The sequence below is a fragment of the Desemzia sp. FAM 23988 genome, assembly GCF_045528365.1.
GTDB lineage: Bacteria > Bacillota > Bacilli > Lactobacillales > Carnobacteriaceae > Desemzia.
Window position 1 is genome coordinate 1 of the sequence record NZ_JBGQQS010000017.1, and the last position, 50,505, is coordinate 50,505.

The following is a 50,505-nucleotide window of genomic DNA, read 5'->3' on the forward strand; positions in this document are numbered from 1 at the left end:
TAATCTTATCCATAAGAAGGCCTCTTTCATTTATGTATTTGCCCTGCAAAGCATACATTTATGATAAAGTGCCTTCTTTCTTTTTTCCAGTAAAATTATTGGCTCTCGAGAACTATTTTACACATACATTTTATTCTTTTTAATATTGCTGCATTTTTAAGCGAGATTTATTGTACATGCGCGCTTTTAAATAGAAAAAGAGTACTGAATAGTTGATTCAGCACTCTGCTTCACGGACCTTTTAAAACCCTCTTCTATTCTACTCTTCCGCCCCACTCGTTCATTCCGCCAGTCATATTTTTAACCGTGTACCCTTCAGCTGCTAATTGATTGCAAGCTGCGGCACTACGTTTTCCAGACCGGCAAACAAGAATGTGTTCTTTTGTTTTATCGAGTTCTTCTTTGCGTTCGTCTAATTCTCCTAAAGGAATGTGTTTGATTCCTGGGATAGCTCCTGAAGCTACTTCATCAGCTTCACGTACATCTATGATAGATACTTCTTTTTCGTCTTCCATTAACGAGGCTACTTCTTTTGGTGTGATAACGTTCATTCTATGTCCTCCTTTCACCCATACATCTTAGCTTTTCTCATTATGAGTGATTGTGTATGTTTTCAGCAGTTTAATACAGCTCATACATTTTATCAAATAAGTCATTTTCAGTTTCAATTTGCGCTTTATTACCGATTACGACCATCGTGCTATCGTCCAGTACACTCGCTACATCTTTGTGAAGACCTGCGAGTGCTTTTGAGTCAACCTCTAAGATCGCTTCTTTCAAATGCATCAATTCTTCGCGAGTAACCCCCGATTTTAAGTGATTAAAGGCAGTTAATCCTTTAGTGAAAGCAGATTTCGGTTGTTCCATTGGGCTGATCGTTCCGATAATGTATTTCAACAACTCGCTGTCAGACAAGTCTATTCGCGCTACATAATCTGGCAGGCCTTTATAAGCCTCTATCGTTTTACGAATATTCGGATCACGGTAAGAACTCAAGGCAAATTGACCATTTCTTTGGTGGTTGTACAGCGATCCATATGCCCCGCCTTTCACCCGAATCTCATTCCACAAATAACTGTAACGAATCGTCGTAGCCAAAACTTTTGCAGCACCGCTGTAATCCAATACATCACCAGCATTTGATGCTATAGCCACATAGTTCACATCTTGAGCTGTGACATAGGCTTCATTTTGTTTGGCTCCTGGTGTAATGACTGCCGGTTCACCTAATTCAGCGCTTGTCAGCCCAGAGAAAGCTGTTTGCAGTTTTTCTTTAACTAGGTTTTCGCGGTCTTGTTCCCCGACATATAGAATATTCAACCGATTTTTATTCAGCAGGCGACTAAAGGTTTGAGTGATGCGTTCTTTTACATCTTTCGCTTTATCCGATTGCAAATCAGCACGAATCTCTTTTAAGAACTGAAATTTGTCTATTCCACTGATCAATTCATTTAATTTAGCTGATGGTTTTAGTTGACTCAACGCACGGTTTGCTGCCAATACGTGAGAACTGGAATTGATCCGGCGTTCAAATTGAGAAATCAATTGCTGTGTAGTTTTTAATATTTCGCCGTTATCTTCAGTCTGCGTATGGCACATGATCTCTTGCATCAATAAGACCAGCTCTTCCAGAGATGACTCTAACGCTTTTCCACGCAAAATAAAGTAAGGCTTTAATTCTCCTGTTTGATCTTCAAATACCGCGATAGTTCCGTAAATACCACCTGTATGCAAGTCTATTTGACGTTGCAATGTTGCTGCATTGTATGTTTTAGTCGCTAGTTTACCTACCAAATGGCTCACTAAACTCAACCATCGATATTCATCAGCAGAAACATCCTTCAAATCGATATACAAACTCACATAATCGATCCCTGAGGTAAATTGTTCCGCATGATAAAAACGGGTTTCTTTGTCAAAGGACGTTTCCGTCAGTGGATATTTTTCTACATGTGTACTGAGATCTTCCTTCATCAACGTTGGAATTTTAGCCAACTCTTCCGGTTTATCTGGTGTTTCTTGACGTTCAATCAACGCTTGAGTCTGTTCAATGAGAGCAGCAACTTCTTCATCCGACAACTCTTCTTTATACGCTTGCAACTGTGCATGAGCTTCTGCTTCTAATCGATCACTCTTCCCAGGCTCAGCTTCTAACATTACCGCTGTCTTTAACGGATTGTTCAACAATTTATCTTTGATCAATTGTTCAAAATACCCTTTGCCGGCTAATTCTCCCAATTCTTTCAAATAGTCTGAAAATTGTAAGTTCACATAAGGGCTCTTATCATATAACCACGAACGATAGGCGTTGATAGCGTAAATAACACCGCGCGGGCTGTCTTCTGAAATAGCCGCTTCTTTAGTCTGAAAGACAATTTTGTTTAATGCCGCATCAATCAGCTCTACATCAATTCCTTCAGTTGTCAGTGACTCTAATGTTTCTTGTACTACTTGTTTGAACTGATTCATTTTAGCAGTATCTGAATACTTAGCCGTGATCATAAATGCTGTCGGATAACCAAAATCGGCTAATCCGCCTACAATGTCTCCACCAATATCCGCATCTAATAACGCTTTTTTTAATGGCGATTGATTACTGCCCAATAAAATCTCTTCTACTACCTCTAATCCATACATATCCAATACATCACTCGGTTCAGCCACATGCCACCCTAAAGCCAGATAATCTTTTCCTTCAGGATCATCTCCTGCCGTTATAGAATAAGTAGCTTTAAATACAGCTTCATCAGGAACAGTCACTTCAAAAGACAAATCAACGGCTTTTGTTTGTTTCTCTAACCCACTGAAATACTCTTCCAGTGCACCAAAGACCTCTATTTCATCAATGTCTCCGTATAACACGGTAAGAGAATTGCTGGGATGATAATACTGTTGATGGAAAGCGGTAAATTCCTCTTGTGTCAAACTAGGTATCGCTTTGGGGTCTCCACCAGATTCATGACGGTATACACTGTTTGGATACAATTGTCGCGTTAAATGATGCTGTACTTGTCTTTCCGGAGAAGCAGTCGCTCCTTTCATTTCATTGTACACCACACCTTTATAGATCAACTCATCATCAGCAGCTTCTAAATGGTAATACCAACCTTCTTGCGCTAATATTTGTGCATTTTCGTAAAAGTTTGGTTTAAAGACCGCATCTAAGTAAACGCTTATTAAATGCATGTAATCTTTTTGGTTGGTCGATGCCACTGGATAGATTGTCTTATCTGAAAAAGTCATGGCATTGACAAATGTATTTAGTGACCCCTTTATCAACTCAACAAACGGTTCTTTTGAAGGGTATTTTTTAGATCCATTCAATACGGAATGTTCGATAATGTGCGCAATTCCGTTATCGTTGTATGGAGGTGTTTTGAATCCGATTGTAAAAGCCTTGTTGGGATCGTCATTGGCTAAATAAAGAACTTTTGCTCCTGTTTCTGCATGTTCATAAATTGTTCCTACAGACTGAATATCCGGTAACTCTTGTGTATCGATTTTTTTGAATGCCATAAAATTCTCCTTTTCCCACAATAGGTGTTTTTGTTCTGTATGAATAGTATACCATTTAAATTTTTCTTGCTCAGTATTTTATCCTATCTAACTAAAAAAGATTCGCTAAAAAGCGAATCTTAGATAATGAGTCATTAATATGCACATCTTTAGAAAATGAAAAAATAGCTGATGATGATCAATAAGGTACTCAATAACGTTCCCAATAAATAATACTCGGCAAATTGAGGATTCTCTGAAATTTTATTGTATCGTGCAATCGACTTCGCGGTCAAAACAAATCCTATAGCAGTAAACTGGTTGGCATACAACATCAATAGGATAAAGACCCGTTCAAAAACCCCTATCAGTGCACCAGCATTAGGGATACCTTCATCCACATGCTCTTCACTCGTCGGCCGGTAGTAATTCAATACTTTCTTAATGGTGGTAATGCATGGCTGCATCAAGACTAATAGAATCAACACCCAAGACAACAGACTTTCCAAGGTCCACCCTAGCTCTGCTATTACAGACTCTACTACTGAAAAAGGAAGGATCGTTATGGAAGAAAGGCTAAGATAGACACCGACCGTCAACAAGACCAGAATATGTAAGCCTTGGTCTATCAGATAAACGAATGTATCTTTACCTTTTTCAATTGGATATTTGCGATGAGCCAAAAATTTCGATCCATCAATCAAAAAATGCAGCGTGGAGACCCATAAGGCGATTTTAACTAAAGACCATCCAAAAAACGGAAGCGTTACGCCTACCATAGTGATCAAATATCCTAAACAATGTAGCCATAATTTTTTACCTGAATATTCTTTGTCTCTGGCCAACGTAGATGATTGAAAGTAAAAGTCGCCCAGAACATGTCCAATAAATAAAGTTAACAAAACTTCCTGATTCAACTAATCATCCTCCCGAGTATTTTGGCTTAGAAACAGACTGGTATCCGTCAATGCTGTTTTATAAGTATAATATTTTGCTGTATTCAGCGCTTTGTTGACGCTGGATTGACCAATACCTAATGCTTCAGCTGTTTTATATTGATTCTCACTATGTGTGAAATAAGTATACATCACTTCTTTTTGACGATCTGACCACTTTGATTTTAAAGCTGTGGCCAGAGATAGAATAGTATTCAACAATTGATCTGTTTGTAAAGAATCAGTACCAGAACAAATCATCATGTTGGTTTCACTTCGGGTATATTTATTTTCATTGGCTTCGATCGTTTCAATCATTTGCCGTGCCCGATGATAAGCTGGACCGTCCATCTCCATTGAATTTTCTCGTTGGATCGTGGTGCTGATGTCTCCAAGACCGATGCCGAAGCGCAATTCAATAGGAGACATGGCCAATTCAATTTCAAAAACAATACTCATAATCGTCTGTTTGTTTTTTAGCAGGCCTTGAAAGCTGTCTCCTAAAGTAATCATAAACTGAGAAGCAATGTCATCCGCATATTTCTGATTGATATGTTGCAAAGTAGACCGAAACTTTTCTTGAACTTCTTTTCGGTCGGCAATATTGCGGGAGTCTTTGATGTCGCCTATGATGGCTGCATACGGATTTTTTTCCAATTGTTTTGTCATCTGTTCACCTCTTTAATTGATTATATCATAAGATTCAACTTAAAAGGCATCATTTGCTAAGATGCCCTTTAAGTTGAATCTTATGACAGAGAGCAAAAAAACTCAAGAACAGTTTTTGTTCTTGAGCAAAGTTTTTTAGTTTTAAGGGAGTTGGGAGAAAACTTCTGTGACTGTTTTTTCGGGATCGATTAAGACATACAAGTGACCGTCTGCACCCATTTGCGTTGACTGATGTTTGTTGTCTAAGCCATCTGGATCTTGTGCTTCGTAAGGGAAATAAATGCGTTCTGACTGAATGACCTCTGAAGACGTATCGGTTGGATCTATATACAAAATATCCATTGTTTCAATGTCTGAGTATTTTTTAATGCGTTCAAACATTCCTGATTCCAAGCCGCCATAGTTGATATTTTCAGCATCTACACGGTCAGCTTCCGGCAACAATTCAATTTTAAACGACTGACAAGGATGAATTTCTTGAAAATCACTGCCGTTGATTCTGCCATAAGAAGTCGTTACCTGTTTGATCCATAAATCCCCAATCACTTCACGATTGACAACTAAAATATCTCCGTTACGGAAAAACAATTGTAAAGCAGTCATTTCTTTTTGCATGTTCAACACTCCTCTAAATTTTCATTTTTATATAGTTCATCGTTTCACAATTTTATTTTACCATTTTTAGAATATTTTAGCAACATTTTATCACATACACCCGAAAGTTAGTGAATAAATTAATTAATCGATTTATCAATTGATGATACTACAATGATGGTAACAGTAAAGGCAGAAAAAAAGAAGTTAAAGGTCTTAGTCCTCTAACTTCTTTTACAGTCCTTCTCTTTTTACTCGTTAAACACTTTCTGAAGAAAACGTTCCAATGGGCAATTGATCATTGATCAGTTCTCCATCTGGATCAACAGTAACTTTTTGTTTTTTACCTGAGGTCCAGAATAACACTAAAATTCCTATAGAGACCACTAAAGCAACAATGAAAGTCATAGTAGTCAGCCCCATTCGGAATCCAATCGGTTCGCTTAAGATATAAACGACTACTGCATATAACATAAAAGTTCCTGGCACCAAGGTGACAAAATAATTTTTTCCTTTTAAATATAAATAACGTGTAGAAACCAATAAGGAAATAACAGCTGTCACTTGGTTTGCCCAGTTAAAGTATCTCCACAACATATTAAAATCGACATTTGTCAAGATAAAAGAAATGAGATACAACGGGATAGTGACCATCAATATTTTTTTAATGGTATCTTGTTTAATATTGAGGTAATCAGCTAATATCGTACGCAAACTTCTAAATGCTGACAGACCGGATGATATCGGTAATACGATAACACCAATGATCGCAATGGTCCCAAAGAGATTTCCAAGCAGCATAATAGACACTTCATTAACGACTAGTGAAGCTGTACCGGCATCAATCATTTGGCTCAAAGTCTGACCGTCAAATAAACTCATAGAGGCTGCTGCCCAGATCATAGCAATGACTCCTTCAGCAATCATCATTCCGTAAAACGTAAAGCGCCCTTCTCTTTCATTTGTGCTGGTTCTAGAAACCATAGGAGCTTGTGTAGCATGGAAACCAGATAATGCTCCGCATGAGATCGTAAAGAAAATAGCTGGAAAAATAGCTAAACCGCCTGGATGGAAGTTTTGTAAGGTACTTGGAGTCAGATTTGGAATGGAATAACCGCTAAACAATAAGCTGATTCCAATCGCGATTGTACTGATGATCAAAATAGCTCCAAACCAAGGATAAACTTTCCCTAAGGCTTTATCGATCGGTAAGACAGTTGAAATAATGTAATAGACGAAGATCAGTATAACAATCACACTTAGACCTAGCCAGCTTGGTGTGATGCTATCAATCAAGTTGGCTGGCGAAGTGACAAAAACGGTCCCTACCAGCATCAATAACAACATAGTAAAAATATTGACCACATGTTTAACGGGTTTACCTAAGTATTTGCTGGCCAATTCCGGCAAATGAGCCCCGTTATTTCTTAGAGAGATCATCCCTAACATATAATCATGTACAGCTCCTGCAAAAATACACCCCACAATGATCCAGATATAAGCTACGGGTCCGTATAATGCTCCCATGATCGGTCCAAATATCGGTCCGGTTCCTGCGATGTTCAATAATTCAATAATAGCGTTTTTCCCTTTTGACATCGGTACAAAGTCATACCCGTCTTTTAGCACCTCTGCGGGTGTTTTACGATCCGGATCGATCGAGAAATTTTTCTCAATGTATTTCCCATACGTAAAATACCCTAAAACTAATAAGATGATCCCGCCAATTAACGTAACCATTTGTTCTCCTCCTTTTATGAATACCCTTTCAATTTACAAGATTATTTTACTTGTATTTTACGGAAATTGGTCTGTTTTTTACTGAAATGACAGAACTGCAGGCTGAGATGCACGCCTGCAGTTCTGAATTTCATATTTATAATCCGATTTTTTCCTTAAAGGGTTTCATATACGAACGACTTACGGGAACTTTTAACTGATTCTCCATTGTCAATTGATACGTATGGTTAAACCAAGGTTGGATCTCTTTTATTTTCGATTGATTTACAATAAACGAACGATGTACTCGGATAAAAGATGAATCAGAAGATAACTTTTCTTCCCAGGCATTCAATGTTCCATGTAGAGTATAGGTTCCTTCTTCTGTATGAAGATTTAATTCCCTGTTGTTGATACTGATCGCGATGATCAATTGAACTTTCACTAAGATGATCCGTTCTTCTATCTGGACAGGTATCGTATCTTCTCTTGCTGCTTCTGGAGTATTAGATGAAATTTGAGCAGTAGTTGCTAAAAAACTTTGATGCGCTTTTTGGACGGCTTTTTGGATCCGGTCCAATGAAAAAGGTTTAAGAACATAATCCCTCGCATTCAACTCAAAGGCTTGCAAGGCATATTCATCATAAGCCGTCGCAAAAATAATGATCGGCGGATGTTGAAGCAGGTTTAATTTATTAGCTAACGTCAATCCGCTCTCTTCTGTTAAATGGATGTCCAAAAATATCAAGTCAATCCGCTGATCGATCAAAACACTGATCGCTTCTTCTATAGAATCCGCTTCTTTGATAGACGAGATTTCAGGAAGCGGTTTTAATAAATAAGCCAGCTCATTTCTGGCTAAAGGCTCATCATCAACGATTAAGGTATGCATTCTTTTCCTCCTCTAAGTCATTTCGACGTATAATACAAGATACAGTCGTCCCAGTCTCAGTAGAATCAAAACGTAAGTGAGCATTTTCTCCAAATAAACTGATCAATCGCTTATTCAGATTCTCGATGGCTGAACCCGAACCTTTATTTGAAGATACGATTTCGTTGCCTAATTTGTCCAAAACCTCTGGATCGATGCCCACTCCATTGTCTTGCACACTGATTTGAATAGCCTCTTCTTGGTTGCGAATGTCCACTGTCACTTGATTTCCTTTTTTTCGCCCTTTAAAAGCATGTCGATAGGCGTTTTCTACTAATACTTGAATCAAAAAAGGCGGCAGCAAGACTTGTTCCAATCCATTATCGTAATGGACCTCTAGTTGATAGCGCTCAGGAAAGCGGGCTTCTTCTAAGCGTTGGAAGGCTTCTACTTGTTGCAGTTCTTTCGTCAAAGGAATCAAATTGGTTCGAGCTCCCGTTAAATTAGAACGGAAAAATTGACTCAACTGAAGCAGCAGCGAGCGGGCTTTTTCGCTGTCTATACGGATCAACGCGGATATAGTATTGATCGTGTTAAAGAAAAAATGCGGATTGACTTGTGATTGAAGCGATTTGATCTCAGCATCTTGCAATAATTTGCTTTGCCATTCAACTTCTCCCAATTCGATTTGTTGGGAGAAAATATTGCCTAATCCCTCTGCCAATTGACGCTCGACAAAGGTAAGTTGTGTTTTATCTGTAAAGTACATTTTTAAGGTCCCGATGGTTTTCTGTTTGGATTTTAACGGGATCACGATTGCTGCTTCTAATGGACAGCCCATATGATTGCACCCGATCTCTTCTTGAGAATGGGCTTCACTGACCTTTCCGGTATGCAAAACTTTTTTCGACAAGTCGGTCAATATCTCAAGAGAAGGAATGTGATGGTCGCTAGCTGCTCCTACATGGGCCAAAATCCTTTCTTGATTGGTAATGCTCACAGCGTCCACTTTCATAAATTGTTGGATCGTTCGAGCAGCTTTTTCACACGATTCTTCATTCAATCCGGAACGAAAGTAAGGCATCGTTTGATTTGCCAGCTGCAGCACATCATGAGTCTGGACGGCTTTTGTCTGTTCTTCTTGGTGAAGAGTCGTTTCAATAATGGAGAGAAAAATACCTGTACCGATACTGTTCGTCAGCATCATGGGCAAAGCAATGAACCGAATCAAGCTCCACGATTCGGCGTAATCGCTTCCCAATAAGAAAATACACCCCATTTGGATCAGTTCCATCATAAATCCTAACACCAAGCCTTCATAAGCAGTTGGGTAAGTGTTCTTTTGGATGGATCGGCTACCGAAATAACCGGAAAACAATCCAATCAGTACTGAAGACAAGATATAAATGTGAACATCGCCTCCACCTTGGAAGAAGCGGACGACAGCTGAAACAAGACCGACAATAATACCGACGGATGAGCCGCCGATCAATCCAGATACACCAATCGTTAATACACGTGTATTAGCTAGAGCAGAATTTGCAGATAATTGTGTGACAAATTGATTGACGATCATTTCGTCTTGATTGATCTCCACACCCGTGTAATTAGAAATAAAAGCAAATACACTAAACATCACAATTAATTTGAGCTTCGAACTCATCCGAGAGCGATTTGTCAAAATATTTTTAAAATAAGGAATATTGATCAGCAAATAAGCCAGAATAATAATTAGACCGCCTCTTTCAAGCATGAGAATAAATAATGAAAACACCTTTCACGCCTCCTATTCATTTATTCTTAGTCTACACTAATCTTTTCAAAATAGTGAGATTTTATTCAAATAATTTTTTGCATTGAATTAAAAAATGCCCTTTTTCTTAGAATTTCCCCCTAAAATATTGCAATTATAAAGTGAATCCTGTATAGTTTGTAGCGGTTAAGAAACTGAATATTATTCAATGTGATGTAGAGGCTGCGGTAATTAAGAGTAGGGTTTTCTGAAAGGAATTATCGCCGAAGTGCAGATGTACTGGGGTTACGCTAAATAAGCGTAACACTGCCTGAACAAATTGCCCAAATTTGTTTTTAGGAGAGCTCTTCATATTGCGGGCAGAAGGTATAGTATAACGGAAAAGACTATGGGCCCTTTTGCTCATAGTCTTTTTGCGTTTTTTAAGAGCTTACTCTGCTTCTGTACTCAAGGGAATACATTTTATTTAGTAGTATTTCGTTTCAAGAAATGATTAGGAGGATTTACCATGGAGAAACAAAAAAGGTCTAGAATCCCTCACACATTTGTAACGCTGATAGCTTTTACAATTGTGATGGCGATTCTAACGTATGTGTTGCCTGCAGGGCAATTTGAACGAACTGAGGTGAATGGACGGACAGTTGTTATTCCGAATTCCTATACAGTAGTGGATTCTAACCCACAAGGTTTATTTGATGTATTAAAGTCTATTCCAACGGGAATGACAGAGACAGCTGACATTATCTTTTTCTTATTTATTGTAGGTGGTGCTTTTCAACTGATTACCGATTCAGGAATGATCAGTTCGGGGATCAGCTTGCTGGTTAAAAAATTACAAGGAAAAGAAAAATGGGTCATCCCTATTTTGATCTTAGTGTTTGGTATTTTAGGATCTACAATGGGGCTTTCTGAAGAAACGATTGTATTTATTCCCATTGGAGTCGCACTTGCTTTAGCATTAGGGTACGATGCCTTAGTTGGTTTGGGGATGATTTCACTGGGAGCAGCCATTGGTTTCTTCGCTGGTTTTATGAACCCGTTTTCTGTCGGAGTCGCTCAGGAAATTGCCGAATTGCCTTTATTCTCGGGAGTCGGTTTCCGGTTAATTATTTTAGCGATCTTGTGGATCGTTACTTCTGCTTACTTGATGCGTTATGCAGAAAAAGTGAAAAAAAATCCAGAAAATAGTTTGTTGTACAACCGTAAAAAAGGCACTCATGTGACGGAAGGGACCATCAATTTCGACGACCTTCCTCCATTCACTAAGCGCCATTTAGCAACGTTGCTTGTATTTGTCGGCGGATTTGCCATCATCGGTTACGGTGTATTCCAATATGGCTGGTTTATTGTAGAGATTGGTTCAGTCTTCTTAGGAATGGGGATTTTAACGGGTTTCATCTCCAGAATGAGACCCAGTGAAATTGCGGAGTCCTTTGTTGTGGGAGCAAAAGAAATGGTCTTTGCCGGCCTAGTTGTTGGTGTTGCTCGCTCTATTTTAGTGGTCATGGAAAATGGGTTGATCATTGATACGTTAATCAATGGTTTGTCTAATGTAATCAGTTCGTTACCAGACTCATTAGCTGTTGTGGGGATGTACCTTACACAAATCGTCGTTAACTTCTTCATTCCTTCAGGCAGCGGACAAGCAGCTGCTACAATGCCAGTTATGATTCCGTTAGCTGATACTCTTGGTATCACTAGACAAACGGCTGTACTGGCCTTCCAATTCGGAGATGGCTTTATGGATTCAATCATTCCGACATCTGGTGTATTAATGGCACAATTATCGATTGCTAAAGTTTCTTATGATACTTGGTTGAAATTTATCGGTAAATTGATGGGAATCTGGCTGACTATCGGACTGATTTTCTTATTGATCGCAAACGCTATTCAATATGGTCCTTTTTAATCAACTGAAGACACAAAAAAAGTGAGGCTGCATCGTGCGCCTCACTTTTTTGTGTCTTTAGTTGTCTAGTAAATGGTGTTCTTTCACTAAACTGATCAATCGTTGTGTCAATGAAGCGGTGAACCCCCATAAGTAATGATCATCCAAATTGTAAAAAGCAATCTGATTTCGCGCATGACGGAATTTGTAGTTTTTCCCATTTGGAATACGATCATAAGGGAAATCTTTAGGGTAATTCATCATCATGTCCACCGAATAGTAATCAGGCTCATTTTTCATGAAGTACCGTAGTGGAACTGTATACACTTCAGCCACTTCTTCGTTCCAAACGATGTCTTTGATATCGATCCCTTTAATTTCTCCTATAAAAGAATGGATAATAGAATTGTTTTGGACGATAAAATCCATTTCTCCGATAACTTGGATGGATTCACCTGGGATCTGCAATTCTTCTATCGTTTCTCGTACGGCAGCCTCTTGATAGCTTTCTCCTAGTTCTACTTTACCTCCTGGAAAAGACGTATCTCCTGGTTGAGAAATATGCTGACTGCGGACCTCATATAAGATATGCGGAAATCCTTTCACCATGATGATCGGGATCAGGACAGCATATTCTCTTTTGACGTGTAATGCTTTTGGTTGATATTCTGAAAAAAAATGTTGGATGTTTTCTAACAAATGATTCTCCCCTCTTTTCTGTCTTTTCGCACCCGCACCTAGAGACCTATTTGATATCTTGCAATTGGACGATAGACCAACTGGTCATGGATACGAGTACTTTCAAATAAAGTGATGTTGTCGATCGTTACAGGAACAGCTTTCCAATTCAATTCTTGTCTCATTTGCTCAAAAGAATCAAGGAGTACGATATTCCTGCCAAATGTAACGTGAGGAGCATATGACCTCTTTTCCATCTCTAAATGGTGGTGCAAAAAATGTTGATGGAGTTTTTCGTACAATTCATTTAACTGTTGATCAGAATCAGGACCAGCCCATAAGATGGATTTATTCTTTTTGAGAAATTGACCTAGATGATCTAAGGAAAGGTCAAAAGGTTTTGAATCTCCTGCTACAGACGAAACAATTGACCTTAAGATATCGCTATGGGGTGTTTCTCCAATGAACTGCAGCGTCAAATGGAAGTTCATTAGAGAAGTGAAATGACCTTTGACAACATATGGACGAATCTGCTGCTGCAATTCGAACAACTTTTCTTTGACAGGACAACTTAATTCAATACCGATAAATATCCGCATAATGTGGGTCACCCTTCTATTATTTCTTTCGTTGCCACCATTTTTTCTTTGATTTTGGTTGAGGATCTTCGGTTTGAATGTCGGAAAGAGAATCAATGGATTTTTCTTTACCGCCTTTTTTCAGTCGTTCTTCAAATTTTTCTCGCATCAACGTTTCAATGTTCTTCAAGTCTGGATATTTGTCATCTTTTTCCCCTTTAGCGATGACCGCCAATACTTCAATATAGCTCATAGCTAGAGCAGTAGTCATCATTGAAGCTGTGGTCCCGCTGATGATTCCACCAGCAATCGTTCCTGCACCAGGAATGAATTTGACGATATTGGATACGATGTATCGACCAGCAAATGTAGCGCCGCCTGTTCCGCCAATTGCAGCAACTAAACTAGTGATCGTGGCTTTATCCATGGAAATACCAAATATAGCTGTGATATGAGCCAGCAATCCTATTTGCATCGGAACGAGTAAAGAGGCATCTGAAAAAGGAATAGGTACAAAGCCGATACCGAATGACGAAACAATATACTTCACTGCCCAATTGCGAGCTGACTTGGCTTTCAACGCAATGTCAACTTGCTGGGCATTATTAAAAGCTTCCTTAGTTTCTTCCGGTATGATTTCAAAAGTCGTTTGAATCAATTCATTTAGCCCGAAAGCAGGAATGGACAATTCATCTGTGATGCGAAAGTCTTCAGCCATCACATTGATCACACTGACTACGTTCAAATTCAGGTTTTCAATATATGATTTGAACTCTTTTGCAGGTTCTCCCATAGATTGTGTCAGAACAATAATAACAGGCACATGAGCACTTAGTTCTCGAATCATGTCGATCTCCATTTGTTCAATCCTTGAAGAATTGGCATTGATGCAGTAATAAGCTACATGGATCGCTTCTTTAACGCCCAACTCTTTCCTTTTTTTGATCGTATCAAAGATCTCTTTTTTGACTGTCTGCTGAGTCTCTTCTTTGAGTTCGAGTCCTTTGGTATCATACAATACGATAGGAATATGTTCTTTGGAAATTCTTCTCAAATGTTGAGTTACCGGTTTTCCAACTCCTGTAGCAGCTAGGCGTTCTCTAAAGACGTTGTTGATCAACGTACTTTTTCCAACTCCGGTCTTTCCTGCTAAAAGGATGTTGATCGGATGCATATTGGCGACTTCTTCTTTTGTTTTGTGGAGTATTTCTTCCACTACACTAAAATCAGTTTGCTTTTTCATTTTTCCAGCCTCCAAGCAACTCTATTTTTTACGTTTGTAATTGGATTGTTTAGAACAAGTTTATCACACTGTGGTTTTAATCGGAAGAAATCAAGCATTTATCAGCACAGGAAGAACCTCTCAGATTTTGCTGTCAGTCTTGTGGGAAGGATAAAAATAAACCCTCAGATGAAGTTTATACTCCAAACTGAGGGGTTATTTGCTATGACTGATTTAGTTGTATGGATTATCCGCTAAGGGTTCTACTTGAACCGGTTGCCATCCTTGATTGTCTACCCAACGTAAAAGAACTTGGTACGTTTCCGTTTGAGCATTATTGGAAATAACTGTTTCGACCTGTTGATCTCCAGCATTTCCTACCCACCATTCAATCATGTCGCCCTCACTGATACCTGTGGCAACAGAGGAAGCACGTTTGATTTCAATACGGTCTTGCGAACCTTCAGAGTAATTGGTTGTGTGTTCTCCAGATTGTTCTGTCCCAACCGGATCCCAATCTCCAGAAGCTGCTTCGTCATCCGGTTCTTCAGATTCTGAATCTGATGATTCTTCTTCACTGCTTTCTGATGCTGAAGAACTTGATTCAGAAGATTGTGAGCTCTCACTTTCTGAACTGTTCTCACTATTTGTTTCTTCTTCGCTGCTTTCAGAAAGCATTGAGCTGGATTCACTAGAAGTATCTAAGAATGAATTTTCATCCTCTTCTCCACCACCGCCAAATATAGTATATGCAAGGAACAGCAAACTCAAAATAAGAATGATCACTAAACCAATGGTAATCTTTCGAGTTAAGCTCTGCTCTTTATTGTTTGTAGAACGATTATTCGTTCGTGTTGGTTTCTTAGGATCTTTCATGTAAATACCTCTCCATTTCTATCACACTGTTTAGGAAAAAAATGCCCTCTCCCACAAAAACTAGTATAACATTGAAGTCGATGACAAATCATTTCGAAATGATTACTATTAGATGACTAAAAGGATTTATTTTTCTTAGTTGGCGAGATTTTCAACAACGGTTTGGCAATAATCGGCCCTAAAATACCTGCAGCTAATGCTTCTGCGATTCCGTTTGTCAAAACAACTCCACCTAAGACATACATCAGATTTGAACTGTCCACATTAATAGCTGTCGCGTAATCATCCTTGTAAAAAAGATAAATAAAACCTAGTACCAAGATTGTATTCGTAAGAGAAGCTAAAACAGCTGCTAAGGCCATTCCAAAAGTTTGATTCTTTGTTTTTTTTCTAAACGTATAGAAAACCAGACCAGCAACAAGCCCGACTAGAATACGTGGCAACACTGAGATCAACGGGTTGGTAAAAATCAGCGGGTCTAATGGTGTCTGAGGTGCCGCAAATGCACGGACTAGGCGAATAATGCCCCAAACCCCTCCAACGATCATTCCTTCTTTAGTACCTAAAACCAATGAAGCGACAATAACCGTAATATGGATAATGGTAGGATTCAGTGGAGGAATCGGAATATATCCAAGAAAAGGAACAAAGCTTTGCAATAATATAATGGCTGTAAAAATACCTAAAATAGCCGTACGATACGCTTTGTTGTTTGAGTTTTTCATTTCTTTATTACCCTTCTTTCCAAATGGTGTTTTTCTTCCTTATTTTACCTGATGTGAGAAACAATTACATTAAAATAGTCCAAACTGATCTGAGACAAATTAAATGTGGTCATCCATGTATTGATCCAATAATTCTATGACCGACTCTCTCCCATAATCTTGAATAAAGTCATTGAACAAACCTAAAAATATACTGCCTTTTTTTGCGGTTCCTTCACTTTCATCTTCAAAAAAACGAATAAAATAGGATTGATAATTCTGGAACCCATCTACAAAACCCAGACTTTTAATAAATCGATTTTCTTCTACTTCCGCATCTAGTTGATTTTCCAGTCTTTTAGTTTCTTCAGACTGATCTATTACCAGCTGCACTAATTCTTCTTTTGATAAACTATTCAATGTTTTAAAATCCATTCTTTATCCCCTCAGTGCTTCTTTTTTATTTTGTGCTTCAAAATGAGCTATGCTTCGATTTGCTCTACCCAATAACACAAGTAAAAGCTGCTTTTCGTCAATAGGCCATCCTCTTAAAATGAACCCTAATTGTTGTTCAATTTCAAAGAGTAAAGTATTCGTTAACGTCAAAGCTTCTTCCGTAAGGTATAAATAAGCGTACCGTTTGTCTGTACCGGCTTCTTTTACTATCCAACCTTTTTTACTCAATGTATTGACTTGGCGGCTTAATGTTGATTTATCCAAGGCTGTAATAATGGTTAACTCTTTTAATGTTTTGTGCTCATCTTTAATCGTCTTCATGATCGTAAATGCTGATTGAGTAACATTATGATCAGCTAATATCGTGCTCAACAATTTACGGTAATGATTTTGGAACTCTTCCATTTTGACCAATAAGTCGTGACTTGAAACTTCGTAATCCACTGTTCTCGCTCCCCCTATAATATATGTCAACTCCTAATGTTTGTATGTAGCAACTATATAGTAAAAAGCTTGCAAATGCAATGGATATCAAAAGAGAAATCCATTTAAAAAAATTTTTTTAAAGTCTCTATTTTTTACAAGATAAAAAGAACTTAGTCGATTGACCAAGTTCCTTTTACAATAAATGAATTAGTTGTATAACCAAATGAAATAAGTTTACAGTTGATTTATCTTAGCTAAATAGCGTTTCATTGGATAGTTGAGATCCCGCCGTAGCTTTTTGGAAAAGTGCCATTACATCTGGAACCGTTAGTCGTGATTTTTCTTCTCCACTCACATCCACGACAACTTTTCCTCTGTTCATCATAATCATTCGATTCCCATAAGTTAAGGCATCTTGCATATTGTGTGTGATCATCAGTGTAGATAACTGCTTTTTTTCAACCAATTGCTGAGTCAAATCCAGTACAGTTTCAGCTGTTTTTGGATCTAAAGCTGCTGTATGCTCATCCAGCAACAGTAATTCAGGACGTTTCATCGTTGCCATCAATAAGGTGATCGATTGTCTTTGACCACCGGACAATAACCCCATTTCAGCATTTAACCGGTTTTCAAGTCCTAAGTTTAAGGGTTCCAATAATGATTTGAAGTAAGCCTGTTCTTTTGCGTTGGTACCGAATTTGAAGGTTCTTTTTTGACCTCTGCGTAAAGCGATGGCCAAATTTTCTCCAACTGTCATTCGAGGAGCTGTTCCCATCAGTGGATCTTGGAAGACTCGTCCGACTCTTCCAGCTCTACGTTCCTCTTTTAACTTAGTGACATCCTCTTCATTGATTTTAATGTGTCCACTATCGACTAGTACATTGCCAGCTATACTATTGAGTAAAGTTGATTTTCCAGATCCATTTCCGCCAATGATCGTAATAAAGTCTCCATTTTCAACTTCTAATGAAAGATCTTTTAAGACTGGATTTTCATTGGCTGTTCCTCGTTGAAACGTTTTTGAGATATGTTGTAAGGACAATACAGATGCAGGTTTCATTAGTCCATCCGCTCCTTTCTAGTGAAGAAATTCAAGTGCAAAGCATTTCTCAGACTTGGTAAAGCTAGGCAAATTGCCAATAAAATGGCTGATATCAATTTCAGATCATTTGGATTCAAGCCAAGCAGAATGACTAAAAGAATAATCAATCGGTAAATGATCGCTCCTAGAATCACACAAATCAATCGGTTGACGAAAGATAAGTTCCCGAAGACCACTTCCCCTATAATAACGGCAGCCAGACCGATAACAATTACTCCGATACCCATGCTGATATCTGCATAACCATTATCTTGGGCTACTAGTCCCCCTGACATCGCTATAATACCATTTGACAACATCAATCCTAAAATCTTCGTCCGGTTTGTAATGATTCCCATGGCGCGTGCCATTTTCTCATTGTCCCCTGTGGCGATAACAGCTTGCCCCAGTTCAGTTTTAAAGAAAAGAGCCAACACTAAAATGACTACAGCGACGATAATCAAACCTAGAAAGATCGAATCGAATTGATTCGGCAATTCGACTGACTGGAAGATATCAGTTACACGAGATTCCCCCAACAAACTGAGGTTGGCACGATTCATGATGCGTAAATTAATTGAATACAATCCTGTCATCGTCAAAATACCGGCCAATAAACCTGGAACTTTTCCTTTGGTGATTAAAATTCCGGTAATGGCTCCTGCTAACATTCCTGATACAAAACTAATAGCTGTTGCTAAAAAAGGATTCATACCATTAATGATCAATTGTGTAGTAACTGCTGCTCCTAACGGAAAAGAGCCCTCTGCTGTCATATCCGGTAAATTTAATATCCGATACGTGATAAAGATTCCTAAAGCCATGGTTCCCCATAAAAGACCTTGTGATGTCGCAGTAACGATTAAATCCATCTCTATTCTCCCTCATTTCTCCTGTTAATCAATGATTGTTGCTTGTTCCATCATTTGTTGCGGTAAGATAATGCCCAACTCTTCTGCTTTTTCAGGATTGACAAAAATATCTCCTTGTTCCAAATATTGAATCGGTGTCGTTGCTGGATCTATTTTTCCATCTAAAATAGCAGCAGTCATTTCTCCAGTCAGTTTTCCTAATTCATATTGATTCAAGCCAACTGTCGCTAATCCGCCTTGTTCCACCATTGTATCCACTGCTGGAATAATAGGGATTCCTTCAGCATCTGCTGCTTCGACTAAGGTATTCATCGCGCTGGCAACAGTATTGTCTGTTGGCACCCAGATAGCATCTACTTGAGAAGCCAGTGCTGAACCAATCTGGGACACATCATTCGTGGATGAAACCGTCATAGTAATTGTTTCAAATCCCATTTCTTTCGCAATTTCAGCGGCTTTTTCCCCCTGAACGATCGAATTGTCTTCACTGGAAGAATAAAGGATTCCAATACTCTTTGCCTCAGGTAAAATTTCTTGAATCAGATCGAATTGTTCTTGAATCGGTGTTTCATCACTCACTCCGGTGATGTTGCCGCCAGGTTCTTCATTACTGGCCACTAAATTAGAGGCTTCAGGGTCTGTAACAGCTCCTAAAACGATCGGAATCTGAGAAGAAGCATTTGCTAAAGATTGTGCAGATGGAGTAGCGATGCCTACCATCACGTCCGCATCTCTACTGACAAAACGTGTACTCATTGAATTGAGGTTACTTTGGTCACCTTGAGCATTTTGGAAATCCAGTATCATTGTTTCTCCATCTACATAACCTGCTTCGTTCAAGGCGTCAACAATACCTTCATAAATTAAGTCTAATGCAGGGTGACTCGTTAATTGTAAAACACCTACAACCGGTAATTCATTTTCGGATGGTTGAGCTGTTGTATCGGTATCCGAGAAAAAAGCAACCGTGAGTATAATGGTTAAAATAGCGATAAAACCAATCATTTTTTTCATATTCCTATTCCTCCTTGAAATATTGCTGAGTTATTTTTTCTACTAGGTATGCCATCGTTTAGTTTCTTTTTTCTTCATAACTAGTTCCTCTCCCATTTCATAAAAAAAAGAACAGTTACCTCGCGTAAACGCGGTAACTGTTCTTTACAAACAAAAACCGCATAGAATAAGTAGTATTCTATGCGGTCTGATTTTGATTGTAGACTCAAATAAACCAACATAGATACAAGTTCAGTTTCCTGAAGGTTGCATCTATGAAATTCTTCATAAACCAACCTATCTATTGCGGCTTTGCCAATCCATATGTAATTGTAGCTGTTGAATAGAATGCAGTTGGTCCATAAGGAGTCTCCTTTTCGTATAAAAGATATTAGAATCATAGTACGCTTTCCATTAAAGTCTGTCAAGCCTAATCTGCTCCATAAAACATAAGCTAGTTAAAAAGCTGGTTCAAATTTAACTATCCTAGGAGCTTTTAAGCATTTTGTGGATGTCCTTAGGATTCATACAGTGTAATTTCGCGATCATGAACAGCTTGTAATGGTCGATTGGTTTTTCCGATGGTTGTTTTGAAAGCCTGTATGAGCTCCAGGGGTAAAGAAACAGCATTTTTCATCACGATCCACTGCACTGGTCCTACAGTCGGAGGTGTGGTCAACGAGCCCGAGTAATAAAAAAAGGATCTGTTTTTTGGCTTTAATTGCTCCAAATCCAATTCTAAAATATGGTGCTGTTTTAATTCTTCCTCGGTCAACAATTCCTCAAAACCATTTAATAAATACTCTTGAATGTCTTCATTACGAGATTTACCCATCACTCCGACCACTAACACTTCATCGTCAGCCGAACGATGGACAAAATGTACTTCTAAATCAAACGACTTTTCGTCAATCACATGTTCACTGGGTAAATGAGCATGGATATCTTCCAGCACATAACGTGTTTGTCTAAACTCGACACTGGCTGTCTCTTGATCCGCTGCTGGAGATAAATGGATCGTATGATTAAAAAAGTCTGTTTTAAATTTCTTTGGATCTCCAATAAAGATCAATTCTTCATCGCTCGCAACCATTTTTTTTGCAGCAGTTTGCGATAGTGGTATTGGAGATTGCCAGGTTGTTTCTGCTTCCGCTGTTTGAAAATCAGGGCATAAACCGCTCCAAAATTCTGGCCCTGCTTCTCCACTGTAACTCCATTCCATGTTTAACACCTCTTCTATATTTGCAACAGTATCTATTTTACACAATAAATAAAACAGATTTCAAGTATTCTCTCTTGTTTTTTGAAAGACTAAAACTACTCTGCTACTTTTGGCAAGTAAAAAATGCTATAATGACCAATAGGCAACTAATGTACTGTGTTGAGTACAAGTATATGAATAGCAATGAAAGAAGGGATACACATATGTCATTTGATGGTGTCTTTACCCATGCAATGGTCGATGAATTAGCAGATCTTCTTGCCAATGGCAGAGTTTCAAAAATACATCAGCCTTATCAAAACGAAATCATTCTTGTGATGAGAGCAAATGGAAAGAATCAAAAAGTATTGCTTTCTGCTCATTCGAGTTACGCTCGTATCCAAGTAACAGATATACCTTACGAGAACCCTGATTCTCCTCCACAATTTTGTATGATGATGCGCAAACATTTAGAAGGAGCAATTCTCGAAAATATAGAACAAGTTGAAAATGACCGAATCATTAAATTCTTGTTTAAAAGTCGCGACGAAATCGGAGATATCCAAAATGTCATGCTGGTAGTAGAATTAATGGGTCGCCACAGCAATATTTTCTTGATCGAACAAGACACGATGCGTATTTTAGACAGCATTAAACACATACCCAGCAGTCAAAACTCTTATCGTCTAATTATGCCGGGGGCAACCTATAAAACGCCTCCTCATCAAGATAAAATAAATCCTTTTACCGTATCCAAAGACCAAGTATTGGAAATTATTCAAACTGAGAGCGATCTTCCTTCAGGGACAAAACTGCAATCCAGTTTCCAAGGGTTAGGATCAGATACTGTAAACGAATTACTGCAACGTAGTAAAGAAGATGAAATTCAGTTGCCGCATGTTTTTCAAACTTTTTTCAGTCGTATTCAAGAAAAAAATATCGAACCTACAAAAACTCAAGTCAACAATAAAGAAACATTTACACCTGTTCCATATGTCTCACTAGATGGCGTACAAACCACTTATGCTTCATTAAGCCAATTGTTGGATGACATTTACCGGGATAAAGCTGAAAAAGATCGGGTCAAGCAGCAAGCAGCTAACTTATTCCACGTACTGCAAACGGAACTATCACGGAACAAGAAAAAATTGACCAAACTACAGCAGACATTAGATGAAACAGAACACGCCGATGACTATCGTGTGAAAGGGGAAATTTTAACAGCCTATTTGCATGAACTGACAAAAGGCCAAGAATCTGTTGAATTACAAAATTTTTATGAGGACAATAATCCTATAACCATTCTATTAGACCCAAGAAAAACACCGTCTCAAAATGCACAAAAATACTTTTCGAAATACCAAAAATTAAAAAATGCCATTATCTATGTCAATGAGCAAATGAAACAGACTCGTGAAGAAATCGATTATTTAGATTCCATCATGACTCAATTGGAATTGGCTACCCCTAAAGATGTTACTGAAATCAAAGAAGAATTGATCCAAGAAGGCTATTTGAAGAAAAAAACGAAAAAGAAACAGAAAAAACTCAAAACCAGTAAACCAGATCAATACCAATCTTCTGACGGCACAACGATTTTAGTAGGGAAAAATAATTTGCAAAATGATCAGCTAACGCTAAAAACCGCTCGTAAATCAGAAATATGGCTGCACACTAAAGATATCCCTGGCTCGCACGTGATTATCCAAGACAGCGCTCCTTCTGAAACAACTTTATTGGAAGCGGCCAATATTGCGGCCTATTTTTCCAAATCCAGATTATCGGCTTCCGTGCCTGTCGATTATGTAGAAGTGAAAAAAATACGCAAACCAAATGGTGCCAAACCTGGTTTTGTGATTTATGAAGGTCAACAAACGATATTCGTCACACCCGATGAAGAGTTGGTCAATCAGCTAAAAGTATGATACAAATGTTCCATTAGCGGTCTTAGATGCATTCTTTGACTACTTTTCCATAAACAAACGACCCCCAAACCTTAGATGTTCCTCTAAGATTTGGGGGTCGTTGCTTTTTAAGAAAGTGCAGCAATTTTGCACGGTGAACTATTCTTATGCGTTGAGTTTTTGGATCAACACCTGATCTTTACCGTCTACTTCTTCTACAGCAACTTTAATTTGCTCATCTAGAGAGGTAGGAATGTTTTTTCCAACAAAATCTGCACGAATCGGTAATTCTCTGTGGCCTCTATCGATCAGTACAGCTAATAAGATCTTTTTTGGACGTCCTAGATCCATTAAAGCATCCAAAGCAGCTCTGACTGTTCGGCCTGTATACAGAACATCATCTACTAAAATCACTTGTTTGCCTTCAATCGAAACCGGCATAGAAGAACCTTTCACTTCCGGATCGGTGTCTCTGCTTGTATGAACGTCATCACGGTACAATGAAATATCCAACTCTCCAGCAGGTACATCGACGCCTTCCAGTTGCTTCAACTTATCAGCGACCCGTTGAGCCACAAAGATTCCTCTTGTTTTGATGCCGACTAAAACCAGATTATCGATACCTTTGTTGCGTTCAATAATTTCATAAGAAATACGGGTCAAAGCACGTCTCATAGCTGCTTCGTCTACCACTTCAACTTCTGAATGAATGCTCATTCTTTTCCTCCATTCTGTCATCAAATAACTCTTCAACGATTCGTTTCGGAGATTATTCTGATACGTTGCGTAATTTGTCTAGTGTCTCTTTGAACAATTCTGGCAATTCAGATTCGAATACCATCATTTCATCTGTTTTAGGGTGTTTGAAACCTAATTTTTTAGCGTGTAGAAACTGACCTTTTCCTTCTAACGTTTTTCTGGGTCCATAGATTGGATCTCCAGCAAGCGGATAACCAATGTATTTCATGTGTACACGAATTTGGTGCGTACGACCTGTTTCGAGTTGCAATGAAACTAATGTAAAGTCTTTAAACCGTTCCAATACTCTAAAATGAGTCACAGCTGGTCTTCCGCCATCTACGATATCTTGTTTTTTCCGATCGATTTTTGAACGTCCCAGAGGAGCATCAATCGTTCCTTTTTCATGCGGGATAACACCATGAACTAAGGCTACGTATTCACGAATACTGGTTTTATCTTTCAATTGAGCGGCTAATTTTTCGTGCGCTACGTCATTTTTAGCGACCATCAGCAATCCTGAAGTGTCTTTATCAATGCGATGGACGATTCCTGGACGAATCTTGCCATTGATACCAGATAAATCTTTGATATGATACAGCAAGGCATTTACTAGTGTTCCATCAGGATGTCCAGCTGATGGGTGAACGACCATTCCTTGCTCTTTATTGATGACAACCACATCTTCATCTTGGTACACGATCTCTAAAGGGAGATTTTGTGCGACTACGTCCAACTCTTGCAGTTCAGGTTCTGTGATTTTAACTTCATCCCCTGATTGGACTTTATAGTTGGTCTTGACCGGTTCGTCATTCACTAATACATAGCCCTCTTTGATCCATAATTGGATAGCAGAACGTGTTTTGTTGGGAATCATCTCTGCCAATACTTTATCGATTCTTCCCTTTTGTTCTTTAATGGTTACTTCGTATTCATTTGTCATGCATTCAAACTCCTTCTTATTTCACCTGTTTGTTTTTCTTTTTCTCTTTTCTTTCGTCTGCAAATACGTAAATGACTAGTAAGACGACACCGACCGACAGCAAGCTGTCTGCTAGGTTGAAGATGGGGAAATCAATGAATTCTAATTTGACCATATCCACAACGTATTGCAGTCTTAAACGGTCAATAAAATTTCCAATCGTACCGGCTAGAATAAAGGTTAACGACCAAGAAAACAAACGGTCTCCTTTTCCATATTTCTGCATATTGTACACTAATACTACAAGTACAACTGCAGTAATGATATAAAAGAACCACATTTGGCCTTCTAAGATACTCCAAGCCGCTCCATCATTTTGAATATAGGTCCAAGATAATAAACCAGGTATAAATTCGATTGTTTCGTATAAATCAATATTTGCTACAGTTAAATATTTGGTCCATTGGTCTACTCCGACCATTACGGCTGCAATGATATAATAAATAAACATTTCTAAACCTCACTTTATCCTCTAATCATAACACATTCCTATTTTACATGATTCTTCAGTTAAGCAACAGGTTTATTTTTAAAAGACTGTGGAGGTGAATCCATTTATTTAGTAGTAAATAGTACAAATAGTTAAAAAACAGGCTTTTTCATTGGGTAATGGGAACGGTTTTGTTATAATTACATTATGTTCATTTTTTGTGAACATACAGGACAAGTAAAAAGGGAGTTAAAACATGAAAAAGATAATAGGTGCCGTAAGTTTCCTTGGATTAAGTACCGTTCTTACTGGTTGTGATACAGGGGTTGCACAAGCTGTAGATGTGACCACAGAAATTGAAACGGTAGAAAATACCCTTATTGAAAAATTGAATGCCATTGCTTCACAAGAAGCGGACTTGCAAGCTGAATTTGAAACAACTTTAGCGGAGGATGCAGAGTTAAGTACTTTAAAAGACGGATCCGCGGCAGTCTTTGAAAACATTGAAACACGCCAAACAGATCTAGACAGCTTAAAAGAGGCTGCTGAAAATCTTAAGGGACAATCTGATGAGTTGGCGGATTTAGATAGCGAAGATTTGCCTTCAGAAGAAATTACCAACGTTACAGACGCATTAACTACTTTAAACGGTTCACTAGACCAGTTTACAGAACTATATGGCGCCACATTGACGGAACAAGAAAGTTATTTCCAATCTCTCGTTGAAGAAGATGCTACATATGAAACGCTTCAGACAGGGATCGAGCAGCTTAATGAACAACATACCGCAACAAATGATCTTTTCATTCAATTAGACAGCAACTTAGCTCAATTACAAACTTCACGTACTGAAGCTGCTGCTGCATTAGAGTCCCTTGAAAATAATAAATAGGAGGATGATTTTATGAAAAAAAGAATCACGGCACTTGCTTTATTTAGTACGGTACTTCTAGCAGGATGTGCCACCGAAACTACGGAAGAAACGACTGAAGAGTCTTCCTCTTCTATTGTTGAATCCGAATCCACAACTGAGGAAAGTCAAACTGAGTCTAGTACTGAATCAGAGGAATCTAACGATGAAGCCGCTGAAGAAACAGCTGTAGCGTATCAATATCAAGTGAACCCCTCAAATTATGCTATTGAACCAATCGAGGATGAAACCTCTGAAGAAAAGATCGCTTTATTGACTATTGATGATGCCCCTGATAAATACAGTGTAGAAATGGCCCACAAATTAAAAGAAATTGATGCTCCTGCTATATTCTTTGTAAACGGGATGTACATAGAATCAGATGAAGGAAAAGAAGCATTAAAAGAAATTCATGATTTAGGTTTTGAGATTGGGAACCATACTCAGACTCACCCTAATTTACAAACTATCTCAACTGAAGAACAAAAAGCTGAAATTTTAGAAACCAATGCATTGATCGAAGAAGTCATTGGTGAAAAACCACGCTTTTTCCGAGCACCTCATGGGGCTAATACCGATGTTTCTAGACAATTAGTGGCTGACGAAGGTATGACCTTAATGAACTGGACGTTCGGCTATGACTTTCAACCGGACTATCAAGATGCCGATGCCTTATTGGATATCACGATGAATACAGAACTGCTTTATAACGGCGCAAACATTTTGATGCATGACCGTGAATGGACCAATCAAGCCATTGTGCCCATTGCTGAGGGATTGAGAGAACAAGAGTTTACACTGATCGATCCAAAATTAATTGTTTCACCTGAAAGCGAGGAAGAATAGTATGAAAAAAAATACATTTAAATGGTCCATTCCTCTATCTGCAACTCTCTTACTTGCTGCCTATTCACAAAATGTACATGCAGAAGAGAATGCTGAGACTCAAGTATTGACCATTCACAGTGCCGACCTTTTATCCATTCCAGAAAATTATCCTGCTCAATTTACTTTTGATAGCGGCGTGGAAATTGCTTATCCTGAAGATGGTGTAAAAGGAGTTTACGTTACAGGACACTCAGCTGGTGGTTCTCGTTTAGCAGATTTGACTACCCTCTTAAACGATACAGAATTAAATGCTATGGTCGTAGATATCAAAGATGACTTCGGAGATATGACAATGGATATGCAGTCAGATAATCCTATTGTTCAAGAAAACACTCAAAATTACGTCAACGATCCAGCTGCATTAATGACTCACTTTGAAGAAAATGAGATTTATCCTATCGCTCGTATCGTTGTCTTTAAAGACACACGTTTAGCGGAAGCTCGTCCAGAATTGAGCTTTACACATTCAGATGGATCCGTATGGAAAAACAACCGTGGAGAAAGTTTTGTCAATCCATTTTCTCAAGAAGTTTGGGAGTATAATGTGGAGATCGCCAAGCAAGCTGCTAAAATGGGCTTTAAAGAAATTCAGTTTGATTATGTTAGATTCCCTGAAGGATTCGAAACTCGTTCAGACGAACTTCAATACACCCGTGGCGGATACGATGAAATGGATCTGGATGACGTTCAACAACGTGTTGAATCGGTAACAGATTTCGTGAAATACGCTAAGAAAGAATTGGAACCTTATGGTGTCGACGTTTCCGTAGATATCTTCGGGTATTCTGCTACTGTTCCGGAAGCTCCTGGAATCGGTCAAAACTTCTCTAAAATTTCTGAAAATGTCGATGTGATTTCTTCTATGATCTATCCAAGCCACTGGGGACCTTACTTTGGGATCGCCAAGCCTGACTTAGAACCTTACAACATTATTTCAGAATACATGAAAGTAGAAAATGACGTACTAGGCAGCCTGGAAACACCGCCGCGATCTCGTCCATGGTTACAAGACTTCACTGCTTCTTACCTAGGTTCGGGAAATTATCTGCAATACGGACCAGCCGAAGTCGAAGCCCAAATCAGAGCCCTAAAAGAAGCCGGAGTCAATGAATTCCTGCTATGGGATGCGGGAAACACCTATACGGAAGGCGTTAATTATGACTTAGAATAGAGCGAAAAAAAGACGCTTAAGCCAAGAACGTGGAGAAAAGCGTGTGAGCTGACTTTCGCAGTGCGTTTATAAGGCGCCATCCCCATTCACTTAATAAAATGACAAACAAAAAACGAGCTGGAAGTAAATCACCAGCTCGTTTTTTGCATTTCCATACAATTATTCTATTAATTCACTGCCAAAACTTCCCCACTATCCAACAAACACAAATAGGTCTCTGTAACAGGTTTATTCAAAATAGACTGTAAAGCTGCTTTATACAATAGCAATTGTCCCTTGTATTTCTGGATCATCTCTTCATGAGCACGTTCTTTAAACCGGACCAATCGATCAGTTTTGTAATCAAATAGCACCACTTTATCTGGATATTCTATATATCCGTCCATGATTCCGTGAATCAAGATTTTATCCTCAGCACTGCCGTCCATGTCTGTAAAAATAGCTGCAGCATTCATCAACAAGGAAAATGGTCTTTCTCTTTCCACCAATGCAACATCATTAATCAGCTGCTCCCCTAACGAAGTTTCAAAGAAAGCGACGATTTTTTCTATTTCGATTCTCTTAGCCGTTTCTTTTTGCAGCAATCCATTTTCCACTAGCTCAGCTATCAATTGACCCAACGACTCTATGGAAGGTTTTTCCTGCAAATCGATCGATTGCATTACCATATGCGTTGCTGTTCCGATCTCTACACTAGTTGGAGCGGTCGTTTCAGTCAGGAATGCTGGCCGTTTCAACTTATCTTCTGTATAACGATTTTGATTTCGCGGCTCATTGACATCGATTTTGACCAACTGGCCTTCATGCGGTTCTTCAAACATCCGTTTGATTTCAGAAACTGATTGATAGCTGGTCGTATGTGTCGCGGCTTGGTGAGAATAACGATGCTCCAACAAGCGTTTCACTTCTTTAAAATCTTGCTGCAAGTGCCCTTTTAATTCAACCGTTGGAGCTTGCTCGATTTTGTCTAACCATTTTACGGCATCAAAATCAATTTCCAATTCTTCATTTTGTTCCAACAGTTCTTTTTCCGTTACAAAGTGAACACTAAATGACGCAGGATGTTGCTGTACTTCGCCATTCTTAGCGATAATGTGCAAGGAATCATTTTGACTGTCTGGATGACGGACGATAGCTAAACCAATCCATTTCATCAAGCTGCTCGCTGTTAAGCGCAAGTCACTCGGCAGAACCGTTTGCTGATGGGAACTCACAACTCCCCAATCTTTCCAAGCTGCTTCTTCATTTTTATACGAGCCGACTAAGAACAGTTTTTCTTCTGCTCGTGTCAAGGCCACGTACAACTTACGCATCTCTTCCGCCAATAATTTCCGTTTCTTTTCTACTTTCAACGCTGTTTCAGGCAACGTAGTGTATCGGATTCTCTTGTCTAAATCTTTGAATTCTGTCCCGACACCCAAGTGTTCATTGAAGACATAACTGTTCATCGTGTCTTGCAAGTTAAATCGCTTGGTCAAGTCCAATACAAAGACGACGGGGAATTCCAATCCTTTACTGGCATGAATCGTCATGATCCGGACCGCATTCTCGTCTTCCGATAAAGCAGTCGGCTCTGCTAAGTCTTTGTCTTTTTGCTGCATTTTTTCAATGAAGCGGACAAATTGAAACAGCCCTTTGAAACTAGTTTGCTCATAATTCGCTGCTCGTTCATACAACGCATGCAAATTAGCTTTTCGTTGACGGCCAGAAGCCATTCCCCCTACATAATCCAAGAAGTTTGTCTCTTGATAGATACTCCAAATCAAAGTGACGATCGATTCTCTGCGCGCAATTTCTCTCCAACTCGTTAACCGTTCTAAAAATAGACGGATTTTTTCATATAAGTTGCCTGTAAAACGAGTCTCTTTATTGTTCCCTGGATACTCCCGATAAAAACTTGACACAGCATCGTAGTAATCACCCGTTTTTTTCGTGATGCGAATGTATGCCAACTCTCGTTCATTCAAGCCAACTAACGGAGAACGCAAGACACTCGCCAATGGAATATCTTGATAGGGATTATCAATGATTTTCAATAAAGACATCATGATCGTAACTTCTGTTGTCTGGAAATAATTCTGCGTATCATTGACTAATAAAGGAATATTCAATTGCTTAAACAAGGTCTGAATGGTCGCATTATTTTTCTTCGTCGGTGTTAACAGCACGATATCTGAATAGCGAATCGGACGATATGCTTTCTTCTTCTTATCGTAGATAGGAAACTCTTCATCGACCAAATCTTTGATTTTTTGCCCCACCATCGTCAATTCGCCTTCTGTTTTAGTTTCAATGGAGAATTCATCCAGTTCCGTCTCATCCTCATCCTCATCTGTTTCTTTTTCATAGATCAGAATCTCCGGCTGATGAACAGTAGAAACTGGGAAGTCTTTAAACCCTTGAACCAGTTTAGCGGCTTCATCGTATTCCATTTGTCCGACAGATTTATCCATCAATTGTATGAACAAGAGATTGATAAATTGCAGTACTTCTCCTCGGGAACGGAAATTATCAGCCAAGATGATCCGTTCGCCATCTTGCAACTTCCCATACGTTTCGTATTTTTTTAAAAATAAGCCTGGATCTGCTAAACGGAAAGAATAAATAGACTGTTTCACATCTCCCACCATAAAGAAATTGCCGTTTTCTGCATCATCTTTCGTCAGCCAATGCAAAATATTCTCTTGTAATTGGTTGACATCTTGGTACTCATCGACCATGACTTCACTGAATTTATCTCGGTAATGAGTGCTGGCTTCACTTGGCGTCCATTTTCCCTCTTCAAAGTGAGCCAGGATATTCAGTGTTAAATGTTCCAAGTCATTGAAATCCAATAAGTTGCGTTCTCTTTTTTTCGCTGTATAAGCTTCTGAAAACAGTTGGGTTACTCGAACCATTTCTTGAATCAACGGTACGGTTTGCTGCATCAAGCTAAGCTGTTTTTCTAGAGGCGTAGCAAAGTAATCGTCTTTCATTGTCGTGTACCGTTTCTTATTTTGGTCACGAATGGCTTTCATATCTTGCCCAACTTCTTTTACCTCATCGTCCGCATTCTTTTTCGGACCTTTCCATCTGGCAAATTCAAAAGCTTGGATGGTATTGTAAACAGCATCTACGTTTCCTTCATCCAATAAGCGCAGCAATTCAGTGATATGGCTGCATTCATTTTCTGCTAGTTCTTTACCAGCCATTAATTCATCACTATTTTCTCCCATACTGATCGCATAGCGGTATTGCTCTTCTAATCCGACTAAGATTTCTTTCACTTGCGGTTTCAGCAGATCCTGATACAACGTGCTTTCTGTAAAAGAGTGCTGTTCTACTTTGTACAGATCGCCTAAATGTTCCAACCACAATTCAGGATTCGGATTAGCCCGTGAGAATTCAAACAAAGAGAAGACCAAGTCTTGCAGCCCGCTATCGGTACGGTCATTAGAATAAGTTGCCGTCAATGTTTTAAACAAGCTGTCTGCTTCCCCATACAATTCTTCTCTCACATCATCCCAGACATCTTCTTGCAGCAAAACGATTTCAGTTGCATCTGTCAGCAGGCGGAACACTGGATCTAAATCGATCAAATAGTAATAACGGCGAATGACTTGCAAACAAAATGAGTGGATCGTACTGATCGACGCTTGAGAAAGCAACGGAATCTGCTTTACCAGATGCCTTTTTTGATCCGTCAGACTTTCGCCAGTGACAGCTTCTTGTAAAGCGGACTGGATCCGTTCTTTCATTTCTCTGGCAGCAGCATCCGTATAGGTAACGATCAGCAATTCATCCACATTGGTCCCGGCTTTGATTTTTTCGATCACTCGTTCTACAAGTACGGTGGTTTTTCCTGACCCTGCAGAAGCGGACACCAGCAAATTGGTTCCTGAATCGTATACGGCCTGCCACTGATCATCTGTAAAACGGCTGTTTTCAGGTTTTAATGGTAATGGTTTCACTCTTCTGCATCTCCTTCACGTTTCATTCTGTCCAGAATATCTGGAATACCCAATTTTTCCATTCGACGGTATTTGTTTTCGGTGTACAATGCAGCATCGAAAAACGATACAGCTTTTAGCGGTCCGTTTACCGAAGAAATAAACGCACTTTTCTCTTTGATCGGACTCAAACGGGTATCGCCTTTAATGATATTGTTTCCGGCAGTAATGATTTTCTTTTTATTGAAACGCAATAAGGTTTCGATATCATCCAACGTGACGAACTTATTGGATTTCATCGTCCCTTTAGCCAATTGTTCAAATGGGTACACCAATGATTTCTTCTTCGGTTCAACCGTTAAATCTAGAGCATCCAACATATCCTCGTCATCCAACAAGAAACCATCCATTTTGTACATTTTTAACAACGTTTCCCGATATTGGTCCTCATCGACAAATGTTCCTTCTTTAAGAAACGGATTTTGCACTTGCAAGTAAAATGCCCCAGCCGGTAAAGCTTTTTTCCCAATCAATTCATCCGAATGAGCTAAAGCGATATCTAAATACGTCAACATCTGCATCGCTAATCCATAATAAGCATCAATAAAACTAAAGGAATGTTTACTGGATTTGTAATCGACTACAGATAAGTAATGCTTGTCATTGATCTCCATAGCATCGACCCGGTCTATTTTCCCTCTTAAATGCAATTCTCCGCCATTAGCTAGCGCAAAAGTATGTCCTTCGATTCCTTTTTGAGCCGCGATCCGTCCAAATAAAACCTCTGTTTGAGCATTGGCCATATTTGTCCGTCTGCTTTGGTTGCCGATAGCCCACGCCACACGCTGAATCGTATTGGCCAGCTGCTCACGAATGTACATCATTCGGTTTGAAGCAGATAAGATTTGGTATTTGCCTTTGCTGATCAAAGATTCCAGGACTTCATTGGTGATTTTTTCTAGAGCCTCTTTATCTAATTGGTCAAAAGAAAGATCACGATTGATTAATGTCTTGAATAATAAATCTAATGCTTCATGGAAATATTCACCCGTGCCGGCTGCTGATAATTCAAACACGTCTCGTTCTCTAAGCTTCAAGCCATAGGTCAAGAAATGCGTGAATGGATCTGCATAATACGACTCCAGTTGTGAAACCGACATGTATAAATCTTTTCCATATAACTGTTCAGCTAATTCTTCGGTTAACGGTAGCGGAATGTTTTTCCGGCGCAAACTTGCCAGCAGACGATTGAACATCAAAGAAGTCTTTTCGTTCAATTTGAAATACTGATACAGCATTTGCCAGAAAGGATGCAAGTCCGCTTGCTGATCTTGGGCTTTGCGTAAAATCATCAGCAATTGCCCCATAGTTGCTTCCCTCGAGCCGATAAAAGCTAATACATCTTCTTTCTTCAATTCAATCAGGGAGGTCACGTCTGCCGGTTTGGCTTGTACAGAAATGTCGAAATAATCGGCTATTCGCTGGACATAGGGCGATAATTTAGGACTTTCTTTTGAATCATTGCTGGCTGGATACATCAAATACAATTTTTCTGAAGAATCTAAAAAGGCTTGGTACGCAATAAACGGTTCAGCAGCCATTTGCGATTCGACTGAAGGTTTTAAGAATTTTTCTTCTGTCGCTAAAAAGTCGCCGATCAACGTTCGGTCTTCTTCAGTCAAAATCGTTTTGTTCTCTGTTTTAACCGGCAGATTGGTATTGGTCAATCCTAAAATAAAGGTCACTTTGGCTGTGCCGATCCGTGCTCCTGCTAAACCAGAAAAAATCACTTGATCGATACTTGGCGGTACAATGCTGTAAGAAGCATTCTCAAATCCAGTAATCAGGATCATCCGGAAGCTTTCTTCATCAAATACCTCTTCGCCTAACACTTCAACGTACTCATCCAATAACTGAATAAATACCTGCCAGATCTGTTCATGTCTTCTAGCCATTTCCAAATCATTTTGCTGAATCAATTCATCACGCCAAAACAGCAATTGATCCGGAACGCCATTGGCTTCTAAAAACTGATAAACGATTTTTGCAGCATCCATACTAGTTTCGGCTTTATCCAAGCGTTTAAAGAAGGGCGACAATGTATGGTTGAGAAAATCTTTTACCTGATTCGCTGTCTGTTCAAAAACCACATCGGCATCAGACTGAAAATCGGCATCGTCGTATTGGAATCGCGTGTACTTCCACGGATCTTTTTTCGTCCAATGGTAGCCTTCATACCCATACGCTAAGACCACATTTTCTGTGATATCGACGGCATCTCTAAATTTGGCTGCATGATTCATATATTGTTTGACGCGCATCATGCGATCGGCAGATAGTTCCATCGTAACAGGCGGCATAAATAATTCTGTTCTCAATAAACGCATCACATCTGCATAACGCCAGTTGTTCTTTTTGATCGCAAATAGTGCATCCAGCAACTCACTCAACGGATGATGAGACATCACTTCCGCACTATCAAAGAACGTTTCAATGTGATGTTTATCAAATGTCGGCTGCAGCGATGTTCGGTAATCTTCCGGGTTCCGAGCCAATACTAAAATGTCTTTGTAGCGGTATTTTTCAGTAGCAATCAGTTTCAAAATTTCTGTGGCTACATGATTGACTTCTGCTTGTTTGTTTTCAGCTCCCCAAATCTCGATGCAATCGTCCATCGGGATCCGCTCTTGTTTCAAATGCAAGTTTGTCGGAGACAGCTCGTTGCTCTCCACCCAGTACTGTTCCAACTGATTCAATTCTTCACAGTAATGACTGTCTTTCTCAGTGATCACTTGATCGAGTTGGACTTTTACTTGATTGAGACGTGCCAATTGATACAGCTTGTAGTAGGTAGTCCCAGTTACTCGGAATAAATTCGTTAAATCAGGCTTTTCAGTAGGATAGGCTTTATCCAACGTCAACGCCAAAGTTACTTTTTTCGTATGTTGCATCAATGTCAGAATCAAGTCCTGCTCTTGAGCAGTAAACTGATAAAATCCCTCGACATAAATATAAGCATCTGATAGATCCATACCTTGAATCTTTTCGATTAAAGCAGTGATCACATCTTCGGTTTCGATGTACTTCCCTTTCACTGCTTCCCCAAATGCTCTATAGATGAGCGAGATATCTTGCAGTTTTAATTTAAAATCGGCTTCCTTAGGTGTGTCGCCTAAATTCTGAATCATTTGCACTAAGTCTTGTTCAGCAATACGACCGCTGCGCAATTCAAAAAAGAGATCACTCAATTTTTGCACAAATCCATTTTTACGAACTTCACCACGATAAATAGTGAGTTCATCCTCATATTGCAATAACAACTTCCGAATCAACATAGATAGACCGGTTTGAGTCAACTGTGGCTTGACATATAAATCCGTGTCTTGTAAAAAGTACCATGCTAAACGACTGAAACTGAAGACTTGAACGTGCATCATACCAAGAAGTTCTTGCTGGTTGAACGGTTCTCTTTCACCCAGTTCTTTCAATACCGTCATTTCGGCATCGAACTTGATGTGTTCCGGCACCAAATAAAACACTGGTGTCTTTCTATTTTCTTGTAAAATGTCTGAGATTTCATTCAACATGATATCTCTTTTATCTGTATTGGCTCTTCCTAAAATAAACTGTAAACTCACTTACGTCACCGCCTTTTGCTAGACTATTCTGTTACCTATTTTAACATACACCTCCTAACTTCTCTCATTTAAAGACAAAAAAAGCAGAACTCGTCTGCTTTTTCCGGTTACATTAAGTTCGCTGCTGCTAATCCTGCTATCAACACACACGTTCCCAAAGCATAGACCACTTTGAATTTGAATTCTCTGGTTTTATGACGGTATATTTTCATACCCAAGAGACCACCGATCCCTCCACCAACCAACCCAAGAAACAGCAAATTCTTCTCTGGAATGCGCCATTTGTGCTGAACAGCCTTTTTCTTATCTACACCCATCATAATGAACAACAGAATATTGACCAAGAGAAAATAAAGCATCAACCACATGCTCTATTCTCCTTTAGAAGCGTTCAATTTAGCGATAGCAACAATGACATCTGTCGCTTTTTGCATACTTTCAACGGCAACAAATTCATAACGGCCATGGAAGTTTTCTCCACCAGCAAAAATGTTCGGTGTTGGAAGACCCATGAAAGAAATTTTCGACCCATCTGTACCACCACGGATTGGTTCAATGATTGGTTTGATACCTAACGATTCCATGGCTTCTTGAGCAATGTCAATCGGTCGCATATCCTTTTCAATGATTTCACCCATATTGTAATATTGATCTTTCAAGACAACTTGTACACGATCACTGTCTAAAGAAGCATTCATATCGTCCGCCACTTTTTGAACAGCAGCTTTGCGTGCTTCAAATTTTTCTTTGTCGTGATCACGGATGATGTAAGACAATTGAGCATTTTCTTCTGTTCCGGCAATGCCAGATAAGTGATAAAAGCCTTCTCTGCCTTCCGTTTTTTCAGGTACTTCATCTTGAGGCAATTGAGCATCAAAAGTCATGGCTAATTTAATGGCATTGACCATTTTCCCTTTAGCCGTTCCTGGGTGCACGTTTTTTCCTTGGATAGTAACAATAGCGGAAGCCGCATTGAAACTTTCATATTCCAATTCACCAACAGGTCCCCCATCCAATGTATAAGCATAATCAGCAGCAAATTCTTCTACATCAAATCGATCTGCACCGATCCCGATTTCTTCATCTGGACCAAAACCAACACGGATTTTCCCATGTTTGATCGAATCATCATTGACTAAAATTTCCATCGCTGTCACGATCTCAGCAATCCCTGATTTGTCATCAGAGCCTAGCAAAGTCGTTCCATCAGTTGTAATCAATGTTTGACCAACGTAATTTTTTAAATTTGGAAAGTCTTCTGGAGAAAGAATGATGTTTTCCGCTTCGTTCAAGACAATAGCTTCTCCATTATAGTTTTCATGGAATTGAGGAGCAACGTTTTCAGCATTAAAATCAGCAGTATCCATGTGTGCAATAAATCCAATCGTTGGGACTTCTTTGTCGGTATTACTTGGTACTGTCGCCGTAACAAAGCCATTATTGGTATTGTAAGACACATCAGCCAATCCAATTTCTTTCAGTTCTTCCATCAAAGTTTTAGCAAACTCTACTTGTGTTTGTGTACTTGGAATCGTCGTGCTGTTTTCATCTGAACGTGTTTCTATTTTGACATAGCGAATAAAACGCGGGATTAAATTTTCATACATGTGACTTAAACTTCCTTCCGATTTTAAAATGGTGAGTTGTTGCTTGTTTTTTATTATCTCGCAACTTATAAGGATTGCGCAAGAGCGAATTTATAGAAATTGATAAGGATCCGTATTTAATGCAGACGAAAGAATCTCCACGTCCCAGTTTTCTTCCGCTTTCCACTCCGTAAATAACTCTTCTAGTTTCGTTTTACAAATTTCTTCGATGTGGTGGCCTGGATCGATTACTGAAAGACCATCTGCCAACATATCGTGTCCAACATGATAGTAAACATCTCCAGTAATGTACACATCGGCTTGCTTTTTAAGCGCATCTGAGTAAAACTTGCCCCCATCGCCACCGCAAATCGCCACTCGTTTCACGAGTTTAGTGTCATCCGGTGTAATGTAGCGCAACCCAGAAACGTTAAAAACCTCTTTGACTTTTTGAGCAAACTCTTTTACGGTCATCGGCTGAACTAAGTTTCCTACTCGGCCCAAACCATAGTTATCGTGCAGACTTTCAATGGTATACACATCAAAAGCCGGTTCTTCATAAGGATGAGCTTTAATCAAAGCTTGGATTACTTTATCTACAAGGCGGTTTGGTACGACCACTTCCACTTTGACTTCTGTCAGCTGCTCTTCTTCGCCTACTTCACCAATGGCCGGGTCTGCTCCTTTGACCGGTGTAAAACGACCTGTCCCTGCAAGAGTGTAACTACACTTCACATAATTGGTTCCAATTTGTCCTGCGCCAACTGAAGTTAAGGCTTCTCTGACTTCAGACGCATTTTCAGGCGGCACCATAACAGCTAGTTTTTTGTAATAAATGCGTTGGGTTTCAGTCAGGATTTCTGTGTCTTCGATTCCCACAGCTTCAGCCAACCAATCGTTCATGCCGTTTTCTGTAATGTCCAGATTCGTATGAGCAGCATAAACGGTAATGTCGTGTTTAATCAAATCATGGAACATTTGGTTTTGCGGACTGTCACTGGCCAAGTTTTTCAACGGACGAAAAATTGGCGGATGATGCGCAAAAATAAAATCGACGTGTTTTTCAATCGCTTCTTGGACGACTTCCGGACGCACATCCAGTGTGGTCATGATTTTAGAAATGGGTCTGTCTAATGTCCCTACAGCTAACCCAATTGGGTCGCCTTCCTCTGCTAAAAACGGCGGCGCGAAAGCTTCAAATTTTTGTACCAGTTCTCTTCCAGTTATACTCATTTCTCTAACAACTCCTCTATTTGTTGAATTGTCTCTTTCACAGTTTTGAGTTTTTCTGTTTGGTCTGATTTTGATTGTTCTAAGCTGGCTTGGATGTACTTGTATTTCTTCAGCTCCACTTGCCATTTTTTTCTAAACATTGGCGTAGGATCATTTTTCAACAAGAAACCATATTGCAAATCAGCTTCAGTGGCTTCAACAGGTTGATCGCTTTTTTCTGCAATCATGATTTCATACATTTTATGGTTTTCTTCCAATAGGTCTTCAGCAACGATTTGGTAATCGTGCTCGACCAGCCATTTGCGCAACGTGTATTCTCCAACATTCGGCTGCAGCAACAACCGTTCTTGACCGCTCAACTTATCGGCGTTAAAACCTTTATCTAAAATAGACGCAATCAAACTGCCGCCCATTCCGCAAATAGAAATCGCTGAGATGTTATCTTTCAAATCCACTACATCAAGGCCATCTCCAAAACGAACGTCGATTTGTTTTTCAAAACCTAATTCAGCTACATGTGATTTAGCAGATTGATAAGGACCATCCACTACTTCTCCAGCAATCGCGTATTCAATCATACCGTTTAATACTAAAGCACTTGGCAAATAAGCGTGATCCGATCCAATATCTGCTAAGCGGTCATTTTTTCTGATATAGTTTGCTACTCGTTCTAAGCGAAGCGACAAATTTTTTTCATCCATATTAACAACTTTCCTCCACGTACATTTCTATAATTAATCTTCTAAGAATCCTTCGTCCATCAAATAGCCTTCAGCAGCTTCTTTAGACTTGAATACTCCTTCAATTTGGCCATTTTCCACTAACACAGCCCACATTGGATGATCATATTGTAAAATCAGTTTTTCACCGTACTGATCCATCCAAAGTTCTTGGTAGCCAACTGCATAACCATTTTCTTTTTTGTTCAAATATTCAAGGGCTTTGTCTATTAAGTCTCTAATTTCTTCTTCAGAAGCTTCTAAAACAGAAATATAGCCTTCTTTGCCGATTTCTTCTTTAGGCAAATAACCTGCATAAATCAAGGCATTTCCATTCGGATGCAAGAAACGAACCACCATTGTTTTAGCAACAGCACTTTCTTCGTAATGGTAATTCACACGATTCATTGATACGGGTGTTGCTGTCAATTCAGGGTAGCTATCAAAAATAGCCTTTTTTTCTTCAAATGTTAACATGTAATTGCTCCTCATTCAGACTTACGTTCTTTTTTAGTATAGCAGTTTTTTAGTGAAATTACTTAGATAAGTGCAGCTTTTTAAACAAAAAAGATCTTGCTAAATAAACTTTTTAATTTAAAATTTAAAAATAAAACAATTTCCTTGTGCGTTGGATAACCCAAAAAAGTTATGATTTTTAAATAGTGTTACAATAAGTGAAAACATACTTGTACAATCTACAAACCCTCACTCTTATCTTAAATAAGCGTGAGGGTTTGTAGTATTTTAAAGTCAGTTTTTAGTTAAAATTATTGTCTTTTTATCCTTCTCTTCTCAGCAATAACAAAAACTTTTTCTTCATCTCTTTTTCCAATCGTGACAATCTCAATAATTTCTATTTGTCCATTTACTGAAGGTTTAAAAATAAGGCGAATGCCTAATTTTTGATTTTTTAATTCTTTAAACCCTGCTAATTTTGCATAGTTTATATTTCCAAGTACTTTGCCAATCTCTGAACCTCTATCTTCTAAACGTTCTACAGCTTCATTTACCCATTGTTTTAACATACCATCTAATTTCTTATAGTCTTTTTCTGCCTCTTCCCAAAAGTATACTTGAGCCATTAGTCAAATAACTCCTCATCAGATAGAGAAGCAAAAGCGTTTAATTCCTGCTCTGTCTCAAGAACCTTTTCAGCAGAGATAAGGTTACCCGGTCCTTTGTAAACTCGTTCTTGCAACTGACTATAGAACAATTTATTTTCCAATTCTCTATAATTTCTAACTAGTTTTTCATATACATCATTACTTAGAATTACTGCTTCAGGTTTGTTATGGTTGAAAATAAAAGTTGGTTCTCCTGATTCATTTGTTTCTTTCACAATTTTTGAGAATTCTTTTTTGGCTTCTGTAATGGACTTTGTTTTCACATCTAAAGTTTTTAACATTCAAATTGCCCCATTTCTTATATCGTTTAGTTTAAATATATTATACCAAAAAAAGCACTTTATTCAAATCTTAATATAGAACCTTTATCAAAACTTTTTAACGGAAACTGCTAAAAAGTTTTGCCATCTCACAAAACAAAAAAACGACAGGTTTAAATTTGGTAAAATACCAACCTCAAACCTGTCAATTCAAATCATTAGTCTATTTTACAATCGGCAACCAACCTGGTCTTGACGCTACATATTCCCACATAGCATCCGGTAAAGCTAGGTCTGCTCTATCTTCCGAATGAATCTCTGTACGGATGGTATCTTCTTTTCCAGTTTTTACTTTCTCGACCCAATCAGGTTCTACAATCAACTCTCGACCAATCGCTACGAATGGAAGATGATGCTCTTCCATAGCTTTGACTGCATCATCCGGTGTGACTACTTGTCCTACACCGATAAGCGGAATATCAGTGCCGAATTTTTCAGTGATGATGTCAATTATAGGTGTGCTGTTTTCTTTATCGCGCATAGACGTTTGAGCGACACTTCCTAAAGAGATATGAATGTAATCCAGACCAGTTGTTTTCAATTGATTCATCAAAGCTAACGTGTCATCCAAAGTGATCCCTGGTTCTTCCATTTCTTCCGGAGAAATGCGGTAACCAAAAATGAATGGTTTGTCTGCGTATTTGTCAATCGCATCTTTAGCAGCTTTGACAACAGCCAACGGAAAGTTCATTCGTTTCTCAAGCGTGCTGCCCCAATGATCGTCTCTTCTATTGGAATGAGGAGAGAAAAATTGTTGAATCAAGTACGTATTGGCGCCATGAATCTCTACTCCGTCAAATCCGGCTTGAATGGCTCTTCTTGTTGCTTCACCAAAAGCTTCAATAAGCTCACGCACTTCGTAATCAGGTAATTCTCTTGGTATTTCTGCGTTATCTCGAAGAGCTGGAACAGCACTGGCGCTTACCGGTTGAATTCCCCTAAGAGTATCTGCAGATCCCATTCTGCCGACGTGGAAAATTTGCAAGATTGCTTTTGTACCGGTACTTTGAATCGTTTTGGCTAATTTGGACAAACTTTCAATGCGATTATCTGACGCCGCGCTTAATGATCCAGCAAACTTACCGTCTTCTCTTACCTGTGCGCAAGATGTAATAACAGCTCCCAGACCAGCTGATCGGCGCTTGTAATAGAGGTGTTCATCAGTAGTGACCATCCCATTCTCAAATGCTGAATTTGTTGTCATCGGCGGCAAGATGATACGATTATCAATCGTTGCTCCTGAAGAAAATGTAAATGGTTCAAATAATTTTTCGTACTTTTTATTCATACTGTTTATAGCCTCCTATGCTTTATTTTCTGTTCGAGTATATCACTAAAAACCTACTTAAAGTAAGTATAGTGTTCTAAGTATTATTTTAGAAAACAAAAAAAGCCCAGTAGAAAGCAGTTCCCAATAGAACAACGGACATTACACTATTGAGCCAAACAGCTATTTTAGCTCTTTGAACCGAACTATTCCGGTATCGCAAAGCAATCAAAGCAAAGTTTCCTGCTAACAATACATAGACTGAAACTTGGCAAGTGGCAAAAGTTATCATGTTCATAAAATAAAGAGCAATTAAGAATAAAACTGCAACAACTATTGCAATTCGTAGACTAACATATCGTTTAGTAGATTTCATCTAGACTTAGACCTCCTTTTTTGGGTTGAGTTAGAAACAGAACGTCTTTTTTTGAAAAACTCCCACGCTCTTATAAGCAGCACCGCTATTGTAGAAGTTATAATAATGTGAGTAGTGTCTTCCAAAGATTTATCCAGCCAATATTCATACGCTAAAAAATAAAAAACTGCCATTAACAATACACGTAATACGAAACTGGTTACCTTGTTTTCCACTAAAATCCTCTTCTCTCTTCAGTAGTTTTTGCACAAAAAAGTTATGTAAAAGGAGTGTTCTTAAAGCAAATAAATATGATTTCATGTAGAAATGAACAAGTTCATTTACTCAATAAAAGCGTAACCGTATTTGCATTAGGATTAAAAAGAATATTGAGTGCAAAGAAATTTAGCACTGTTTGAATGGTTGTTTTATAGTCATTTTTGAAGTTTCCATTTATCAACTATCATCCGTTTTGTTCTAAAAAATATCTACCTTTATTTTACTCTTATTGAAGACCATTTTCTATACTTATCTATAAAATGAATTTAAGTTTTCAGCTAACGCTTAACGCCACATTATCTATTTTTTCGCACACAAAAAAAAACCCGAAACATTTAAATTTCGGACTTCTAATAATACTATTCTAATTTATAAATCGATTGGTTGTCCGCCTGTGACACCATAAATCTGCCCGGTGATATAACTTCCTTCATCTGATGCTAGCAAAACATAAACTGCAGCTAATTCAACAGGCTGTCCAGCACGTCCAAGTGGACTATTTTGCCCAAATTCAGTGATTTGACCATCTAGTTTTCCATTATCCAATTGAAGTGGTGTCCAAATTGGACCTGGTGCTATACCATTGACACGCACGCCTTTTGATGCAAAGTAAGATGATAAGGATACCGTAAAGTTGCTTATGGCTCCTTTTGTAGCTGCATAATCCATTAAGGGTTCGCTTGGATTAAAAGATTGAACAGATGTTGTGGTTATGATCGCACTGCCTGGTTTCAAATGTTCTTCTGCAGCTTTAACTGTTTCGAACATACTAATAATGTTTACTTTGAAAGTATTGTGTACTTGTTTCATCGGCAAATCACTTAAAGAAGGTCGAGCAATTTGCTGTGCAGCATTTAATACTAGAATGTCTAATGCACCAAAAGCTTCAATTGCTTTTTCAACGATTTCAGTCGCTGCACCATCTTCACGCAAATCATAAGGCAGCAACAATGCTTTTCTGCCTTCCTTTTCAATCAATTCTTTTACTTCGTTAGCATCCTCTTCTTCGCCTGGGAAAAAATGGATAGCTACATTAGCACCTTCTCGCGCATAGGCTATCGCAGCTGCTCGTCCCATACCTGAGTCGCCACCTGTAATTAAAGCGTTACGCCCTTCCAGACGGTTATAACCTTTATACGATTCTTCACCGCAATCGGGTCTAGGTTCCATTTTGCTTTGTAATGCCGGAGTATTTTGTTCTTGTTCCGGAAACTTCTCTGCATAATACTTCTTACGTGGATCTATTAAATGTGAGTTTTCCATCAAAAGTCATCTCCTATTAGGTTTATTGATTACAATATTAAGGATAACAAGATAATCATGAAAAAACTATTGATACGCATTCTATTATTAGATTTGTACATAAAAAGACTTGTCTCAGTATAGATTATTTTTCTAAAACTCTATTTTTCATTAATAACATAAGGTATAAAAAATCAAATGTAATAACATTTCACTAAGGAGGCAGCAGATGAAATTTTTAAGTGGTGAAAACGTTATTTGTAGTGCTTTTTGGATGCACATTTATCTTTATGGTTTGGAAGCAACTTTTTCTTTAGGATTTAAAGCTTCATTTTACTTGTATGCTATCATTTTATTCTTATTAGGAGTTTATGTTATAGTGATGCATTTTAAAGAAAACGAGCATTAAACAATAAAGAGTCGAGTTTTCCACTAACAACAGTAGAAAAACCGACTCTTTTTTTATTATTTTTTTGTTTCAACGGATAGTTTCTGCATTCTCATAGTGAATAAAAAGTAATACCTAACAATATTAGCTTTATACAAACTTAACAGAGGTGTCACCTGACATATCCCATTCCAAACCAAGTAGATATGGTAGTAAAATGACTCTCAACCACCATATCTACCGACAAAGAGAACAGATATAGTTCATAAACCATTCTCAACTACCATATAGGGCAGAGTAATTGAAAGTTTTGGTCAGTGAGAGGTGAATTGAGAGAGTTACTGTCCAATTAGAAAGCATTTTTTTAGTTCGCTAAACAATAAAGAACAAAGACAGTTCAAAGTAAAAAACAGGAAACGAAATTATTGGAGCCTGTAAGTATATTGGCAAGTTCAATCTGAATGCAGTTAAATTTTAACACTTAAATAGTGAGTTCCTTTCTGATTACATCTATAGCTTAATACTTCTAGTTTAGCCCGATTACTTTTAAAAATTATATTAACAAAAAAACATGTTTTCTAAAGAATCAATTCTTTTAGGAAACATGTTTTAGACTATTCTATTTAATAATGGATTCTATATTATTTTTTTCTAGCACTTAGAATAAATCTGGATGCTTCTTGTCCAGCGTTCTCTTTTTTTGCATCATAGAAAATGTTTGACTGGATATGCTGGTAGCCTATTTCTGATAAAGCAGCTGTTAATGCTGAGCTGTCCATTCCATGTCCATGGCCGCTTGAAACTTTTTTTGGTTTTTCCATTTCAATAATCAGCAATTGTCCATCTTTGTTTAAGGCCTCATAAAGTTTAGAGAGTAGTTTATGGCTGTCTGAAATATGATGCAATACTAGAGAAAGTATGATGGTATCCGCCTTATAGAGAAGTTGATCATCTTTTTCAATATCCAGACAAAGTACAGATGCTTTTTTAGTGTCTATATCTGCTAATTTCTTCTCGACCTGTTCGATCATTGCTGGAGATGCATCTACAAACAACATAGATTCAAAATCTTCTAACAAGTCTAGACCCACATTTCCTGTACCGCAACCAAAATCTATCGCTGTCTTTGTGTGGTTTTTGTCTAACAAATTGCGTATAGCTTCAGTAGAACGTTTTGCCATATCCTTATTTTTTGTTGTGTCGTATTTTGCTGCTAACTGATTGAATTGATTTATATGTCCGATTACTTTCACTCCGTTCTTTTTTTGAATCCTTTTATATTCCTTGAAATGTGGCCTCACTAGAGTCGGCTATGATCCCTGCACCTGCCATATGACCTTGACTGGCAGAAACAATCAATTGAGAAGGACCGGTTATTTCTCCTGCGGCATAGATGCCTTTTATGTTCGTATGACCCATGATATCCGTCATAATAAACCCTGCTTCATTGACCTCGATGCCTAATTGTTCAATGAATGGAAGTTTATTATCCAATACTGTAGTACAGAAGCCACCTGATCTATTGATTTCTTCTCCGCTTTCGAAAACAACGCCCTGAAGTTCCCCACTTGTACCTATTAGTTCAACAATTCTTTCTTCTATCAGACGAATATGATTTATTTCCAGAACTTTCTTCTGCTCACCATCAAAAACGGTCTTTCCGTTAGTCGCCACAATCAAATCATCTGTCCAATTTTTCAATAATTTAGTAACATGGAGAGCCTGAATGGATTCTGCTATGAGTACCAGAGGTTTGTCTTTCATTTCCCAACCATCACAGAAAGGGCAAGAGAAAATACTGCTTCCATAATAGTTTTCAATTCCTTTCACATTTGGAAGCGTCTCTTTCACGCCTGTAGCTAAAACGATATTTTTAGTGTGGAAGGTTTCTCCTGACTCGGTAGTCAATTCAAAAGAGTCTTTCAGCGTTTTTTTAATGGATAGAATTTTGCCTTTTTTGATCGAAATGGTTGGATATTGCAGTAAATCTCTTCTTCCTTTTGCTCTGAAATCTTCTGGCTTAATATTATCTCTCGTTAAAAAAGCATGGGTTTCATGCGTTACAGCATTTCTTGGTTTTTCTTCATCAATCAGAAGCACTTGTTTTTTCCCTCTTCCGGCTACTAAAGCAGCACTCATGCCTGCTGGTCCTCCACCGATTACAACAACATCCATCATCTTTTCTCCTCCTATAAATTCTATTACAGACCTTTAATATCTATAATTAAAATAAAAATTAGCTAATCACTAATTTTATTTTACCTTTGATTCAAAATATCCGCAATTGTCTTACGTGCAAGTTCATCTTTCATCTTATCTTCTGCATCTGCTACTGCACGCTCGATCAAACATTCTCTATTCCACTTACCATCATGAGACATCGTACAGTTCAGTAATGATTCATATCCTTCTATCGCTTGAATGATATCAAGAAACGTACATTCTTCTGGCGAACGCAATAAACGATAGCCGCCTTTTACTCCGGGAGTTGATGTAATCAAACCAGCTTTTGATAATTTTGTCAGTATTTTTGACAAATAAGTAGGCGATAATTTTTGGCGTTTAGCTAAGTCTTCTACCCTGACTGCTTCGTTGGTAGATTCCATTGCCAAATGAACCATAGAATGTAAAGCATAATTTGTCGCTTTTGAATATTTCATACTGCTCTTCCTTTTAATTACAGATTCGTTTTATCTTTAATTGAATATAAAGTAGATGTGGCCTAAAGTCAATACGTTTTTTTATAATTTTTGTTTCAACGGATAGTTTCTGCATTCTCATGGTGAATAAAAAGAATACCTGACGATATTAGCTTTAGACAAACTTAACAAAGGTGTCACCTGACATATCCCATTCCGCGCCAAGTAGATATGGTAGTAAAATGACTCTCAACTACCATATTTACCGACAAAGAGAACAGATATAGTTCATAAACCATTCTCACTTACCATATAGGACTGAGCAAATGAAAGATTTGGTCAGTGAGAAAGTTCCAACCCCATTAGAAAGCGGATTTTTAGTAGTCAAGCTGTCTCAAGTACAGAACGATTCTTTTCTCTTCATCTAATTTTACATTATACTGTCTGATGGCATCTTCTAGTTTTTTCTTTGTTTTTGGTTCATCGCTGAATGCATTCAACACTTTATAAACTAGTTCTGAAAATACATAAACCAGTCCTGAAGAACCTAGTTCAACTCCCAATAATTCCTCATCAGATAATTTGGTCTCCGTTAGTTTTTTCACTTCATGATTGTATTCACCTTGAATCAATATGTATTCCTCTTTACGTTGAAATCCTTCCAGTAAATTTTCCTCGTTCCATACTTCAAAATACGTTACTTCTTTTGTCAAATTAATCCCTCCATATAACTAGTAAACTGTTGAAAATAAATTAAGTATCTCTAGTCAGCCTTATTTTTTGTGAAATATAGAATATATGAGAATTCCACCATAAAACCCTGCATATTTAGGGAAATCTTGTAATAGATAAGTTATTCCAGGAACACGTTCTATAAGGACAGTTGAAAATAGCTGAGAGATAGATAATGCCAAATAGGCTGCGAAACAAACTAAAGCAATCAAACGAAAATTCATTTCTTTCATAAACTTTGTTGAATATAAAGCCATAGACACCAGTATTATGATTAGAAATGTCGGCAACAATATATAAAGCACCTGAGCCCATATTTCTGAAATAAGCTCACCTCGTAAAAAAGCTTGCTCTGCCACAGTTAAAAAGTATCGGTAACCGATCATAAAAATTGCTGGAACAAACATAAATAAACCATAAAAAGTCGTTTTTTTCATATACATCCTCATTCCTATATTTTAGTTTAAAACCTGGCGTAATTATATTTAAATCCTAATCGTCCGTTGTTGATTTCCTTTTGTTTACTTGTACAGGCATATGGCAAGCTTGACTTTTTGTGTTTGAGTGCTCTTTATTGCTAGTGTATTTGCAGAACAGTTTTAAAATCCATAAGTTTAAACTCTACCGCTTTCTGCAATAGATTGAGTATATTTTTCAAGAAATACGCTATTTAAATAGAAACCTATAGATAAAAGTAAAGTTAGGGTAGATTCATCTTTGGGTAAGGTGATTATCATTACTGTTACAATTCCGATATCTAGCATAAGACTTAGACAGATTATTATTGTCATTTTTTGCTGGTTTTCTTTTGAAACATCCCGTAAAACTTCAAGTTTATCTGTAGGAATCCAAAAATGCAGAATCTTTGAAGATCTTTTTTTCATTAAAAATTGAATAAGTGCCATTATTTTAGTTGCAATAACAACGCTAAGAACTATAGTTACTATGTAATTTGCCATAAACAGCCTCCGATGATTTTAAAAACAACCTTTTTTATTTACGATTGTACATAAATTGTTGGATTGAAAACTTTATGATACGGTACAAAAACCAAAAGATTCCAAAAAATAAAGCAAAGGAACTGATTTGCATCAAAAATGCGCCAATGGTTGTTTCTAGTACATTATGGAGGACAAAAACAACTGCGGAATATCCGATAGCTATCATCCAAAATACTCTTCTACTCATCCAATACCTCCTTACTCTTTAGGCTCCTTTTTATCGTAACATAAATGATTTAGAAAACGTTTTTATATTATTTTTCTCCTTTTGTATACAAAGCTTCTTTTACTTCCCATGATAAAAAGGACGTTTTTTCTAACACATTTTTGCTTTTATTCATCTCTTCTAATATTTTTAATATTAGAGGTGACGGATTATTGATGTTCAATTCTTTCACCGCGACCCAGTCAATACCATCAGAGTCATTTTTTCCATCTGCTACTGTTTCAGGAATAGCTTCTTCATCCTCAAACAATTCAACATCATAAAGAATAAAAATATGATGGACTGTATGGTCAGCTTCACTTTTTACAAAACTATCATAGACTCTGCAGTTTTTATATTCAGACACTCGATGGCCAGTTTCTTCTAGGACTTCTCTGATCAAGGTCTCCGTTAATCCTTCACCATCCTCTTGACTTCCTCCTGGCAAGTCGTATCGATTCTGATATGGTCCTGCATTTTTTTGAATACATAAGAGTTTATCTTCTTTTAAATTCACTCCGTAGACTCCAAAATGTTGATGATACTTCTCACCGTTGTTCATTCATATAACGACCTTTCTTGCTATATATTTAAGCTCAGCCTCTTGAATACATGTATTTGACGTTGAAAGTTGATGACTCCATTACTAATAATTAGGTCTGTTGCATCAAAAAAATTGAATCGTGCAGTTATCAGTTCCGACCAGAGCAACCTCATTTTTGACAAAAATTCTTTCCCCTATGTGAAACTCAAGAAGCTTCTCATCTCTAACTTCTTTATTAGCAATTCTAAATTCTTCACGATTTATTTTGTACGTCTCCCTAAAATTGTCTTTGTATACTATGGAAACCTCAATCAGTTCTTCTTCCATCATTGTCTCTCCTTTTTAATTGGATTGTATTCCACCAATTTGTCAAAGCCTAAACATTATTGAGCGTGCAATTTATTTAGGATGTTTTTAATTAACCTTCCAGGTACTAAATGGATTAAAGTAAGGACAATGGTATAACCTAATGCAGAAGTGGGCAAAGAGATCATCAACAGTGAAACAGCAATTGTACTTAGAACTATACCTGCGCTCAGCACAACTTTTATTTTTATCATTTTCTGATCAGGAATGTTAACTAAATTATAGTTTTCACTTAAGGGCGTCCACCCTTTCACAAACCAAGAAGAAAAGTTCCCCTGAAGTACGCGTATCAAACTCATGATTCTACACGAAAAATCTATTATGAAAATAACCAGCAAGATATAATAAAACATTTCACTACCTCCCTTAGTTATATGTTACTAATCGTCGATTTAAAACTGTTCTATATTTTCAAGTTTTTCTACTATCAATATACTTAGATCAATAGCTTCCCTGTAATCAACGGGTACAGCTGTATCTTGAAGAGTTGTTAATATAATTATATTTTTGTAAGTCATAATAAGTGGAACACAATAAACGTCATCTTGACTGAAATATAACCAATCTGATCCTTGAAAATCATTGGTGATATTTTCTTCATTACGCATAAAAGAAATAGTGAAATATTTAGTGCCATTTACATAAGTAATAGTTTTTTGAGTTGATTTATCTGAGAGTTCACCATCAGAAGTCAAGAATTCTCTTTTATTAAATGATAATTCTTTATCTATAACTGTAACCGAGTCTCCTAAATTACTCAAATCTGGATCTAATTGAGTTAGTGTCAATATTTTCTCGGTAAAAATTTTTTTTAAAAGTTCAAAGAGAAATTATTCCATTTTTCCAAACAATTATACGTTGATTTGCCTTTTTTGTTCTGTTTTTGTGCTATATAAGATGAAAA

General features: G+C 38.1%; 51 protein-coding genes and 1 riboswitch. Of the genes, 6 read left to right on the top strand and 45 right to left on the bottom strand.

The window, feature by feature from the left end; genetic code table 11:
* Positions 1-254 precede the first annotated feature (254 nt).
* The 8 genes from ACEN4L_RS09620 to ACEN4L_RS09655 form a co-directional block, all read right to left on the bottom strand.
* Complete coding sequence (locus ACEN4L_RS09620; RefSeq protein ID WP_407097100.1) at positions 255-551, bottom strand: rhodanese-like domain-containing protein; 297 nt, start codon at positions 549-551, stop codon at positions 255-257.
* A gap of 70 nt (positions 552-621) precedes the next feature.
* Complete coding sequence (locus ACEN4L_RS09625) at positions 622-3,516, bottom strand: insulinase family protein (protein ID WP_407097099.1); 2,895 nt, start codon at positions 3,514-3,516, stop codon at positions 622-624.
* Positions 3,517-3,665: 149 nt separating this feature from the next.
* Positions 3,666-4,412, bottom strand: a complete 747-nt coding sequence (locus tag ACEN4L_RS09630; RefSeq protein WP_407097098.1) for a DUF3307 domain-containing protein — start codon at positions 4,410-4,412, stop codon at positions 3,666-3,668.
* A complete protein-coding gene (locus tag ACEN4L_RS09635) occupies positions 4,413-5,099 on the bottom strand; it encodes a SatD family protein (protein ID WP_407097097.1) in 687 nt (228 codons plus the stop codon).
* Positions 5,100-5,240: 141 nt separating this feature from the next.
* Complete coding sequence (locus ACEN4L_RS09640; RefSeq protein ID WP_407097096.1) at positions 5,241-5,714, bottom strand: hypothetical protein; 474 nt, start codon at positions 5,712-5,714, stop codon at positions 5,241-5,243.
* A gap of 237 nt (positions 5,715-5,951) precedes the next feature.
* Positions 5,952-7,433 (bottom strand): carbon starvation protein A, encoded by a 1,482-nt coding sequence (locus tag ACEN4L_RS09645; RefSeq protein ID WP_407097095.1) that lies wholly within the window; start codon positions 7,431-7,433, stop codon positions 5,952-5,954.
* Between the two features lie 136 nt (positions 7,434-7,569).
* On the bottom strand, positions 7,570-8,304 hold the full coding sequence (locus ACEN4L_RS09650) for a LytTR family transcriptional regulator DNA-binding domain-containing protein (RefSeq protein ID WP_407097094.1): 735 nt from the start codon (positions 8,302-8,304) through the stop codon (positions 7,570-7,572).
* Positions 8,285-10,057 (bottom strand): LytS/YhcK type 5TM receptor domain-containing protein, encoded by a 1,773-nt coding sequence (locus ACEN4L_RS09655; RefSeq protein WP_407097093.1) that lies wholly within the window; start codon positions 10,055-10,057, stop codon positions 8,285-8,287. The genes ACEN4L_RS09650 and ACEN4L_RS09655 overlap by 20 nt, the downstream gene beginning before the upstream one ends.
* Before the next feature lie 187 nt (positions 10,058-10,244).
* A riboswitch (Lysine riboswitch) is annotated at positions 10,245-10,391 on the top strand.
* A gap of 153 nt (positions 10,392-10,544) precedes the next feature.
* Here ACEN4L_RS09655 and ACEN4L_RS09660 point away from each other — a divergent pair.
* Entirely contained in the window at positions 10,545-11,945 is a 1,401-nt protein-coding gene (locus ACEN4L_RS09660; RefSeq protein ID WP_407097092.1) for a YfcC family protein, read from the top strand.
* A gap of 57 nt (positions 11,946-12,002) precedes the next feature.
* On the opposite strand, the gene ACEN4L_RS09665 is transcribed toward ACEN4L_RS09660, so the two are convergent.
* The 11 genes from ACEN4L_RS09665 to ACEN4L_RS09715 all read right to left on the bottom strand — a co-directional run bounded on the left by ACEN4L_RS09665 (position 12,003) and on the right by ACEN4L_RS09715 (position 21,032).
* On the bottom strand, positions 12,003-12,623 hold the full coding sequence (locus tag ACEN4L_RS09665) for an NUDIX hydrolase (protein WP_407097091.1): 621 nt from the start codon (positions 12,621-12,623) through the stop codon (positions 12,003-12,005).
* A gap of 38 nt (positions 12,624-12,661) precedes the next feature.
* Positions 12,662-13,201, bottom strand: coding sequence for an RNA 2',3'-cyclic phosphodiesterase (gene thpR, locus ACEN4L_RS09670; protein WP_407097090.1), 540 nt, complete (start codon positions 13,199-13,201; stop codon positions 12,662-12,664).
* A gap of 19 nt (positions 13,202-13,220) precedes the next feature.
* Positions 13,221-14,423: a YcjF family protein gene (locus ACEN4L_RS09675; RefSeq protein WP_407097089.1), complete on the bottom strand. Its 1,203-nt coding sequence runs from the start codon at positions 14,421-14,423 to the stop codon at positions 13,221-13,223.
* A 213-nt stretch (positions 14,424-14,636) separates the two neighbouring features.
* Positions 14,637-15,278 carry a YrrS family protein gene (locus ACEN4L_RS09680; protein ID WP_407097088.1) on the bottom strand — a complete coding sequence of 214 codons (642 nt, stop codon included), beginning with the start codon at positions 15,276-15,278 and terminating at the stop codon, positions 14,637-14,639.
* Positions 15,279-15,394: 116 nt separating this feature from the next.
* On the bottom strand, positions 15,395-16,003 hold the full coding sequence (locus tag ACEN4L_RS09685) for an ECF transporter S component (RefSeq protein ID WP_407097087.1): 609 nt from the start codon (positions 16,001-16,003) through the stop codon (positions 15,395-15,397).
* A 99-nt stretch (positions 16,004-16,102) separates the two neighbouring features.
* Positions 16,103-16,417: a hypothetical protein gene (locus ACEN4L_RS09690; RefSeq protein ID WP_407097086.1), complete on the bottom strand. Its 315-nt coding sequence runs from the start codon at positions 16,415-16,417 to the stop codon at positions 16,103-16,105.
* Positions 16,418-16,420: 3 nt separating this feature from the next.
* Positions 16,421-16,882, bottom strand: coding sequence for a MarR family winged helix-turn-helix transcriptional regulator (locus tag ACEN4L_RS09695; RefSeq protein WP_407097085.1), 462 nt, complete (start codon positions 16,880-16,882; stop codon positions 16,421-16,423).
* A gap of 232 nt (positions 16,883-17,114) precedes the next feature.
* Positions 17,115-17,924: an ABC transporter ATP-binding protein gene (locus ACEN4L_RS09700; protein ID WP_407097084.1), complete on the bottom strand. Its 810-nt coding sequence runs from the start codon at positions 17,922-17,924 to the stop codon at positions 17,115-17,117.
* A complete protein-coding gene (locus tag ACEN4L_RS09705) occupies positions 17,924-18,817 on the bottom strand; it encodes an ABC transporter permease (RefSeq protein ID WP_407097083.1) in 894 nt (297 codons plus the stop codon). Before ACEN4L_RS09705 ends, ACEN4L_RS09700 begins: the two co-directional genes overlap by 1 nt.
* A 24-nt stretch (positions 18,818-18,841) precedes the next feature.
* The gene (gene trpX, locus ACEN4L_RS09710) at positions 18,842-19,831 is read right to left on the bottom strand and encodes a tryptophan ABC transporter substrate-binding protein (RefSeq protein ID WP_407097082.1); all 990 of its coding nucleotides are present in this window, start codon (positions 19,829-19,831) and stop codon (positions 18,842-18,844) included.
* Positions 19,832-20,327: 496 nt separating this feature from the next.
* Positions 20,328-21,032 (bottom strand): carbonic anhydrase family protein, encoded by a 705-nt coding sequence (locus ACEN4L_RS09715; protein ID WP_407097081.1) that lies wholly within the window; start codon positions 21,030-21,032, stop codon positions 20,328-20,330.
* A 203-nt stretch (positions 21,033-21,235) separates the two neighbouring features.
* On the opposite strand from ACEN4L_RS09715, the gene ACEN4L_RS09720 reads away from it, so the two are divergent.
* A complete protein-coding gene (locus ACEN4L_RS09720) occupies positions 21,236-22,936 on the top strand; it encodes an NFACT RNA binding domain-containing protein (RefSeq protein ID WP_407097080.1) in 1,701 nt (566 codons plus the stop codon).
* A gap of 144 nt (positions 22,937-23,080) precedes the next feature.
* On the opposite strand, the gene pyrR is transcribed toward ACEN4L_RS09720, so the two are convergent.
* Genes pyrR through lspA form a run of 3 tightly spaced genes read right to left on the bottom strand, consistent with a single transcriptional unit; the run spans position 23,081 to position 25,086 of the window.
* Positions 23,081-23,632 (bottom strand): bifunctional pyr operon transcriptional regulator/uracil phosphoribosyltransferase PyrR, encoded by a 552-nt coding sequence (gene pyrR / locus ACEN4L_RS09725; RefSeq protein WP_407097079.1) that lies wholly within the window; start codon positions 23,630-23,632, stop codon positions 23,081-23,083.
* 52 nt (positions 23,633-23,684) lie between these two features.
* Entirely contained in the window at positions 23,685-24,596 is a 912-nt protein-coding gene (locus tag ACEN4L_RS09730) for an RluA family pseudouridine synthase (RefSeq protein WP_407097078.1), read from the bottom strand.
* Positions 24,597-24,612: 16 nt separating this feature from the next.
* Complete coding sequence (gene lspA / locus ACEN4L_RS09735; protein WP_407097077.1) at positions 24,613-25,086, bottom strand: signal peptidase II; 474 nt, start codon at positions 25,084-25,086, stop codon at positions 24,613-24,615.
* A 235-nt stretch (positions 25,087-25,321) separates the two neighbouring features.
* Between lspA and ACEN4L_RS09740 the strand changes: the two genes are divergently transcribed.
* The 3 genes from ACEN4L_RS09740 to ACEN4L_RS09750 are packed head-to-tail and all read left to right on the top strand — an operon-like array spanning position 25,322 to position 28,034.
* A complete protein-coding gene (locus ACEN4L_RS09740; RefSeq protein WP_407097076.1) occupies positions 25,322-25,957 on the top strand; it encodes a YkyA family protein in 636 nt (211 codons plus the stop codon).
* A 12-nt stretch (positions 25,958-25,969) separates the two neighbouring features.
* Entirely contained in the window at positions 25,970-26,821 is an 852-nt protein-coding gene (locus ACEN4L_RS09745; RefSeq protein ID WP_407097075.1) for a polysaccharide deacetylase family protein, read from the top strand.
* Between the two features lies 1 nt (position 26,822).
* On the top strand, positions 26,823-28,034 hold the full coding sequence (locus tag ACEN4L_RS09750; protein WP_407097074.1) for a putative glycoside hydrolase: 1,212 nt from the start codon (positions 26,823-26,825) through the stop codon (positions 28,032-28,034).
* 167 nt (positions 28,035-28,201) lie between these two features.
* On the opposite strand, the gene addA is transcribed toward ACEN4L_RS09750, so the two are convergent.
* The 12 genes from addA to ACEN4L_RS09810 form a co-directional block, all read right to left on the bottom strand.
* A complete protein-coding gene (addA, locus tag ACEN4L_RS09755; protein WP_407097073.1) occupies positions 28,202-31,984 on the bottom strand; it encodes a helicase-exonuclease AddAB subunit AddA in 3,783 nt (1,260 codons plus the stop codon).
* A complete protein-coding gene (locus ACEN4L_RS09760) occupies positions 31,981-35,601 on the bottom strand; it encodes a PD-(D/E)XK nuclease family protein (protein ID WP_407097072.1) in 3,621 nt (1,206 codons plus the stop codon). The genes addA and ACEN4L_RS09760 overlap by 4 nt, the downstream gene beginning before the upstream one ends.
* 107 nt (positions 35,602-35,708) lie before the next feature.
* A complete protein-coding gene (locus ACEN4L_RS09765) occupies positions 35,709-35,969 on the bottom strand; it encodes a DUF1294 domain-containing protein (protein WP_407097071.1) in 261 nt (86 codons plus the stop codon).
* 3 nt (positions 35,970-35,972) lie between these two features.
* Complete coding sequence (gene pepT, locus ACEN4L_RS09770; RefSeq protein ID WP_407097070.1) at positions 35,973-37,208, bottom strand: peptidase T; 1,236 nt, start codon at positions 37,206-37,208, stop codon at positions 35,973-35,975.
* Between the two features lie 90 nt (positions 37,209-37,298).
* The gene (locus ACEN4L_RS09775) at positions 37,299-38,420 is read right to left on the bottom strand and encodes a Nif3-like dinuclear metal center hexameric protein (RefSeq protein WP_407097069.1); all 1,122 of its coding nucleotides are present in this window, start codon (positions 38,418-38,420) and stop codon (positions 37,299-37,301) included.
* On the bottom strand, positions 38,417-39,121 hold the full coding sequence (locus ACEN4L_RS09780) for a tRNA (adenine(22)-N(1))-methyltransferase (RefSeq protein ID WP_407097068.1): 705 nt from the start codon (positions 39,119-39,121) through the stop codon (positions 38,417-38,419). The genes ACEN4L_RS09775 and ACEN4L_RS09780 overlap by 4 nt, the downstream gene beginning before the upstream one ends.
* A 33-nt stretch (positions 39,122-39,154) precedes the next feature.
* Positions 39,155-39,616 (bottom strand): hypothetical protein, encoded by a 462-nt coding sequence (locus ACEN4L_RS09785; RefSeq protein WP_407097067.1) that lies wholly within the window; start codon positions 39,614-39,616, stop codon positions 39,155-39,157.
* A gap of 290 nt (positions 39,617-39,906) precedes the next feature.
* Positions 39,907-40,221: a type II toxin-antitoxin system RelE family toxin gene (locus tag ACEN4L_RS09790; protein WP_407097066.1), complete on the bottom strand. Its 315-nt coding sequence runs from the start codon at positions 40,219-40,221 to the stop codon at positions 39,907-39,909.
* Entirely contained in the window at positions 40,221-40,544 is a 324-nt protein-coding gene (locus tag ACEN4L_RS09795) for a type II toxin-antitoxin system Phd/YefM family antitoxin (protein ID WP_407097065.1), read from the bottom strand. Before ACEN4L_RS09795 ends, ACEN4L_RS09790 begins: the two co-directional genes overlap by 1 nt.
* Before the next feature lie 202 nt (positions 40,545-40,746).
* Positions 40,747-41,871 carry an NADH-dependent flavin oxidoreductase gene (locus tag ACEN4L_RS09800; protein ID WP_407097064.1) on the bottom strand — a complete coding sequence of 375 codons (1,125 nt, stop codon included), beginning with the start codon at positions 41,869-41,871 and terminating at the stop codon, positions 40,747-40,749.
* An 88-nt stretch (positions 41,872-41,959) separates the two neighbouring features.
* Positions 41,960-42,226 carry a hypothetical protein gene (locus tag ACEN4L_RS09805; RefSeq protein ID WP_407097063.1) on the bottom strand — a complete coding sequence of 89 codons (267 nt, stop codon included), beginning with the start codon at positions 42,224-42,226 and terminating at the stop codon, positions 41,960-41,962.
* 627 nt (positions 42,227-42,853) lie between these two features.
* Positions 42,854-43,747, bottom strand: a complete 894-nt coding sequence (locus tag ACEN4L_RS09810; protein WP_407097062.1) for an SDR family oxidoreductase — start codon at positions 43,745-43,747, stop codon at positions 42,854-42,856.
* Positions 43,748-43,955: 208 nt separating this feature from the next.
* Here ACEN4L_RS09810 and ACEN4L_RS09815 point away from each other — a divergent pair, with 208 nt between their 5' ends.
* On the top strand, positions 43,956-44,135 hold the full coding sequence (locus ACEN4L_RS09815; RefSeq protein WP_407097061.1) for a hypothetical protein: 180 nt from the start codon (positions 43,956-43,958) through the stop codon (positions 44,133-44,135).
* Positions 44,136-44,755: 620 nt separating this feature from the next.
* On the opposite strand, the gene ACEN4L_RS09820 is transcribed toward ACEN4L_RS09815, so the two are convergent.
* From ACEN4L_RS09820 to ACEN4L_RS09870, 11 genes are all read right to left on the bottom strand, one after another.
* Complete coding sequence (locus tag ACEN4L_RS09820) at positions 44,756-45,367, bottom strand: class I SAM-dependent methyltransferase (protein WP_407097060.1); 612 nt, start codon at positions 45,365-45,367, stop codon at positions 44,756-44,758.
* A gap of 22 nt (positions 45,368-45,389) precedes the next feature.
* Positions 45,390-46,292, bottom strand: a complete 903-nt coding sequence (locus ACEN4L_RS09825) for an NAD(P)/FAD-dependent oxidoreductase (protein ID WP_407097059.1) — start codon at positions 46,290-46,292, stop codon at positions 45,390-45,392.
* An 80-nt stretch (positions 46,293-46,372) separates the two neighbouring features.
* Positions 46,373-46,774, bottom strand: a complete 402-nt coding sequence (locus ACEN4L_RS09830) for an RrF2 family transcriptional regulator (RefSeq protein ID WP_407097058.1) — start codon at positions 46,772-46,774, stop codon at positions 46,373-46,375.
* Between the two features lie 356 nt (positions 46,775-47,130).
* A complete protein-coding gene (locus tag ACEN4L_RS09835) occupies positions 47,131-47,466 on the bottom strand; it encodes a hypothetical protein (protein ID WP_407097057.1) in 336 nt (111 codons plus the stop codon).
* Positions 47,467-47,526: 60 nt separating this feature from the next.
* Entirely contained in the window at positions 47,527-47,922 is a 396-nt protein-coding gene (locus tag ACEN4L_RS09840; RefSeq protein ID WP_407097056.1) for a hypothetical protein, read from the bottom strand.
* A 177-nt stretch (positions 47,923-48,099) separates the two neighbouring features.
* Complete coding sequence (locus tag ACEN4L_RS09845; protein ID WP_407097055.1) at positions 48,100-48,444, bottom strand: hypothetical protein; 345 nt, start codon at positions 48,442-48,444, stop codon at positions 48,100-48,102.
* A 34-nt stretch (positions 48,445-48,478) separates the two neighbouring features.
* Positions 48,479-48,673 (bottom strand): hypothetical protein, encoded by a 195-nt coding sequence (locus tag ACEN4L_RS09850; protein ID WP_407097054.1) that lies wholly within the window; start codon positions 48,671-48,673, stop codon positions 48,479-48,481.
* Between the two features lie 67 nt (positions 48,674-48,740).
* The gene (locus ACEN4L_RS09855; RefSeq protein ID WP_407097053.1) at positions 48,741-49,253 is read right to left on the bottom strand and encodes an NUDIX hydrolase; all 513 of its coding nucleotides are present in this window, start codon (positions 49,251-49,253) and stop codon (positions 48,741-48,743) included.
* A gap of 105 nt (positions 49,254-49,358) precedes the next feature.
* On the bottom strand, positions 49,359-49,562 hold the full coding sequence (locus tag ACEN4L_RS09860; RefSeq protein WP_407097052.1) for a hypothetical protein: 204 nt from the start codon (positions 49,560-49,562) through the stop codon (positions 49,359-49,361).
* A 56-nt stretch (positions 49,563-49,618) separates the two neighbouring features.
* On the bottom strand, positions 49,619-49,954 hold the full coding sequence (locus ACEN4L_RS09865) for a hypothetical protein (protein WP_407097051.1): 336 nt from the start codon (positions 49,952-49,954) through the stop codon (positions 49,619-49,621).
* Positions 49,955-49,993: 39 nt separating this feature from the next.
* Positions 49,994-50,362: a hypothetical protein gene (locus ACEN4L_RS09870; RefSeq protein WP_407097050.1), complete on the bottom strand. Its 369-nt coding sequence runs from the start codon at positions 50,360-50,362 to the stop codon at positions 49,994-49,996.
* Positions 50,363-50,505: the final 143 nt, after the last annotated feature.

What these genes read in the sequence shown, in the direction of transcription:
- ACEN4L_RS09650 (WP_407097094.1), bottom strand. Translation starts at nt 8,304, where the DNA reads ATGCATACCTTAATCGTTGATGATGAGCCTTTAGCCAGAAATGAGCTG.
- pyrR (WP_407097079.1), bottom strand. Translation starts at nt 23,632, where the DNA reads ATGAGCATTCATTCAGAAGTTGAAGTGGTAGACGAAGCAGCTATGAGA.
- ACEN4L_RS09715 (WP_407097081.1), bottom strand. Translation starts at nt 21,032, where the DNA reads ATGGAATGGAGTTACAGTGGAGAAGCAGGGCCAGAATTTTGGAGCGGT.
- ACEN4L_RS09765 (WP_407097071.1), bottom strand. Translation starts at nt 35,969, where the DNA reads ATGTGGTTGATGCTTTATTTTCTCTTGGTCAATATTCTGTTGTTCATT.
- ACEN4L_RS09675 (WP_407097089.1), bottom strand. Translation starts at nt 14,423, where the DNA reads ATGAAAAAGCAAACTGATTTTAGTGTAGTGGAAGAAATACTCCACAAA.
- ACEN4L_RS09705 (WP_407097083.1), bottom strand. Translation starts at nt 18,817, where the DNA reads ATGGATTTAATCGTTACTGCGACATCACAAGGTCTTTTATGGGGAACC.
- ACEN4L_RS09785 (WP_407097067.1), bottom strand. Translation starts at nt 39,616, where the DNA reads ATGTTAACATTTGAAGAAAAAAAGGCTATTTTTGATAGCTACCCTGAA.
- ACEN4L_RS09775 (WP_407097069.1), bottom strand. Translation starts at nt 38,420, where the DNA reads ATGAGTATAACTGGAAGAGAACTGGTACAAAAATTTGAAGCTTTCGCG.
- ACEN4L_RS09640 (WP_407097096.1), bottom strand. Translation starts at nt 5,714, where the DNA reads ATGCAAAAAGAAATGACTGCTTTACAATTGTTTTTCCGTAACGGAGAT.
- ACEN4L_RS09750 (WP_407097074.1), top strand. Translation starts at nt 26,823, where the DNA reads ATGAAAAAAAATACATTTAAATGGTCCATTCCTCTATCTGCAACTCTC.
- ACEN4L_RS09855 (WP_407097053.1), bottom strand. Translation starts at nt 49,253, where the DNA reads ATGAACAACGGTGAGAAGTATCATCAACATTTTGGAGTCTACGGAGTG.
- lspA (WP_407097077.1), bottom strand. Translation starts at nt 25,086, where the DNA reads ATGTTTATTTATTATATCATTGCAGCCGTAATGGTCGGAGTAGACCAA.
- ACEN4L_RS09840 (WP_407097056.1), bottom strand. Translation starts at nt 47,922, where the DNA reads ATGAAAAAAACGACTTTTTATGGTTTATTTATGTTTGTTCCAGCAATT.
- ACEN4L_RS09825 (WP_407097059.1), bottom strand. Translation starts at nt 46,292, where the DNA reads ATGATGGATGTTGTTGTAATCGGTGGAGGACCAGCAGGCATGAGTGCT.
- ACEN4L_RS09780 (WP_407097068.1), bottom strand. Translation starts at nt 39,121, where the DNA reads ATGGATGAAAAAAATTTGTCGCTTCGCTTAGAACGAGTAGCAAACTAT.
- trpX (WP_407097082.1), bottom strand. Translation starts at nt 19,831, where the DNA reads ATGAAAAAAATGATTGGTTTTATCGCTATTTTAACCATTATACTCACG.
- ACEN4L_RS09815 (WP_407097061.1), top strand. Translation starts at nt 43,956, where the DNA reads ATGAAATTTTTAAGTGGTGAAAACGTTATTTGTAGTGCTTTTTGGATG.
- ACEN4L_RS09685 (WP_407097087.1), bottom strand. Translation starts at nt 16,003, where the DNA reads ATGAAAAACTCAAACAACAAAGCGTATCGTACGGCTATTTTAGGTATT.
- ACEN4L_RS09860 (WP_407097052.1), bottom strand. Translation starts at nt 49,562, where the DNA reads ATGGAAGAAGAACTGATTGAGGTTTCCATAGTATACAAAGACAATTTT.
- ACEN4L_RS09720 (WP_407097080.1), top strand. Translation starts at nt 21,236, where the DNA reads ATGTCATTTGATGGTGTCTTTACCCATGCAATGGTCGATGAATTAGCA.
- ACEN4L_RS09800 (WP_407097064.1), bottom strand. Translation starts at nt 41,871, where the DNA reads ATGAATAAAAAGTACGAAAAATTATTTGAACCATTTACATTTTCTTCA.
- ACEN4L_RS09660 (WP_407097092.1), top strand. Translation starts at nt 10,545, where the DNA reads ATGGAGAAACAAAAAAGGTCTAGAATCCCTCACACATTTGTAACGCTG.
- ACEN4L_RS09795 (WP_407097065.1), bottom strand. Translation starts at nt 40,544, where the DNA reads ATGTTAAAAACTTTAGATGTGAAAACAAAGTCCATTACAGAAGCCAAA.
- ACEN4L_RS09690 (WP_407097086.1), bottom strand. Translation starts at nt 16,417, where the DNA reads ATGGATTTTAAAACATTGAATAGTTTATCAAAAGAAGAATTAGTGCAG.
- ACEN4L_RS09805 (WP_407097063.1), bottom strand. Translation starts at nt 42,226, where the DNA reads ATGAAATCTACTAAACGATATGTTAGTCTACGAATTGCAATAGTTGTT.
- ACEN4L_RS09865 (WP_407097051.1), bottom strand. Translation starts at nt 49,954, where the DNA reads ATGTTTTATTATATCTTGCTGGTTATTTTCATAATAGATTTTTCGTGT.
- ACEN4L_RS09790 (WP_407097066.1), bottom strand. Translation starts at nt 40,221, where the DNA reads ATGGCTCAAGTATACTTTTGGGAAGAGGCAGAAAAAGACTATAAGAAA.
- ACEN4L_RS09645 (WP_407097095.1), bottom strand. Translation starts at nt 7,433, where the DNA reads ATGGTTACGTTAATTGGCGGGATCATCTTATTAGTTTTAGGGTATTTT.
- ACEN4L_RS09680 (WP_407097088.1), bottom strand. Translation starts at nt 15,278, where the DNA reads ATGAAAGATCCTAAGAAACCAACACGAACGAATAATCGTTCTACAAAC.
- ACEN4L_RS09830 (WP_407097058.1), bottom strand. Translation starts at nt 46,774, where the DNA reads ATGAAATATTCAAAAGCGACAAATTATGCTTTACATTCTATGGTTCAT.
- ACEN4L_RS09620 (WP_407097100.1), bottom strand. Translation starts at nt 551, where the DNA reads ATGAACGTTATCACACCAAAAGAAGTAGCCTCGTTAATGGAAGACGAA.
- ACEN4L_RS09850 (WP_407097054.1), bottom strand. Translation starts at nt 48,673, where the DNA reads ATGAGTAGAAGAGTATTTTGGATGATAGCTATCGGATATTCCGCAGTT.
- ACEN4L_RS09810 (WP_407097062.1), bottom strand. Translation starts at nt 43,747, where the DNA reads ATGGAAAACTCACATTTAATAGATCCACGTAAGAAGTATTATGCAGAG.
- thpR (WP_407097090.1), bottom strand. Translation starts at nt 13,201, where the DNA reads ATGCGGATATTTATCGGTATTGAATTAAGTTGTCCTGTCAAAGAAAAG.
- ACEN4L_RS09700 (WP_407097084.1), bottom strand. Translation starts at nt 17,924, where the DNA reads ATGAAACCTGCATCTGTATTGTCCTTACAACATATCTCAAAAACGTTT.
- ACEN4L_RS09635 (WP_407097097.1), bottom strand. Translation starts at nt 5,099, where the DNA reads ATGACAAAACAATTGGAAAAAAATCCGTATGCAGCCATCATAGGCGAC.
- ACEN4L_RS09845 (WP_407097055.1), bottom strand. Translation starts at nt 48,444, where the DNA reads ATGGCAAATTACATAGTAACTATAGTTCTTAGCGTTGTTATTGCAACT.
- ACEN4L_RS09740 (WP_407097076.1), top strand. Translation starts at nt 25,322, where the DNA reads ATGAAAAAGATAATAGGTGCCGTAAGTTTCCTTGGATTAAGTACCGTT.
- ACEN4L_RS09730 (WP_407097078.1), bottom strand. Translation starts at nt 24,596, where the DNA reads ATGACAAATGAATACGAAGTAACCATTAAAGAACAAAAGGGAAGAATC.
- ACEN4L_RS09745 (WP_407097075.1), top strand. Translation starts at nt 25,970, where the DNA reads ATGAAAAAAAGAATCACGGCACTTGCTTTATTTAGTACGGTACTTCTA.
- pepT (WP_407097070.1), bottom strand. Translation starts at nt 37,208, where the DNA reads ATGTATGAAAATTTAATCCCGCGTTTTATTCGCTATGTCAAAATAGAA.
- ACEN4L_RS09625 (WP_407097099.1), bottom strand. Translation starts at nt 3,516, where the DNA reads ATGGCATTCAAAAAAATCGATACACAAGAGTTACCGGATATTCAGTCT.